The 57,671-nt window shown below is 61.0% G+C and carries 50 protein-coding genes (2 of these 50 cut by a window edge); 24 read left to right on the plus strand and 26 right to left on the minus strand.

The features are described from left to right. From HDE77_RS12435 to HDE77_RS12460, 6 genes are all read left to right on the plus strand, one after another. Positions 1–518, plus strand: partial view of a hypothetical protein gene (locus tag HDE77_RS12435; protein WP_184417656.1) — the final stretch only. 2,347 nt of this gene lie to the left of the window's left edge; 518 of the gene's 2,865 nt are visible here — the last part of the coding sequence; the start codon falls outside the window, past its left edge; it ends in the stop codon at positions 516–518. 44 nt (positions 519–562) lie between these two features. Continuing rightward, on the plus strand, positions 563–2,428 hold the full coding sequence (locus tag HDE77_RS12440) for a site-specific DNA-methyltransferase (protein ID WP_184417657.1): 1,866 nt from the start codon (positions 563–565) through the stop codon (positions 2,426–2,428). Between the two features lie 9 nt (positions 2,429–2,437). Beyond that, positions 2,438–4,096 carry an RNA-binding domain-containing protein gene (locus HDE77_RS12445; protein ID WP_184417658.1) on the plus strand — a complete coding sequence of 553 codons (1,659 nt, stop codon included), beginning with the start codon at positions 2,438–2,440 and terminating at the stop codon, positions 4,094–4,096. A gap of 105 nt (positions 4,097–4,201) precedes the next feature. Continuing rightward, positions 4,202–7,273 carry a DEAD/DEAH box helicase family protein gene (locus HDE77_RS12450; protein ID WP_184417659.1) on the plus strand — a complete coding sequence of 1,024 codons (3,072 nt, stop codon included), beginning with the start codon at positions 4,202–4,204 and terminating at the stop codon, positions 7,271–7,273. Positions 7,274–7,293: 20 nt separating this feature from the next. Then, positions 7,294–8,703, plus strand: coding sequence for a hypothetical protein (locus HDE77_RS12455; RefSeq protein WP_184417660.1), 1,410 nt, complete (start codon positions 7,294–7,296; stop codon positions 8,701–8,703). A 243-nt stretch (positions 8,704–8,946) separates the two neighbouring features. Beyond that, positions 8,947–9,663, plus strand: coding sequence for a MobA/MobL family protein (locus HDE77_RS12460; protein WP_072758756.1), 717 nt, complete (start codon positions 8,947–8,949; stop codon positions 9,661–9,663). Positions 9,664–9,812: 149 nt separating this feature from the next. On the opposite strand, the gene HDE77_RS12465 is transcribed toward HDE77_RS12460, so the two are convergent. From HDE77_RS12465 to HDE77_RS12495, 7 genes are all read right to left on the minus strand, one after another. Further along, positions 9,813–11,258 (minus strand): YfjI family protein, encoded by a 1,446-nt coding sequence (locus HDE77_RS12465; RefSeq protein WP_072758758.1) that lies wholly within the window; start codon positions 11,256–11,258, stop codon positions 9,813–9,815. Beyond that, on the minus strand, positions 11,255–11,596 hold the full coding sequence (locus tag HDE77_RS12470) for a hypothetical protein (protein ID WP_184417661.1): 342 nt from the start codon (positions 11,594–11,596) through the stop codon (positions 11,255–11,257). The genes HDE77_RS12465 and HDE77_RS12470 overlap by 4 nt, the downstream gene beginning before the upstream one ends. Continuing rightward, a complete protein-coding gene (locus HDE77_RS12475) occupies positions 11,589–12,041 on the minus strand; it encodes a hypothetical protein (protein WP_184417662.1) in 453 nt (150 codons plus the stop codon). Before HDE77_RS12475 ends, HDE77_RS12470 begins: the two co-directional genes overlap by 8 nt. A 229-nt stretch (positions 12,042–12,270) precedes the next feature. Then, on the minus strand, positions 12,271–13,170 hold the full coding sequence (locus tag HDE77_RS12480) for a hydrolase or metal-binding protein (protein WP_184417663.1): 900 nt from the start codon (positions 13,168–13,170) through the stop codon (positions 12,271–12,273). A 15-nt stretch (positions 13,171–13,185) separates the two neighbouring features. Then, positions 13,186–14,160 carry a lambda-exonuclease family protein gene (locus HDE77_RS12485; RefSeq protein ID WP_184417664.1) on the minus strand — a complete coding sequence of 325 codons (975 nt, stop codon included), beginning with the start codon at positions 14,158–14,160 and terminating at the stop codon, positions 13,186–13,188. A gap of 67 nt (positions 14,161–14,227) precedes the next feature. Further along, entirely contained in the window at positions 14,228–14,680 is a 453-nt protein-coding gene (locus HDE77_RS12490; RefSeq protein ID WP_255482696.1) for a hypothetical protein, read from the minus strand. Between the two features lie 12 nt (positions 14,681–14,692). Beyond that, positions 14,693–15,649 (minus strand): DUF932 domain-containing protein, encoded by a 957-nt coding sequence (locus HDE77_RS12495; RefSeq protein ID WP_184417665.1) that lies wholly within the window; start codon positions 15,647–15,649, stop codon positions 14,693–14,695. Positions 15,650–16,175: 526 nt separating this feature from the next. Here HDE77_RS12495 and HDE77_RS12500 point away from each other — a divergent pair. The 3 genes from HDE77_RS12500 to HDE77_RS12510 are packed head-to-tail and all read left to right on the plus strand — an operon-like array spanning position 16,176 to position 20,414. Then, positions 16,176–17,927 (plus strand): AAA family ATPase, encoded by a 1,752-nt coding sequence (locus tag HDE77_RS12500; RefSeq protein WP_184417666.1) that lies wholly within the window; start codon positions 16,176–16,178, stop codon positions 17,925–17,927. Further along, positions 17,924–19,672 (plus strand): ATP-dependent helicase, encoded by a 1,749-nt coding sequence (locus HDE77_RS12505; protein WP_184417667.1) that lies wholly within the window; start codon positions 17,924–17,926, stop codon positions 19,670–19,672. The genes HDE77_RS12500 and HDE77_RS12505 overlap by 4 nt, the downstream gene beginning before the upstream one ends. Positions 19,673–19,688: 16 nt before the next feature. Next, complete coding sequence (locus HDE77_RS12510) at positions 19,689–20,414, plus strand: hypothetical protein (RefSeq protein WP_184417668.1); 726 nt, start codon at positions 19,689–19,691, stop codon at positions 20,412–20,414. 184 nt (positions 20,415–20,598) lie between these two features. On the opposite strand, the gene radC is transcribed toward HDE77_RS12510, so the two are convergent. The 5 genes from radC to HDE77_RS12535 form a co-directional block, all read right to left on the minus strand. Then, entirely contained in the window at positions 20,599–21,084 is a 486-nt protein-coding gene (gene radC / locus HDE77_RS12515; protein WP_072758773.1) for a DNA repair protein RadC, read from the minus strand. Between the two features lie 80 nt (positions 21,085–21,164). Then, positions 21,165–21,476, minus strand: coding sequence for a hypothetical protein (locus HDE77_RS12520; protein ID WP_184417833.1), 312 nt, complete (start codon positions 21,474–21,476; stop codon positions 21,165–21,167). A 230-nt stretch (positions 21,477–21,706) separates the two neighbouring features. Next, positions 21,707–23,197 carry a hypothetical protein gene (locus HDE77_RS12525; RefSeq protein ID WP_184417669.1) on the minus strand — a complete coding sequence of 497 codons (1,491 nt, stop codon included), beginning with the start codon at positions 23,195–23,197 and terminating at the stop codon, positions 21,707–21,709. Further along, positions 23,175–24,224 (minus strand): nucleoid-associated protein, encoded by a 1,050-nt coding sequence (locus tag HDE77_RS12530; RefSeq protein WP_072758775.1) that lies wholly within the window; start codon positions 24,222–24,224, stop codon positions 23,175–23,177. The genes HDE77_RS12525 and HDE77_RS12530 overlap by 23 nt, the downstream gene beginning before the upstream one ends. Before the next feature lie 504 nt (positions 24,225–24,728). Further along, entirely contained in the window at positions 24,729–25,994 is a 1,266-nt protein-coding gene (locus HDE77_RS12535; RefSeq protein WP_184417670.1) for an integrase arm-type DNA-binding domain-containing protein, read from the minus strand. Between the two features lie 435 nt (positions 25,995–26,429). Between HDE77_RS12535 and HDE77_RS12540 the strand changes: the two genes are divergently transcribed. Further along, positions 26,430–27,860: a sulfotransferase gene (locus HDE77_RS12540; protein WP_184417671.1), complete on the plus strand. Its 1,431-nt coding sequence runs from the start codon at positions 26,430–26,432 to the stop codon at positions 27,858–27,860. 118 nt (positions 27,861–27,978) lie between these two features. On the opposite strand, the gene HDE77_RS12545 is transcribed toward HDE77_RS12540, so the two are convergent. The 10 genes from HDE77_RS12545 to HDE77_RS12590 all read right to left on the minus strand — a co-directional run bounded on the left by HDE77_RS12545 (position 27,979) and on the right by HDE77_RS12590 (position 41,708). Next, positions 27,979–31,053 (minus strand): CusA/CzcA family heavy metal efflux RND transporter, encoded by a 3,075-nt coding sequence (locus tag HDE77_RS12545; protein ID WP_184417672.1) that lies wholly within the window; start codon positions 31,051–31,053, stop codon positions 27,979–27,981. A gap of 59 nt (positions 31,054–31,112) precedes the next feature. Beyond that, entirely contained in the window at positions 31,113–32,306 is a 1,194-nt protein-coding gene (locus HDE77_RS12550; protein ID WP_343206107.1) for an efflux RND transporter periplasmic adaptor subunit, read from the minus strand. After that, the gene (locus HDE77_RS12555; protein WP_184417673.1) at positions 32,296–33,867 is read right to left on the minus strand and encodes an efflux transporter outer membrane subunit; all 1,572 of its coding nucleotides are present in this window, start codon (positions 33,865–33,867) and stop codon (positions 32,296–32,298) included. Before HDE77_RS12555 ends, HDE77_RS12550 begins: the two co-directional genes overlap by 11 nt. A 128-nt stretch (positions 33,868–33,995) precedes the next feature. Continuing rightward, the gene (gene trpE, locus HDE77_RS12560; RefSeq protein WP_184417674.1) at positions 33,996–35,471 is read right to left on the minus strand and encodes an anthranilate synthase component I; all 1,476 of its coding nucleotides are present in this window, start codon (positions 35,469–35,471) and stop codon (positions 33,996–33,998) included. A gap of 89 nt (positions 35,472–35,560) precedes the next feature. Further along, on the minus strand, positions 35,561–37,588 hold the full coding sequence (locus HDE77_RS12565) for an ATP-binding protein (RefSeq protein ID WP_184417675.1): 2,028 nt from the start codon (positions 37,586–37,588) through the stop codon (positions 35,561–35,563). Between the two features lie 36 nt (positions 37,589–37,624). Continuing rightward, positions 37,625–38,227, minus strand: coding sequence for a hypothetical protein (locus tag HDE77_RS12570; protein ID WP_184417676.1), 603 nt, complete (start codon positions 38,225–38,227; stop codon positions 37,625–37,627). Next, complete coding sequence (pdsR, locus tag HDE77_RS12575; protein ID WP_184417677.1) at positions 38,224–38,916, minus strand: proteobacterial dedicated sortase system response regulator; 693 nt, start codon at positions 38,914–38,916, stop codon at positions 38,224–38,226. Before pdsR ends, HDE77_RS12570 begins: the two co-directional genes overlap by 4 nt. Before the next feature lie 882 nt (positions 38,917–39,798). Further along, entirely contained in the window at positions 39,799–40,467 is a 669-nt protein-coding gene (rpe, locus tag HDE77_RS12580; RefSeq protein WP_184417678.1) for a ribulose-phosphate 3-epimerase, read from the minus strand. 114 nt (positions 40,468–40,581) lie between these two features. Next, on the minus strand, positions 40,582–41,385 hold the full coding sequence (djlA, locus tag HDE77_RS12585; protein WP_184417679.1) for a co-chaperone DjlA: 804 nt from the start codon (positions 41,383–41,385) through the stop codon (positions 40,582–40,584). Beyond that, a complete protein-coding gene (locus tag HDE77_RS12590) occupies positions 41,382–41,708 on the minus strand; it encodes a c-type cytochrome (protein WP_184417680.1) in 327 nt (108 codons plus the stop codon). The genes djlA and HDE77_RS12590 overlap by 4 nt, the downstream gene beginning before the upstream one ends. 106 nt (positions 41,709–41,814) lie before the next feature. On the opposite strand from HDE77_RS12590, the gene HDE77_RS12595 reads away from it, so the two are divergent. From HDE77_RS12595 to HDE77_RS12605, 3 genes are read left to right on the plus strand one after another with little or no spacing between them, the layout of a single operon-like run. Beyond that, positions 41,815–42,711 carry a phosphoribosylaminoimidazolesuccinocarboxamide synthase gene (locus tag HDE77_RS12595; RefSeq protein WP_184417681.1) on the plus strand — a complete coding sequence of 299 codons (897 nt, stop codon included), beginning with the start codon at positions 41,815–41,817 and terminating at the stop codon, positions 42,709–42,711. Between the two features lie 59 nt (positions 42,712–42,770). Beyond that, on the plus strand, positions 42,771–43,241 hold the full coding sequence (locus HDE77_RS12600; RefSeq protein WP_184417682.1) for an Mpo1-like protein: 471 nt from the start codon (positions 42,771–42,773) through the stop codon (positions 43,239–43,241). Then, the gene (locus HDE77_RS12605) at positions 43,238–43,645 is read left to right on the plus strand and encodes a hypothetical protein (protein ID WP_184417683.1); all 408 of its coding nucleotides are present in this window, start codon (positions 43,238–43,240) and stop codon (positions 43,643–43,645) included. The genes HDE77_RS12600 and HDE77_RS12605 overlap by 4 nt, the downstream gene beginning before the upstream one ends. Before the next feature lie 329 nt (positions 43,646–43,974). Here HDE77_RS12605 and HDE77_RS12610 read toward each other — a convergent pair whose 3' ends face one another. From HDE77_RS12610 to HDE77_RS12620, 3 genes are all read right to left on the minus strand, one after another. Further along, entirely contained in the window at positions 43,975–45,231 is a 1,257-nt protein-coding gene (locus HDE77_RS12610) for a heme biosynthesis HemY N-terminal domain-containing protein (protein ID WP_184417684.1), read from the minus strand. Next, complete coding sequence (locus HDE77_RS12615) at positions 45,228–46,370, minus strand: uroporphyrinogen-III C-methyltransferase (protein WP_184417685.1); 1,143 nt, start codon at positions 46,368–46,370, stop codon at positions 45,228–45,230. The genes HDE77_RS12610 and HDE77_RS12615 overlap by 4 nt, the downstream gene beginning before the upstream one ends. Positions 46,371–46,439: 69 nt before the next feature. Continuing rightward, positions 46,440–47,192: a uroporphyrinogen-III synthase gene (locus HDE77_RS12620; RefSeq protein ID WP_184417686.1), complete on the minus strand. Its 753-nt coding sequence runs from the start codon at positions 47,190–47,192 to the stop codon at positions 46,440–46,442. A gap of 110 nt (positions 47,193–47,302) precedes the next feature. Between HDE77_RS12620 and HDE77_RS12625 the strand changes: the two genes are divergently transcribed. From HDE77_RS12625 to HDE77_RS12635, 3 genes are all read left to right on the plus strand, one after another. Continuing rightward, on the plus strand, positions 47,303–47,803 hold the full coding sequence (locus tag HDE77_RS12625; RefSeq protein WP_184417687.1) for a YiiD C-terminal domain-containing protein: 501 nt from the start codon (positions 47,303–47,305) through the stop codon (positions 47,801–47,803). A 67-nt stretch (positions 47,804–47,870) separates the two neighbouring features. Next, positions 47,871–48,284, plus strand: a complete 414-nt coding sequence (locus HDE77_RS12630) for a hypothetical protein (RefSeq protein ID WP_184417688.1) — start codon at positions 47,871–47,873, stop codon at positions 48,282–48,284. A gap of 132 nt (positions 48,285–48,416) precedes the next feature. After that, the gene (locus HDE77_RS12635) at positions 48,417–48,860 is read left to right on the plus strand and encodes a rhodanese-like domain-containing protein (RefSeq protein WP_184417689.1); all 444 of its coding nucleotides are present in this window, start codon (positions 48,417–48,419) and stop codon (positions 48,858–48,860) included. Between the two features lie 174 nt (positions 48,861–49,034). Here the strand turns inward: HDE77_RS12635 and HDE77_RS12640 are convergent, their stop codons facing one another. Next, a complete protein-coding gene (locus tag HDE77_RS12640) occupies positions 49,035–50,099 on the minus strand; it encodes a 2Fe-2S iron-sulfur cluster-binding protein (RefSeq protein WP_184417824.1) in 1,065 nt (354 codons plus the stop codon). Between the two features lie 54 nt (positions 50,100–50,153). On the opposite strand from HDE77_RS12640, the gene HDE77_RS12645 reads away from it, so the two are divergent. From HDE77_RS12645 to HDE77_RS12680, 8 genes are all read left to right on the plus strand, one after another. Further along, on the plus strand, positions 50,154–50,594 hold the full coding sequence (locus HDE77_RS12645) for a hotdog fold thioesterase (RefSeq protein WP_184417690.1): 441 nt from the start codon (positions 50,154–50,156) through the stop codon (positions 50,592–50,594). Further along, positions 50,591–51,538, plus strand: a complete 948-nt coding sequence (locus HDE77_RS12650; RefSeq protein ID WP_184417691.1) for a serine/threonine protein kinase — start codon at positions 50,591–50,593, stop codon at positions 51,536–51,538. The genes HDE77_RS12645 and HDE77_RS12650 overlap by 4 nt, the downstream gene beginning before the upstream one ends. A 121-nt stretch (positions 51,539–51,659) precedes the next feature. Next, positions 51,660–52,097: a hypothetical protein gene (locus HDE77_RS12655; protein WP_184417692.1), complete on the plus strand. Its 438-nt coding sequence runs from the start codon at positions 51,660–51,662 to the stop codon at positions 52,095–52,097. A gap of 575 nt (positions 52,098–52,672) precedes the next feature. Continuing rightward, positions 52,673–53,086 (plus strand): hotdog domain-containing protein, encoded by a 414-nt coding sequence (locus HDE77_RS12660; protein WP_221444263.1) that lies wholly within the window; start codon positions 52,673–52,675, stop codon positions 53,084–53,086. Positions 53,087–53,134: 48 nt separating this feature from the next. After that, complete coding sequence (locus HDE77_RS12665; RefSeq protein WP_184417693.1) at positions 53,135–54,319, plus strand: class I SAM-dependent rRNA methyltransferase; 1,185 nt, start codon at positions 53,135–53,137, stop codon at positions 54,317–54,319. Between the two features lie 40 nt (positions 54,320–54,359). Beyond that, the gene (locus HDE77_RS12670) at positions 54,360–55,448 is read left to right on the plus strand and encodes a DNA topoisomerase IB (protein ID WP_184417694.1); all 1,089 of its coding nucleotides are present in this window, start codon (positions 54,360–54,362) and stop codon (positions 55,446–55,448) included. A 45-nt stretch (positions 55,449–55,493) separates the two neighbouring features. Beyond that, positions 55,494–57,065, plus strand: a complete 1,572-nt coding sequence (gene rmuC / locus HDE77_RS12675) for a DNA recombination protein RmuC (RefSeq protein WP_184417695.1) — start codon at positions 55,494–55,496, stop codon at positions 57,063–57,065. Next, positions 57,062–57,671, plus strand: the 5' portion of a protein-coding gene (locus tag HDE77_RS12680; protein ID WP_184417696.1) for an FUSC family protein. Its footprint extends 32 nt past the window's final position; 610 of the gene's 642 nt are visible here — the first part of the coding sequence; its start codon is at positions 57,062–57,064; its stop codon lies off the right edge, out of view. Before rmuC ends, HDE77_RS12680 begins: the two co-directional genes overlap by 4 nt.

Below are 57,671 nucleotides of genomic sequence, written 5' to 3' on the forward strand. Positions count from 1 at the left end.
ACGCCCAGTGGAGTGAAAACGAAGAGCTAGAAACGGGAGCGGCCGACGAGAGCTATTACCCCGATACCTGGGACGAGCTGGAGGAGTGGGTGGAGATCTACGGCGAGGGCAAGCTCGAATTGCACCCCAAGGCCGCCAAAGCCGCGCGCGAGTCGCCCTTCAAGGACATCCCCCTAGCCTACAAAGCGATGGAATACCTGGTGCGCCACTACGTCCCCATGCGTACCCGTAGTACGGACGACAACGAGGCCTACCAGCGTAGCAAGCAGGCGCTGGCCGAGCTGGGTCTGGAAGAGTCGGACGTGGGCACCGCAGACGAGATCAAGCGTTATAAGAAGGAATATCAACGGCAATATGGCGAAAAGATCGTCACATTGGACAGACACCTCAAGCGCGGCGTCGGCTTCGGTGGCGACTTCCAATTCAGGCTTTACTTCTACTACGACGACAAGTCAGCCAAGGTACTGGTTGGTCACATGCCTACGCACCTGACCAACCGCCTCACCCACAACGGCTGACGTTATTGACGGCGGCCAAAAGCAACAACGCAAATGGAACACACATGGACAAACTGAAGATGCACTCGCCCGACCTCAGCCAGGACAACATCGCGCGGATACGCGCGCTGTTCCCGGACTGCGTGACCGAGGCCAAGCGTGAGGACGGCGGCGTGCGGCTGGCGGTGGATTTCGACCAGCTCAGGCAGACCTTGTCCGAATCGCTGGTGGAAGGGCCGCAGGAGCGTTATCAGCTCAACTGGCCGGGCAAGCGCGAGGCGCTGCTGACGGCGAACGCACCGATTGCCAAGACCTTGCGGCCTTGCCGCGAGGAGAGCGTAGATTTCGACAGCACCAAGAACCTGTTCATCGAAGGCGATAACCTGGATGCGCTGAAGCTGCTGCAGGAGACGTATCTGGGCAAGGTCAAAATGATCTATATCGACCCGCCGTACAACACGGGAAATGATTTCATCTACGAGGACGATTTCGCCGAAGATACGGGTGAATACTTGCGCCGTTCCAATCAGGTCGATGAACAAGGTATTTCGCTGAATTGGAACACGGAAAGCAACGGAAGATTTCATTCCGACTGGCTTTCGATGATCTACTCCCGTCTTCGACTTGCCCGAAATTTACTAAAAGATGATGGCTCGATCTTCATCTCTATTGACGATAAAGAAGTCGCAAACCTTCGTAAGGTTTGCGACGAAGTGTTTGGCGCATCAAATTTTGTGGCCAACATTGTTTGGCAGTCTCGTACGTCAATTTCGGACGATCACGAAATATCGCTCAATCACAACCACACGCTAATTTTCGCCAAAGAGAAAGAGACTCTTCGCTTCTATGGAGAAGAGCTTGATGCATCTGAGTACCAGAACAGGGACAACGACAAACGTGGGCCATGGAAGTTGGTTCCGCTTGATGCAAACAAACCCGGCGGAAATACTAAGTACCCAATCTTGAATCCCTCAACCGGGCAAGAACATTGGCCGCCTGAGGGGCGAAGTTGGGCCATCAATCCGACGGAATACAAAAAACTGTTCGATGACGGGCGGATTGCTTTTGGTCTCGGCGGCGACTCCGCACCTAAAAAAAAGCTGTTCCTGGACGAGCGCATCGAACGCGGCGACACCAAGACTCCAAGTTCTGTTCTGCTTGATGCTGGAACTACAAAGGATGGCTCCGCAGAAGTTACCGAACTTTTGGGGAAGAAGAAAATCTTCAGCTATCCGAAGCCGACGAGCTTCCTAGAAAGGCTTGTCCAGTATGGTGTTTATCACGAGCGAGATCAGATTGTTCTTGATTTCTTTTCAGGATCATCGACGACAGCACATGCGGTCATGAAAAAGAACGCCGAAGACGACGGCAATCGTCGCTTCATCATGGTGCAGTTGCCCGAGCCTTGCGACGAAAAAGCTGAAGCTTTCAAAGCCGGCTACAAGACCATCGCCGAGATCAGCAGGGAACGGATCCGCCGCGCCGGCAAAAAAATCAGCGAGGGTAACTCGCAAGTCGATACCGGCTTCCGCGTCCTGAAGATCGACACCTCCAACATGGCCGACGTGCACTACACACCCGATGCCGTGACCCAGGAAGGCTTGTTCGCTTCCGTGGACAACATCAAGCCCGACCGCAGCGCCTTCGACCTGCTGTTCCAGGTGATGCTGGACTGGGGTGTGGACCTGGCCCTGCCTATCGAGAAGAAGGTTATTCAGGGCAAGGACGTGTACTTGGTAGACAGTAATGCACTGGCCGCTTGCTTTGATAACGCGGGCGGCATCGACGACGCCTTTGCCAAGGAGCTAGCCACACATCGGCCGATGCGTGCGGTGTTCCGCGACGCCGGCTTCAAGGACAGCACGGTGAAGATCAACATCGAACAGATCTTCAAGCTGCTCTCGCCCGCCACCGAAGTGAAGTGCCTGTGAGGTGGTGTCATGGAACATGTTGAACTGACGCTATTGCTGGACGGCCTGATCGCCACCTGGGAAAACGAGGTGGCGGAGTTCAAGCAGGCCAACGACAACTTCAGCACCGACGATATCGGCAAGTATTTCTCCGCATTGGCCAACGAGGCCAATTTGCGCGGAACCGACTTCGGCTGGCTGGTATTTGGCGTGAACAACCAAAGCCGCTCCGTCATCGGCACCACTTACCGGCAAGAGGCTGAGCGCCTGCACCAGTTGAAGATGCAGATCACCCAGAACACTGATCCGCGCCTTACCTTCCGCGACATCCACGAGCTCCAGCACACCGACGGTCGCGTCTTGTTGTTCCAGATCCCGGCCGCGCCGCGCGGCATCGCCATTTCGTGGAAGGGGCACTACTACGCTCGCGCCGGGGAAAGCCTGGTCTCCTTGGGCCTGGACAAGCTGGACGAAATCCGCAACCAGACCCTCACGTTGGACTGGACGGCTCAGTTCGTTACCACGGCAACGCTGGACGACCTGGACGAAGCTGCCGTGCGCAAGGCGCGCGAATCCTTCGCCCAGAAGCACGCCAACAGCTTCGCCCCGGAAGACGTTGCAAAGTGGCCGCTGGAAACTTTTCTCGACCGTGCGCGTGTCACCCGGGATGGCCAAATCACCCGCACCACGTTGCTCTTGCTGGGCAAGGCCGAATCGGCCCACCACCTCTCGCCTCATCCCGCGCAACTGACGTGGAACTTGGTCGGCCAGGAGCGCGCCTACGAGCACTTCGGCCCGCCCTTCCTGCTGAGCAGCACGCGCCTGTATCAGCGCATCCGCAATATTCAGCTGCGCATCCTGCCGCAAGACGAACTGGTGCCAGTGGAAGTGGCCAAGTACGACCAGAAGATCGTGCTGGAATCCCTGCACAACTGCATCGCGCATCAGGACTACGCCCGCAACGGGCGTGTAGTAGTCACGGAGCTGCCGGACCGGCTGGTGTTCGAGAACGAAGGCGCGTTCTTTGAAGGGCAACCAGGCGACTACATCGACGGCACCCGTACCCCCCGACGTTATCGCAACCCTTTTCTCGCCCAGGCGATGGCCGAGCTGAACATGATCGACACCATGGGCTACGGCATCCACGACATGTACGTACGCCAGGCAAAGCGCTATTTCCCGATGCCTGACTACGACCTTGGCGACACCGCGGCCGTGAAGATGACGATCTACGGTGGCGTGGTCGACCCGGCTTACAGCCGCCTGCTGATCCAGCGTACCGATCTGTCACTGGCCGACGTGCTGGCGCTGGATCGGGTGCAGAAGAAACTGCCGATCCCAGACGAGGCCGCTGCACGCCTGCGCAAGGGTGGGCTGATCGAGGGCCGCAAGCCGAAGTACTTCGTTTCAGCCGAGGTTGCCAAGGCAACCGCAAGCGTCGCCGATTACATCCGCACGCGCGCCCAGGACGACGACTATTACGCCAAGCTCATTACCGACTACCTGACGTTGAAGGGCTCAGCGAGCCGCGCCGAAATCAACAAGCTACTGATGGACAAGCTGAGCGACGCGTTGAACGACAAGCAGAAGGACAACAAGATCGCCAACCTACTGACCAACCTGCGACGCAAGGGGCGTATCCGCAACACCGGCAGCCGTGGGCACCCGGTATGGCTGCTTGCAGAATGATAGCGCGTGTCGCTCACACAGAACTGCTTATAGATCAATTACTTACTCCTTTCTGCAAGTAGAGCTTGCAGAAGCCTTGCAGAAAGGAACGCTCGCAGGAACACCATGAAGCTCAAGTTCAAAATCCAGCCCTATCAGACCGCCGCCGTGCAGGCGGTGGTGGACTGTTTTGCCGGCCAGCCACCTGCCAGCGCCCGCGCTGTGAGCTACCGCATCGACCCGGGCAAGCAGACCAAGGGCCAGACCATCGGCAGCACCGTGGGCGGCGGCGATGGCTTCAGGAATGCCGACTTGCTGCTGACCGATCAGGCCCTACTTGAGAACGTCCAGAAGGTGCAGCACAGCCAGAACCTCAGCGCATCCACGGCGCTCACCAAGACCAAGGTCTCAGCGGTGAATCTCGACATCGAGATGGAAACCGGCACCGGCAAGACCTACTGCTACATCAAGACCGTTTTCGAGCTGAACCGACAGTTCGGCTGGAGCAAGTTCGTCATCGTGGTGCCCTCCATCGCCATCCGCGAGGGCGTTGCCAAGTCACTGGCGATCACCGCCGACCACTTCCAGGAAACCTACAGCAAGAAGGTCCGGTTCTTCATCTACAACTCCAAGCAGCTGCACCAGTTGGAGAGCTTTTCGTCGGATGCCGGCATCAACGTGATGGTCATCAACGTGCAGGCCTTCAACGCCACCGGCAAGGACAACCGACGCATCTACGAGGAGCTGGACGATTTCCAGTCACGCAAGCCCATCGACGTCATCAGCGCCAACCGGCCCATTCTGATTCTGGACGAACCACAGAAGATGGAAGGTGCGGCGACGCTCAAGTCACTGGAGGCGTTCAAGGCCTTGATGGTGCTGCGCTACTCAGCCACCCACAAGACCCGCCATAACCAGGTGCATCGTCTCGACGCGCTGGATGCCTATAACCAGAAGCTGGTGAAGAAGATCGCGGTGCGCGGCATCACCATGAAAGGGCTGACCGGCACGAATGCCTATCTGTACCTGCAGTCCATCGAGGTTTCGAGCAAGAAGCCACCTGAAGCCCGCGTGGAGTTCGAGCAGAAGCTCGCCGGCGGCAAGATCAAGCGCACGATGCGCAAGCTGAAGAAGAGCGACAACCTGTTCACGCTCTCCGACGAGCTGGACCAATACCGCCAGGGCTTCGTCGTCTCCGACATCAACGCCAACACCGACACCCTTAGCTTCACCAACGGCGTGGAACTGACCGTGGGCGATGCGACGGGCGACGTGAACGAGGCCATGCTGCGCCGCATCCAGATCCGCGAGGCAATCAAGGCGCACTTCGACAAGGAACAGGCCTTGTTCTCGCAGGACGTAAAGGTGCTGAGCCTGTTCTTCATCGACGAGGTGGCGAAGTATCGCGACTACACCGTGGCCGACACCAAAGGCGAATACGCGCGCATCTTCGAAGAGGAATACCAGCTGTATTTGAACGAGGTACTCGGGCTGGAGGAAACGCCCTGGAGCAAGTACCTCAAGGGCATCGCAACGGAGAAGACCCACAGCGGCTACTTCTCCATCGACAAGAAGACCAAGCACCTCACCGACCCCACCGTGGCGAAGCGCGGCGAGAATGCGGGTCAGTCCGACGATGTAGACGCCTACGACCTGATCCTCAAGGACAAGGAGCGCCTGCTGTCGCTCACCGAGCCGGTACGCTTCATCTTCTCGCACTCCGCGCTGCGCGAAGGCTGGGACAACCCCAACGTATTCGTGATCTGCGCCCTCAAGCACAGCGACAACACCGTCTCGCGCCGCCAGGAAGTGGGTCGAGGACTGCGCCTCGCCGTGAACCAGCAAGGCTATCGCATGGACAACCCGGTCACCGTCCACGACATCAACCTGCTCACCGTAGTGGCCAGCGAGAGCTACAAGGATTTCGTAGCCGGTTTGCAGGAGGACATGACCAAGGCGCTGTCCGAGCGCCCGCGCAAGGCTGATGAGCGCTACTTCGCCGGCAAGGTGCTCAAGACCGAACAGGGCGAGGTATCCGTCACGCCGGCCATGGCGAAGCAGATCTACAAGTACCTGCTCAAGAACGATTACACCGACGACAACGACAGCATCACGAACGTATACCACCAGGCTAAAAAAGATGGTGCCTTGGCCGAACTGCCAGCAGAGCTGCGTCCGTACGAGGCACAGGTCGTCATGCTGATCGACAGTGTCTTCAGCGCAGCGCAACTGCCCGACATCGACGATGGCCGCAAGCCTAAGCGCAATCCGCTCAACGCAAACTTCGACAAGCAGGAGTTCAAGGCGCTATGGAACCGCATCAACCGCAAGGCGGCCTACAGCGTGCATTTCGACAGCGATGAGCTGGTGAAGAAGGCCGTGAGCACGATCAACGATCGGGCCGACAGTGTCGGCCTGCGGGTGACACCGCTGCAATACGTGATCGTCAGTGGTGAGCAGGAAGACGCGGTGGATCGTGACCAGCTCGAAAGCGGAAAGAGTTTCCGCGTCGGCGAGAGCGTGGTCGAGAATCATCGTGCCTCTGTCCATTCCGACGTGCGTTACGACCTGATCGGCAAGCTCGCCGAAGGAACCAAGCTCACCCGGCGCACGGTGGCCGATATCCTCAAGGGAATGAACACCGCGGTCTTCGCGCAGTACAGGCTCAACCCTGAGAGTTTCATCGCCGAGGCCATCCGGCTCATCAACGAGCAGAAGGCCACCATGATCGTTGAGCACCTGGCTTACGACCCGGTGGAGGAACGCTACGACACGGACATCTTCACGGCCGGGATGACCAAGCAGGACTTCACCCACGCTGGTGACAAGCTCAAGCACCACATCTACGACTACGTGCTGACCGACTCGAAGGTCGAACGTGACTTCGTCACCGAGCTGGACACCAGCAGCGACGTGGTCGTCTACGCCAAGCTGCCGCGTGGCTTCCTGATCTCCACCCCGGTAGGCGACTACAACCCCGACTGGGCCATCAGCTTCAAGGAAGGCCAAGTCAAGCATGTCTACTTCGTGGCGGAAACCAAGGGTTCCATGTCCAAGATGGAATTGCGCCAGATCGAGGAGACCAAGATCGAGTGCGCCAGCAAGTTCTTCGACGAAATGAACCGGCGATACGCACCCCAGAACGTCAAGTACGAGGTGGTGGACAGCTTCAGCAAACTGATGGAGATGGTGAAGTGACAACGAACAAGGAATGCACCATGTACAAGCCCCGCTTCGACTTCGGCAAAGAGTTCGATCCCAGCGGAGAACAAACGGGAACCGTCAAAGACCTGCTCGAAGAGCTCAACTACGAGAAATTCAAGACAGCTGCAGGCACCCACGCAGAGCGAGGTGACTCGAATGGGACATCAGTTACTTTCGATTCGCTAAGCGGCGTGTTCGAATTCCTGAACGATGTCACCGGCATGAGCCAGCCCAAACTCGCCCAAGACATCCCTCTATCGACGCTGAAGACCGTCAAGCTTCTTTACGTCACAAACGACACCAACGACACACAGCTGTTCAGACTACTCAAGTCACCGCTTCGTGGGGGCAAGCCATCGCTGGAGTTCTATACCACCGAAACACCTTCGAGAAATCAGAAGGGCATCGCCATCGTCGATCACCTGCTATCGACCTTGAGCATAGAGGTTGATCCAGCCGTACTGCGCAGGATAAATATTTCGTTCCTGACCTATCCAAAGCTGCTCGAATGCATAGCACAGGAGAATCTCGAAATTCTCGAACCTATCTACGAAAGGCATCACGGACAGTCAGCGTCGATAGCTAAAGCCATCGCCCATCTCGCTGAGGCAGTCAAGCATTACAAGCCGATGCCCCATCGGTCAGACCGTCCGCTGCCTGAAGCCTTATACACGTATCTGCGCATCCTCCCATTTCTAAATTTCGTTGGTGAGTATCAAGAAGTCATCGAACTATCACGCGTCGGGAATCAGGTCGATCCGATTTTGGACAAGATCGATAATTTCTGCAGCGAACTTTCTATTGCCATGCAGTCGGAAGTTCATCACAACACACCGATAACTTCCGTGGAAGGATTCCCTGCCTTTGTCGATAGCAACTCTCTGGCATTAGCCAAACTGGTGCAACATGCAACCGGCATCGCCAGTGAAAGAAGAGACATTCTGAAAATCGTCAATGCATCCAGCAAGGTTCTCTGCTCATACGTCCATCATGAGTGGGGCATCATTTCACTGGATACGAAGAACATCACAGTGGTCGACTGTATCGCCACCCTTTGCACCATTCGGCACCAGCAGAAGGTGAAGACAAACTATTCCGCCTACTGGCTGGGCCAAGAACAGTCCGACAAGGGTACCAGCGTGCTACGTCAGATGGATGATGCCAGGAGTTCCGAGGAACTTTTCGAGCACGACTACATACCACATGGCATCAACCAGCTGTTGTTCAGTCGCTTCAATCAATTCCACATGGCAATCACCGGGAAAACCGGGCGCTACTCGGCGTGGATGGAATTACAGCTGGCTCGATTGACAAAATATGCTGAGTGCTATCAATCCAATGACGTTTCCATTTGCGACGATGCTGTTCAGCGCTTCTACGAATATTGCACGCGAGAAGCAATCAAAGCAGCAGACATCGCGTGATCTGAGTAAATCTTTACACCATCCCATCTATGTATATGAAGATGGAGTCGGTGTCTTGATGATAGTCAGGTAGCAGAGGAGTGCTCAGCAAAGAACTACTGCTATAGAGGGGGGGATTGCGGTAGCGCACATACCCTTTCTCTCTACTCATCGTCAAAACAACCGAAAACTCATCTCCAAGGCAGCCGGCGAGGATTATCCCCGCCGGTTTTTTATTGACCAACGAGAAAGGGTAGTACACACATGGCCAGCTTTCATCATCGAATCAAGAGCGGCAAGAAGGGCGCCGCCAAAGAACACGCTGCTTACATCGAGCGACTGGGAAGGTACGAGGGTCGCGAGGATTTGATCCATGCCGAAAATGGAAACCTGCCCGATTGGGCAGAAGGCAATCCTGCCACGTTCTGGAAGGCCGCAGACGCCTATGAGCGCGCCAACGGTGCGGCGTACCGTGAGCACGTGGTCGCCTTGCCGAACGAGCTCAGTTTGGAGCAGAACCGCGCGCTTGCGATACGACTCGCCCGTGAACTGGTGGGAAGCAAACCTTTCCAGCTCGCCATCCATGCGCCCGAGGGCACGCTTGGTGGCATAACGAATTCGCACATGCACTTGATGTACTCGGACAGGGTACAGGACGGGATCAGTCGATCACCAGAACGGATGTTCTCCAGGTACAACCGGGAGCGACCCGAAGCCGGCGGTTGCCGCAAGGATAGCGGCGGCAAGAGTCCGATGGTGCTTCGCGACGAAGTCATCGCAACACGGAAGAAGATCGCCGACATCCAGAACCAGGCGCTCGCCGAGCATGGCCACGCTGCGCGAGTAGATCACCGCAGCTTACGCGAGCAAGGGCTGCAACGTCGCCCAGAGCGCCACCTGGGGCCAACACGCATCAAGAACATGTCCGACGACGAGAAGGCCCAATTCGCCACGCTGCGTGCCGGTGGCACCGCGAACTGACTCCCGGAGGCCCTCGACCCTCTGCCGTCCGCGCGATTCTGCGACAAAATCGCGAGAGTCGCATGGTTTTTGCCGATCCACCTGCAGGCAGGCTCTCAAGCAAAAAGCCCCGGCCATAGCTGGCAGGGGCTTCAGGTTCACAACAGCGGCTACAGACCGCCGAAATACCAGTCACTGAGTCGAACGAAACGCTGCTTGCCTTTGGTGGCGACCACGATCCAGACGGCCTGTTGGCCTTCAAGGAGGCGAAGGGCAGCGTTGAGCCGATCACGATTGCGTACGGGCCCGTACCGCAGCACATGGTTCTTCGGGATGTATGTATCGGAGTTGGGCCCCCGCCAGACACACTCGCGAAGGTACTTCACCACTGCTTGTGCATCGACCTGCTCTTGCGAGAGTGTGAACTGCGGCGAGAACAATCGCTTGTATTCGTCCAGGTGCCACTGCACCACCGTGAATGCGCGCTCCAGCGTGTCCAACGTGATCTTGCCTTCCTCGCCACTAAAGCAGTGGAACACGGCGGCCAGGCGGCCAAGCAACTCCATGATCTTCGACGCGAAGTCGTTGATGTCGTGCAGGTAGTCGCCAGGCCGAAGCATCCACTCCGTCTGCCTCGCCAGATCAAACCAACGCGCCCTTGCGTCGTCCGAGAACTCAACCAGTTGACGCTCGATTTCACCCGATCCAGCGATTGCATCGAACTGCTCCAGCAACTCCCGCATCCGTGCATGAAAAGTCGGAAGGCACTCCCAAACCAGTTCTTCCGTGTTGACCTGCCGGAACCCCTGCGTCGATTCAGGCCAGCCCACGAGGTACCGCGCCCAGTGACCCGACCCCTTCGCGATCTCGCCATGCTTGGCCAAATAGGCCTGAAGCACCGACCTCTGGGTCATGATGCTGATCGTCACGCGGGGATTCATGACCAAGACGTTGTCGAAGTCAGCTCGATCCAGCGTCAACATCGGCGCACCGTCCCATGCCTTGTTCAACAGACCAAGCTGCGCCATCGTCTCGCTCTTGAACATCACTTGACCTTCGTCAGTCGTGATCGCAATGGACTCACCATCGCCATGGAGTGCATCCATCATGGCCCGCGCTGTGATGTTCTGGCGCATGAAGCGCCGCAGGCGAGGCTTTTTCGGCTTCAGCTTGGCGTGCTCCGCCATTTCTGCCTGGATCACTTCGATCGACTCACACTTGCTGACCGCCTTGGTGAGTCGATTGCGAAGACCTTGGCTTTTCGCCTCCCAAAGCTCGCGCTCGGCCTGATAGCTATCCAGCACGGCCTGGAATGCCATGGCTTTGCCGCGGTCATGCTCATACAGCGGCGCGAAGACCAATGCATCCACGGTGCTCTTGCGCTCACCGGACTCGGCAATCCCAATCAGGTTCAGAGACGTCGGTCGGCACTGCCCAGTCGGAAGCTTCACATCGAACAGGCCTTGGCACGCCGTCGACATCCCGGCGATCAGCCCCATCCCGATCAGCGCGTCAGGTGCCTGAATGTTCCGCCGCAGCTCCCACGCCGTGAGTCGCACCAACATCAGGAAGGCCTCCAACGGATAGGGCGGCGGTACAAAGTTGCTGTCGTTCATGCTTCGTCTCCTTCCGCGTAAACCTCGTCAGCCATGAGCGCCTGATGGCCGTCCATGCCAAGCGGATGGCCACAGGAGCGGCACAACGGCATCTCTCCACTCAACTGCCGACGCTCCCGTTCGGCCTCAAGGAACTGCCGAAACCCAGCAGGACTGACCTTCAGGCCATAGGCGTTGTTGAAGGCCGTCAGAATCCCCTTCTGGGGCACCTTCGCAGCCAACCGCTGCTCGATCTCGTCGTAGGCCTCATCGAAGGCTTCGTTATTCCGGCGCCGACTGCTGGGCTGGATTGCCTGCAGCTCGTTCTTGAAGCGCTCGAATTCCTCGTTCTCACTCATGCGTGTATTCCTCGATGTTGTTGGTGTTGGTTTCGGTCTTCAGCTCGCGATCACGCAGCCAGGCGATCAGTTGGTCGTACCACCAGAAGCGGGGCGAGCGAGGCGTATCGAACAGCGGCGTGCCTTTCGGGAAGGTCGGGTCCTTCTTCAAAATCTTGTAGGCACTGCTGCGGCCAACGCGGACCACTTTGAGCAGCTCGCAAAACCGAACAGTGGGTCCGTCGGGTTGCCACGCCGTAACCAAGCAAGGCGGTGGGTAGCTGTGTTGTGCCCGATCAATCGGCTTCTTCCGCCGTGAGCGGACATTGGGGTTGCGGTGCATTGCTTTATTCATGTAACTTTCCTTTCCTGTCGAAGTACGGCCAGTTCGTTCCAACCGTGCGTGCATTTTTTCCATTTCGCCGACATCGTTCGACGGAAAAAAAATCAAAGTTTTTGCAGTCACGCCCCGTCTCACGCCAACGGCCGCTGCAACCACTCAAAAAAAGAAGCACTTGAGAAAGAGAAGGGGCGCCTAAGCGCCCCTTCTCTTTCTCACGCTATTGCCGACGATTCGCTTACTCATCAAACCGGTCGTTCCCTTTCTGTAGAAACCTCACCAGTCCGTACAAGGCGAAGCCGTAAACCACCGTGCCACCGATGATCTTGAACATCGTCATCTCCTCATTTCTGTCTCAACCGACGCCTGCGGACGCCACGCGCGCCTCCAGCCTCCCACGCAAGCTGGATGCCCCTTCTTTGACACCATCAGCACGCAACGCCGGTTCCGCGTCGGGGTAGAACTCCTCGACCACGGCCTGCACGTCCTCGGCCAAGTCCTCGAACGCACCATTGGCGAAACCTTTCCTCGCCGCCTCGTCCAAAGCCGCCTGATCGAATCCGCTGGCTTGCCGCTGCTCGTCCAGTTCTCGCGCCTGCGTAATGGCCTGTTCCAGCGTGATGCCAGTTCGCACCACGAGGTCCACGTAATAGATCGGCGTGCCATAGCTCATCGTGGTGGACTTGCCACGCAGCTTGAGTTCCAGTGGCATGCACGCCAGCCGACCACCCGATACGGCGTGGAAATACTCCAACCGAGCCGTCAGCGTGCGGATGGTGTTGTACGACGTGGTGCGAAGCACGAAGCTGCCCAAGGCATCGCCCTCACCTTCACCGATCACCACGTTGAGGCGCGCGTACGCTTTGCAGGCTTCCTTGGCGAATGCACAGGCACCCGGCCCCGGACACGGCAGGCTGGCCATGCCATCCTTGCCTGTACGCCGACAGGTCTCGCCATTGCCAACACATACCGGTCTGCCGGTGGTGCGGTCGAACAGCGAGTAGTCCGCGCGCAGGTTGAGCGCCGGGTCGTTGAACAGCAGCCGCACCGGTATCGCGCGCAGCTTGTGGCCCTCCGCTTCCTTGCGCAGCTTCTCGTCCAGCGGGTGCAATACCCATCCGTCCCGGCCTTGTATCTGGCTGGTGAGGGTGAACTGGTCGTCCTTCTCCGGCAACCGCTTGCCGTTGCGCTCGACCACGCGCCCGATGGAAATCCGCCCGATCACGGGCGGGGTGATAGCCAAACCTTTCAACATGGTGAACTCCAAGGGTTATGAATCGGTGGCAAGAGACAGCACGAACCGGCGCGAGCCGGGACGGATAACGGCGTAGTTCGCAGCAAGATCGGGGTGGTCGGTGACGAGCTGCTTAGTGTCGAGGCTGATACTGTCTTTCGAGCGCCGGAACGTGACTTCGCCACCTTGGAACCTGGCGCGAGAGGCGTCGCCCATCGCTTGCTGGATGGTTTGCTTGCACTGTTCGGCCAGTCGCGCCTTTTCTTCCATCTCGGCCTTGAGCGCGGACAGTGTTTTGAACGTCTCGCACAGCGATTCGTCCTGGCCGAAGTCCAGCGTCGTGTCGTTGCCGGGGTAGAGCTGACGCAAGGCGCGTGCGGCTGACTCACTGCCATCAGCAGACGGTTGAAGGTCCTGCTCCACGCACTGCCAGAAGTTCGCTTCCAACACGACCAGGCGAGCAATCACTTCGTCGTCGCGCTCGATGCGATGGATTTCCAGCTTTTGCCCACACAGCAGGACAGCCACATCCGCCGCGGCATAGCCCGTCACGGCAAGCTGGTGTTGCACCTGGAGTTGCACGTACTCCGGTACGCCGTCCTTCCACAGCCGCGAACCGAACTCGCCCGCCGTCTTGCACTCTAGAATCTGGACATCCGAATTCCCAACAACCTCTCGGTCGAGGTTCGCCAACATGAAGTTGAAGGTCGGGTGCTGGAGCACGGCGTTGACGCGCCGTACCTTGCGCCCGGTCTTCTGCTGGTAAGCCGTTGCGACGTAGGGTTCGAGCAGCGTGCCCCAGTAGCACGGATCATCCATGCCGGTGGTTTCCTCCTTCGCCGTCGCCCGTCCGGTTTTTTCCAGCCAAAGTTCCAGTGGGCTCTTGTACGGATTGAGGCCCACCGCCGTGGCGGCATCGGAACTGCCGATGCCACCTTGGCGTACGGCCAGCCATTGCCCACGGTCGAGCGTGCGTGTATCGACCAGCCTCAAGGCAGATCGCTTCTTCATCGGTGTTCTCCCAAAGAAAAAGCCCGGCCTGAAGGCCGGGCGTTATGACGTTTGCATCAGATTGACCTCACCAACTGGCGCGGTAGTAGATGTCCCAGCCTTGCTCCTGCAATCGCTTGGCGTGATGAAGGACTTTCAACGTGTAATCGACATCGTCTTCGTCCAGCGTTTCATCTTCGTCGGTGGTGAAATGCTCGCTGGCACTCGCCGGGTCATCGCTGACCTGTTCGAGCTGATCCTCCAGCTCCATCAAGGTATCTACCGAAACAAAGGCTGCTCGGCAGTCGTCGTGGCCTTCTTGAGTGTTGTTCACAAACCAGTGATGCAAGGCATCGAACTTGCGCCAGTAGCCCACCCGCACCGTGACGCCACTGACTTCCAGCAGGGACGCATCCTCGCCCGGCTTTTCTTTCGGCGGCACATAGCCGATGGCCGCGCCAATGGCACGGCGCATCGGTTCCGTTTGCGCGTCGCAGGGGGCAACGTACCGCTTGGCCTCCAGGTACATATCGAGTCCCATCGCAGGTCTCCGTCAGACCACCAGCTTCATCGCTTCGTCCCAGGCACGCTGCTTGATCTGCGCCCCTTGGCCGAACCACGCCGCATCACGGCGGTGGTCGTCGCTACGCGCCCGACGGTGGTGGTCGACGAACTCGGTCACGCTGTTGAGCACACCCCATGCCGTGCCCCGGCTGGACGTCATCAACGCACCGCGGCCACCGCCTTCGTACAGTGAGCGGACGGTGGCAAGCGCCTGTTCGTTGACCACCACGGCCTTACCGTCCGGCGCGGCATAGGTGAGCACCCGGCGCAACAAGCCTTCGACCGTATCGGGGTCGACGGGCCGTTCCACCAACGCCTTCATGCGGGCGACGAAGCCATCCCACGACGAAACGGTGATGCCTAACTGACGCTTGACCGCGTCGGGATCGAACTGGCTGCGATGCGGAACCTTGATAGCACCGTTGGCGTTCCCCAGCGCAATGGACAAGGTGTTGTTGCAGACCACACGCACCGACGTGAACTGTGCCGTGGTCGCCAGCGTGCCGTCGCAGGCCGTGGCCAGCAGCAAGTAGCCGTCCACCTTGTCTCGACCCTTCAGCGTGACGCTCTGCCCGGTACGAGCCAGTGCCCAGAACTTGCGGCCCTCACGCAGCACGCCTGCCGTTTCCAGCTCGAAGCCGTTGCAGGCGGTCAGGTCGCGATAGAACTCCAGGATCTCGCCCGGCTGCACCACATGAAAACGCTTGGACACAACCGCCAACGGAGCCTTGGTATCGGAGCGGTAGAGCACCTTCTGTTCCGGGAAGGCGTTGATGACCCCGACATTGTTGCTGCCAGAGATGTAACGGACTTCGGACTGCTCGATCTGCCAGTCCATCCCCGCGTTCTTCTTCCAGACCTCGATGGGCTGTTGCAGGCCCAGCTTGTTACCCAAGCCATGCCACGGCTTCTCACCGGCGTAAGCCATTGTTTCAACCAAATGCATTGTCGTTTCCTCGTAGGTGGGGGCATAAACGCACAAGGCCCGGACATGCCGGGCCTTGTGCGCTGTGCTTGTGACGCCGTGAATCAGGGTGCTTTAAGGCTGCTGCAGCTGGTGCATCGGACGATGCCGACCAGAACCGCAGTAGCAACTACCAGGACGCAGTAGATCGTGTCGAGTTTGCCTGTCATGAGTCAGGGTTCCCTTGCGAACGCTGCGACGCGGAGCGTCCAAACGCAAAGCCGATGGTTATCGACTTCACATGGGTAATATAGATCTGAGATTTTTTTGATCGACGTGCTTCGGGCGAGCCACGGATGCGCTGTCGAAGAAATTCTCCGCTCAGGAAACGGGATAGCTCACCGGACCCTTCCATCGGGGATGGCGAGGAAGCGGCTTCTCGGTTTCAAGGGCTTACGGCCCGATGAAATGACCGCTCAGAACCGAAAACCCTTCGATAAACTATTCGGAATTCCGGCGCTACGCTTTAGTCTAGGGTCTAGGTGGCTTAGCGCAGGAGTATCACCCGGTGTATCTGGCCCAGTTGAGCATCACCAACTTTCGCAAGTTGAGCAAAGCCACGCTGACGTTTCAGCCGGGATTGAATGTCTTGGTGGGCGCCAACAATGTCGGCAAGACAGCGGTGGTCGATGCCCTTCGCGCGTTGCTTGCCAATCACGATGAACCGTATCCACGCTTGAGCAAGGAAGACGTGCATCATCCCAAGGGCGGCGCCGCGACCGGAGATATCACCTTTGAATACATCTTCCGGGATCTGGATGTCGACGACGAAGCCGACTTCCTCGCGGCTCTCAAGCCCGGGACCGATGGCAAGCTGCAGGCCCAGATCACCGTCCGCTACGCCGAACCGGACAAAGTCGGACGACTGCGGGTCAAGCGCTGGTGCGGCGACAATGAGGACGTGGGCCTGACCTCAGACATCATGGAAAACCTTCGGGGGGTCTACCTGCCGCCGCTGCGGGACGCCTCGCAAGGCCTCAAGCCTGGCCGCACCAGTCAACTTTCTCGGCTGCTGCGATTGCTGTCGGACACGGCAGGCGAGGACAAGATCAACGAGGCGCTCAAAGCGCTCGACGTTGAGCTACGCAAGCACGATCCCATCCTCAAGACTCATGAGGCGATCGCGATGCGCCATACCGAGATGCTGGGAGCGCAGCTGGCCCAGGGGCTCGACATCGGACTGAGCGCGAGCGACTTTCAGCGGTTGGCAGCTCGGCTGTCCTTGCTGGTAGATACCTTTGAGATCGAGCAGAACGGACTGGGATTCAACAACCTAATCTTCATGGCCGTCGTGCTCAGTGAGTTGGCCAAGAATCCCGACGCGAGTTACCGAAGCCTGATCGTCGAAGAGCCCGAGGCACACCTGCACCCGCAACTCCAGACCGTACTGCTTCGCTACCTAGAAACCGTTCATGCGGTCAAGGGCGAGAAGCCGGTCCAGCTATTCGTAACTAGCCATTCCCCGAATTTCGCAAGCATTGCCGACCTTGACAGCCTCGCCTGCCTAGTGGAAACCGAGGGTACAGTCGAGTCATTTTTTCCGCGAACCATTGCGTTCGGGAAGGGTAAACGCGAAAAGCTCGAGCGCTACCTTGATGTGACCCGCGCCGAGCTGTTTTTCGCTCGGCGAGTGATCTTTGTCGAGGGAGCCGCGGAGCTGATGATGGTCAACGTGCTCGCCGAGCGAGCGGGCTTCAAGCTGCGCGAGCACGCCGTCAGCCTGATCAGCGTCGAAGGCCTGAATTTCGATTCCTTCCTGCCGCTGTTCGGTGAACAGGCACTGAAAATTCCCGTCGCCCTCATCACGGACGCAGACCCGATGGAAATTCCCGCCGGAGGCGGCAAAGCCCAGCCGGTCTATCCGGCTCTCGGTGACGCGATCACGCTGTCTGACAACGCGAACAAGATGAAGAAAAGCGAGGACACGCACGTCAAGGTGTTCCATGGCATCAAGACCTTTGAGTACGACATGGCACTGCACGCGGACAATCGAACCGCCATGTTGTTGACTCTCAAGGAGCTCCATCCGATCATTGGCGCCAGCGTGGAGGCCGAGGTTGATGCGGCGGCAGGCGATGCAGCCAAGGCGAAAGCACTCTTCCGCGGCATGTTCGAGCGCGAGCATGGCAACGTGCAGAAGGGGCGATTCGGCCAGGCCCTTGCCCAGGCGTTATCGGACCCCGCGACGGCTTGCGTGGTGCCGGAATACATCAAGAGGGCCATCGCCCACGCCTGCCAGATCGCGCCTGTAGCAATATGATCGCCCTATCCGACGAACAGCAGGCCATCGTTGACGCGCCCCTAGCGCCGCTGGCGGTAGTCGCGTGCGCAGGCAGCGGCAAGACCCACACGGCCGTGCACCGCCTGCTGGAGATTCGCCGGCGACTGGGCGATGGCCGTGGTCGCGTTGCCCTCCTCTCGTTCTCCAACGTGGCCGTCAAGACCTTTCGGGACACCTACCATCCGCTGGCACAGACCCTGCCACAGGGCGCTGCGCGCCATCGGGTGGAGATCGATACGCTCGACGGGTTCATCACGACCAACCTCCTGCGCCCACACGCCCCACGCACCATGGGTTGCAATCGGACGCCCTTCCTGATCTTGGGAACCGAGCCTTTCCTTCAGAACAAGGATTTTCAGTTCTGGGCGCAGCCGGCAACGGGCGCGGCATTTCCGGTTCCACGCTCAGACATTGGGGACGTAATAGCGAACTTTCGGGCCGGCGCAGCACAGTTTGAGTATCGAAAACACAAAGCGCTCGTTCCGATCAACAACGGTCCAACGGTGGTGGCGCGGCTCGGCAAGATCGGCGGCTACACTCACAGTTTGGGGCAGTACTGGGCCCTTCGCACATTGCAGTGCCAGCCGCTCATTCTGGCCGCGCTCGCCAGGCGCTACCCACACATCTTGATCGACGAATCGCAAGACATTGGCACCTTGCACCAGGCCATCCTGACGCAACTCGCCGCGGCCGGTTCGCAAATCTCCCTAATTGGCGACCCACATCAGGGCATCTACGATTTTGCTGGTGCCGATGGTGACTATCTCGCCAGGTATCACCACCAGGCAGGCGTCCTCGCTTACCCGTTGACGCGCAATTTTCGCTCTGTTCCATCCATTGTGACGCTGGCCAATGCATTGTCGGAGCGCAATGACACGGCGGACAGAGCGGCTCCCGGGCTGCCGAATGGCGGTTATTTCATCGGCTACAAGAAAACGGAGCGAGACAAGGTCATCGTGGCGTTTCAGGCTGCAGTGATATCCGCCGGATTGAGTCTGGCGAGATCCGCAATTCTGTGCCGCGGCCGAGCTATGGCCGACAGCGTTGCCGGCACCGATGCTCCGATGGGGCAAGGCTTGGTGAAGCTGTTTGCTCTAGCGGCGGTGCTGCGAGACCGGCGACAGGACTACTTGGCTGCATTCAAAGCGGTCGCTGGCTGCGTAGTCGGTCTGCTCAAGAATCCGCCCGACGGTTTGCTTGCCTCGATTTCGCAGCCGGCGCGATTCCCGGAGGCCCGACCCCTTCGCCGCGAAATTTGGAAGTTCGCTCGGGACCCAGACGCCGGTCTGCCCGGTACGTCCCTGCTAGCGGACACCCAGTGGCACCCGCTGCTGACGACACGGGTCAAGGCACTGCTCCAGCGCCTTCAGAAGGAGTTCGGTCTGGTGCCGGCGGACCACCTAGGCAACAAGTTGGCGAAAACCGAACTGCCGCATGCCCCACTGATGTCTGTCCCAGACCTAGCCACAGAGCCACAGGAAGTTCTGCGCGTGGACACAGTGCACAAGGTCAAAGGCGAAGGCTTGGATGCCCTGCTGTACTTAGTGGAGAAGGGGCATGCTGAGGCGTTGCTGTCCGGCGTGGACACTGAACTGGGGCGCATTGGCTATGTCGCCATGACGCGTGCACGAAATCTGGCATGGGTCGGTGTCCCGGCAAACGCGCTATCGGTATTGCGCCCTGTCTTGATAGTGCGTGGTTTCGTGGAAGTGGGTGCAACCTAAGCGAGGAAGCAACACGGTGTCCCAGGTAGATCAGTTGGAGTTGTACCTATCGAGTGTGCCGCTCGTCCGAATCGGCGCTAACTCCCTCCCTAGCGGCCATGCGTCGGGTTGCTTGGTCGACTATGGTGGAAAGCGCTTACTTCTCACCGTGGCTCACGCAACCGGGGACAATCAGCGCTGGGCGCTGCAGGTCCGATTCGATCAAACGCTTAAGCGGACTCAGTTGGTTGGCCTGGGCATCATGAATTTCCTTGCCAGCGGCACGCTAGATGCCTCCCATCTCAAACGCATAGATTTTTCCTATGTCCAAGTGCCTTCGAGCACAGTGGCATTCAGGCAAGAGATTGAAATTCCGTCCAACGTGATTAAGACCGAGCGTACGATCAAGGTCCATACGCCGACCTTCGAGGAATCACCGGATTCCGCGGATCTTTATGGTTTTTGTGGCATGGTGCTTCCGGCGCAGGAAGAGCATTTCGGAGCGAGCTACGTATCCGGTGAGTTTCGGATCTACGAGAACTTGACCTTTCTTCATCGCATAGATGACAAGCTCGTTTTCAAGTTGCCCTCCGATCATCCTGGTCACGACCAGTTTGAAGGGTGTAGCGGTGCTCCTATTCTCAATGGTGCCGGAATTCCCATCGCGCTTGTCGTTGGTGGATGCCAAGAGACTGATGAAATCTACGGGCTGTCTCTCGCAACGTACAAGGTTGCGATAGATATCGATGTTGGGCTCGTATAGGCAACGATCTGGCGCTCACCAACTTCCATTTCTGGCAGGTGCCCGAAAATACAAGTTCGCAGCGGGCTCAGATTGCCAGCCTGCTGAGCAAGCACCGTCAACTGTGTTGCCCATAATTGGTCAACAGGCTGGCAATCTGTCCAGAGGGGGTTCGTGGTGATGAGCCTTCAAACGTTGCGAGTATTCAAAGAAGACCACGCTCCGCCATGCTGACGCACTCACTTCCCACCACGATGTGGTCCAGAACACGTATACCGATGAGCCTCAGCGCCTCACAAAGCTCGTTAGTGAGCGCTCGATCCGCTGCGCTGGGCTCCGCCAAACCGCTTGGATGGTTATGCGCAAGGATCGCCGCGCAGGCGTTGATAGCCAAGGCTGCGCGTACCACCTCCCTGGGATGGACGCTCGCACCATCGACGGTGCCGGCGAAAAGTTTTTGGCAGTCGAGGATGCGGTGCCGGTTGTCCAGCCAAAGGACGTGGAACTCTTCGTGCATAAGCGCACCCAAGCGCATACGAAGGAAGTCGCTGGCATCGGTCGGGGTAGCGATGCTGCCTTGACGTTCAAGCTTGTTTCTCAGGATGCCCTCGGCCGCGGCGAGCACGTCTCGCTCCGTCGTTTCGCCGGTGAGTTTGTAGCGGGTGTAGGTCAAAGATTGCGCGATATGCATGACGAACTCCTAGTGATGGCATAAACGCACAAGGCCCGGACATGTCCGGGCCTTGTGCGCTCTGCTTGTGGCGGAATGGATCAGGGGGCTTTGAAGCTGTCGCAGTTGGTGCATTTGACGATGCCAACCAGAACTGCTGCAGCAACAACCAGGACGCAGTAGACCGTATCGAGTTTGCCGCTCATGTCGTCGAGTACCCATAGCGAACGCTGCCATGCGAAGCGTCCAAACGCGAAGCCGATGACCACCGACTTCACATGGGTAATATGGATCTGAGATTTCGTTGAATCGAAGCTGTTACGCATTCCAACCGCAGAACGCCAGCCACCTGCCCGCCGTCGCCACAGCGACTGACCAGCATCGACAGCGAAACTGACCACGGCCGGCGGCAACGCTGTCCATCGTCACCAATGCATTGCCTATTCCCGGCATTGAGCACGACCACCACGCCAGCGGAACTAGCCAGGCTTACCAAGAGCGCTTACTAGCGGAGTCGACCGGCCGACTTTGGCCAGAAGCGAACGTTCGGGAAGAGGCAGTCTTTTGTGGCGCAGTGCAAGTAACGGCTATATGGGTCCAGCCGAAAATACGAGTAAAACTTGCGCGAAACTGCCCAACACACTTACTTGCGTGGCGGTGACGTGGGGGATGCCTTGGAGCTGTCCTTAGTTGGTGCTGGCACGACCGTTGCGGTGGTGGGCTTGGCCGGCGTGGCGGAAACCGTGTCAGTTGCAGGACTGGGTGGCGGCACGAACGGAATAACGGGCTGAGCCGGGACATCCGTCGACGTGGGCGTGGCGGACGTGGGCGCTAACACCGCCCAACCACAGGCTAGAGTGAGCACAGCGACAGCCACTCCGCCCAGCCACGCGGTCCAGACGAAGGAACGCTCGGCCTTACCCGTGGGCTTCACCACCATGCGCGTGTATTCGGCTTCGGGTAGGAAACGGTACAACCGGTGCTGCCAGTCCGTGCGCAACTGCCTCTGCAGGCGCATGAACTGCACGCCGGAGGAAATCACCATAGTGATGTACAGAGCGACCACCAGCATGACAATGGCGATAAGCTCCGCCGGCGCATTGGCTGCAACGCGGGCAGCGATCAATCCAATACCTGTGGCCAAAGCCGCGGCCACCGAACCAGTCAACTGGCGACTGATGTCCGAGAGCTTGGCTGTTTCCTCAGTAACAGCCTTGCGCAGATCGCTGAGTACTTTCAGCGTGTCAAGGCCTGTTTCGGACAAGGCCATCTGGTAAGCGATCTGAGCGCTTTCCCAAGCGTGAGCCAAATGCTGGCGTAGAAACGTTGGAGTGCTTTCCGCAGTCGCACCTGAGCGGGCCAATTCGGCGGCCAGCAGGATGTGTCGCATCTCGGCTTCGCGCTCATGCTCAAACAACCAGTAGGAGACTTCCATCAGGGTGTTGAAGCTCGCGTGATCCAGCACATCGGAAACCACGTCAAATCTTGGTAACGTCAAGCGCGGAGGACCGCGAAACTTCAACGCCCCATTGTCCGCGTCAATCTCATCGGGTAGACAGCTGATCAAAGCGGCCGAGGCAGCCCGTATCCATACTTGAGCCGCCGGCTCAATAAAGAGTTCGCTCTCTAATGCCGGCGCCAGCCAGTAGCGCACGTCCTCCGGCACACGGCGGACATTACCGAACTCCTTGACCAAGGCCCGGGGTGACTTGGTGGAAGGCAACACGGCGGGCTCCTGCGCGCCCTCCCAAGACTGGATTACCCGCACGCCGGTAACCAACGAACCTGTGAAGCGAGCTATATGCCAACGCGGCGCTACATGGCCGATCTCTAGCCACTCTGCAAAGGCGTGGTTGCTCAGCAATCGCAGCGTGTTGGCTGGTGAGGCTGGCTTTTGAATGACTAGGCGGTAAGGAGCGAAGCCGGGATCGGGGGCTTCCGCACTGACCCAAGGCTCACCCACGCGATCAAACAGTTCCACTGGCCAACCCAGAGGCTCGCACAACGCCTTCAATTCGGAGGCGTGCGCTGCCGAAAGCGCCGACACGGTGACGGCGTTTTCGGATTCAGCGACGAAGGCTTGCTTGGTCTCAACCAAGCCATCAATCGCTTCAGCGAGCGCGATCAGGGACAACGGTGTCCTCCACAATGCGGTCAGTGGTGATCGTGATGACCTCACCCTCTCCCGCCGGATTGGGCATGCGCTGCACCCTCACTGCATTGATTTCATCCGGGTACGTCACGGTAACGCCTTCGGTCGTACGAAGCTTGCGCAAGGGGGGCTTACGGAGGACCTGCCGATCGGGTGGGAACGCCAGTCCCGTTAGCCGTTGCGTCCTCAGCTTCTGGGTGGTTCGGCGTCGCAGCAATGTCTTCGTTTCCTCGTCGGCCGGGTGCCCAGCTGCGGCGATCACAGCATCGACGATAGCTTCCTCGTCGATTTGCTGGCGATCGCGCAGCATACCCTTGGCCTGTTGCAAGGCACTCGCTACGTCATTATTGGGAAGCAGATCCTTGCATTCCAAAAAAGTCTTACGCAGCGCTTCGACCAGCTCGCGATTGAGTTCATCGTCGCTTCGCGTCCGTTCAACATCCAGAAACGTCGCGAAGTAGTCGGCAATCTCCGGTGCCGACTTGGTGCGATCACGTGCGGCCACCATCGCTTCGGCCCGGCCATTTACGACACGAATCAGGGCAGCTTTCTGAATCGCCTTCTTGTCGTCAATGAATGCATGAATGATCCGACGCAGCCGCTGCTGACCGTCTTCGCCTTCGGATTGCTCGATGGCTTCGCGATAATCGTATTTGATCAAGCTGTAGATACGAACATTGGCTTCATCGGCCCGCAGATCAAAGATAAAGAAGGCGCCATCGCGTGTAGTAGTTCCGTGTTGACGTGAGAACTCCCGTGATAAGTCCTGAGCGCCGGCCTCGAAGGTAATCGCTCCGATGGCCATGTTTTGGAGTCGATCCCTTGAGCCGGATACTTCTTTGAACTGATAAACAGCCGCTGTATCAGTGTCCAGGATGCGGCCAATAAAGAAGTTGGCATGCTCGACCACACGGGCCGGTTGTGGGTCAAACTCCTCCTCGCCCACCACGTGCAGGATCATCGACTCAATGCGCAGCTGCCCGCGCTCGTCCTCGGTCAGAAAACCCATCGCTACCTTGCTCCCCAAATCCTTGTATGCATGCTCCACCCATTGTGGCTACGAGCACGATAGAACTGCGGTGTCTCAAAATCTGCGAACACTGGCCCTTGCCTCCCCCTGAAGCTCGCGCTGGTGCAGCGCTTGCCCAGTTCCGATGAGACTGCTGCGTTTGTAGCCCGTCGCTGCGGAAAGGACAAGCGTAAATGTGGAACGCCAAGGAACCGTCCTCCCCACTCCGATCGCCATGACCGAGCATCGTTCGGTGAGCAGTGCGATTGGGTACCTCAGAAAAAATTGGCTGCGCCCGCCTAAATTAGCGATTCCGCCAAACTTGCTTGAACTGGAATAGCGTGGCCATTCGTCACAATGCTGCTGCCTTCAAAAATCCGCTTGGGGGCGATAAGCGACCTTGATTCGGACGGTCATTTAGCCGCGCCGGTCAAGTTACGCTGGGACCCTAGATGCCAACTGTGCTGGCAACGTTTGGCCAACAAACCGGCAACCCGCGCCTCGTCAGGAGCGCCCGATTCCTCTGGCATGTGCTTGTCGAATCGAGTCTTTGACCTTGCGAGAAGCAGCGCCTTTCCTCGTGCTGCGCACCGGGTCATTCAAGAGATCCGCCCACTCCTGCATCATCGCCTTGCGCTCATCCATGTACTCAGCGTGGTTGTAGCTCGCACGCACCTTGTCGCGTTCGGCGTGCGCCAACTGACGCTCGATCACGTCTGAGCGATAGCCCATCTCATTGAGGATGGTCGACGCCGTGGCGCGGAAGCCGTGAGCCGAGAAACCGATGCTGTCCTTGCCATTGAATCCCATGCGTTCCAGTGCGCGATTCAAGGTAGTGGCAGTCATGCACTCTTTTGGCCTGCGGTAGTTCGGGAACAACGCATCACGCCCTCCCGTATAGGTCTTCAACTCACGCAACAGACTGGCCGCCTGCTTCGACAATGGAACGATGTGCGGTTCCCGCATCTTCATGCGCTCTGCGGGAATCCGCCACTCGGCGTTGTCCAAGTTGAACTCCGACCACTCTGCCTTGCGAAGTTCGACAGTTCGAACAAAGGTAAGCAGCATCAGTCGTAGTGCGATTACGGTTGTGCGATACCCGCCGTACTTTCCCAACGCTTTGGTGAAGTCGACGATCTGACTGCGTGAAAGCGGCTTGTGATGTTCGACCTTCGGGCGATGAATGGCCCCTTTCAATGCGGCGGCGGGATCGCCATCGGCGCGCAACGTAGCAACGGCGTACCTGAAGATGGCCGAAGACCACTGGCGAACCAGCAAGGCAACCGTTTCGGCTCCCCGCCCTTCGATGCGACGGATGATTTCAAGCAGATGCGCCGCAGTCACGCTGCGAATCGGCAACCTGCCCACATGGGGAAATACATCTGACTCCAGGAACCGCTCCACCTGACGCAGATAGTAGGGCGTCCACCCGGGAGACTTCTTGGAAATCCACTCCTTCGCAACGCCTTCGAACGTATTCGCGTTCGCCGCATGGTTCGATAGCCGTTCGGCCTGCCGGTTGTGTGAAGGATGAATACCTTGCTTGACGAGTGCGCGCGCCTTGCCGTGCTCGGTTCGTGCCTCGGCAAGTCCGATGCTCGGATACTCACCAATAGCAAAGACGTTCTCCTTGCCAGCGATGCGGTAGCGGAAACGCCAGAGCTTCACCCCCGTCGGACGCACTTCGAGATGGAGGCCGCCGCCATCCGCTAGCTTGATGGGTTTGGGACCAGGTTTGGTGTTGCGGATCTTGGCGTCAGTCAGCGACATGGTGCGGGTATCGGGCTTCGATACCCGCAACGGTACCCGCAATTTCTCTGACTTACAACGGATGCTCGCGGACATCTATGGCATAGAAACCCTTGTTTTTAAGGCGTTCTATGCGAATACGTGGACTGCCGTGGATATGTATGGATGCCGATGCTAGTTGTCGATCATCAAGAGCATTGCGTTTGCAACCAGGAGGGCAACAAGGCTTTCAAGACGCTCACGGCTGCATGCCGTTGACTGGGCGCCGGTGTAAATCAAAGGTGCATTGGCCACGAATCGTGTCTGGACCTTGCAGGCCCGAAGCATAACCCACAGAGGCCCAAGCGTAGCGCCCGAGGCAAAAATCGCCACTCGGCGTTCGCGTGGTCACTCGCACCTGTTGTTATATGCTGCGGCAGCAAAAAAATCCCTCGGAAACTGCCAGATCCCACTGAGATGACGACTACTCTCCGCCATGACGAAACAGAGCGCTTGCGCGCGGCACAGGCGCTCTGGCAGCAGGGGCAGGTGGAGCCCGCACGGGCCGTGCTGAATGACATCCTTGCCCGTCAGCCCGGACACGCCGAGGCCGCGACCTTGCTCGCCGAGTTGTTGCAAGGTCAAGGCCAGTTCGATGCTGCGAGCAACGTCATGGCAAGTCTGTGTCGCCATTCGGACAGGGATGCCGCCACCACGTTCCGGTGTGCTCAATTCGTCCAGCAATGTCAGCGCCAGCGATTGGCTGCCGCCTTGTGCGAGGAGGCGTTCGCACGTGGCAACAAAAGCGCTGAATTGCATGTCCTTGCGGGCAATATCGCCAAAGAGCTGGGTGAATTCGACTCGGCGCGCAACCATTTTCTCGCTGCACTGGAAGCCGGCGTCGACCTCAATGCCTGGTTCGTGCTTGGCGCACTCGCCACAACCCAGCGTTACGACACCAGCGCTCATCCGGATTTAGGCCGTTTCATCGCCCATTTCCATGACACCACCTATTCCCTGCACTCGCGGGCAACGACAGGTTTCGGCCTGGCCAAGGCCTATGACGACCTTGGCGACTACGCCAACGCTGCGCAGACGTTGCGCGAGGCGAATCGGTTGTCACAACAGGCGCAACCCTGGTCGCGTGCCTCGTGGGCGCAATGGCTGGGTACCCGAATGCAATCGCGCTTGTTCGACCAGCCATTGCAGCCAGCGCCTGATTTCGTTCCGATCTTCATCGTCGGCTTGCCTCGCAGCGGCACGACACTGGCGGCGACCCAACTGGCCAGGCACCCGGATGTCTGCGATCGGGGCGAAATGCCGATGCTCAATTACATCGCCAACAGCCTGCAGATGGGAAATCACCATCACGATGCGGGAGTCTTGCGCGAAGCGGCCGAGCTGTATCGGAAGCTCGCCGTTCAGGACGACCCTCGCGTACGCTGGTACATCGACCAGGACCCGAACAATTTTCGTTACCTCGATCTGATTGCGGCGTTGTTCCCGCAGGCGCGCATCATCCATTGCCAGCGCGGTCGTCGCGATACGGCGCTATCCATCTGGTCGCAGAGCTTCGCCCAGGCGCACTACGGATTTGCCAACGACTTCGACGACATCGCTGACTTCTTCAGCGGTCATGACCAGTTGATGCAACATTGGCAACAACGTATCCGGCTGCCGATACATCGTCTTGACTATGAAGACATGGTCTCGGATCAGCAGTCGACGCTGGAAAAACTGAGGCTATTCGTCGGCCTTCCTGCGGCTGCGGCGAGTGATGAAACGACATCTTCGCCAGCGGCAATTACTTCGGCCAGCATGTGGCAGGCGCGTCAGCCGATCTATCAGTCATCGGTCGGACGGTGGGAGCACTATCTTCCCTATGTTCCCGAACTACGGCGATTTTGAGGCCACCTGCCATGGTGGGGTTCGCTGTGCTCACCCCAACCTACGAGGCTTTCCCCGAATCGTGTCTCGCCTTCAAGGCGAGACACTGCCGGCTGGCCTGCATCGAATGATCGCGGCGCTATACCTCTAGTCGATCGTCCGGACGCGCCACCAGTGCATACAGTGCCGGCATGAGAAACACGCTGATCAGAAGCCGCGTGAACAGTCCGCTGACGATGACCAGCGCGAACGGTCGTTGAGTGTCCGTACCAACACCGGTAGCCAGCGCCGCCGGTAACAAGCCCAACGCCGCCACCAGCGCAGTCATCATGATCGGACGCAGTCGCAGGATAGCGCCTTGACGAATCGCCTCGTTGAGGACGACGCCGCCGCGGCGTAGCTCGTTGACATAGGAGATATAGACGACAGCCGTCTGTACCGAAACACCGAACAAGGCGAGGAAGCCGATGCCGGAAGACACTGAAAACGGCGTATTGGTAAGCCACAGGGCCACGATGCCACCCACCGGCGCCGACAGCAGCACACCGAGCACGGTGATGAACGGGAATTTGAAATTGCTGTAAAGGGTGAATAGCAGCAGGAAAATCAGCGCCAGAGTCAGCGGAAGAATCACATTCAGCTGCGCCCGCGAAGCCGTGTATTCGGTGTACTCGCCGCCCCAATCCAGACGGTAGCCCTGCGGCAGCTTGATCTTGTCATTGACCCGCTGGATGGCATCGCCAACTGCACCGGCAAGGTCGCGGCCTTCCACCGAAAACTGCACGCCGATGTAGCGTGAATTGTCCTGGCGGTAAATGAACGAGGCTCCGTTCGTCACCTGGATATCCGCGAATTGCTTGAGCGGAATCTGCTGTCCGGCCGGCGTGGTCACCAGGATGTTGCCGATTTCCTCGGGGTTGTCCCGGTATTGACGTTCGAGCCGAACGACGAGATCGAACTGCTTTTCCTGCTGCACCACCTGGGTGGCCACATCGCCACCAATCGCGGTCTGGATCAGGCCATTGATGTCGGCGACGTTCAAGCCATAGCGGGCAATCTGGGCGCGGTTGATCTTGATGGTGAGGCTCGGCTGCCCAAGCTCCTGCACCAGGGTCACGTCGCGGATGCCACGCACCTTCTCCAGCAGCTGCTTGATCGCCTTGCCCTTTTGCTCAAGCATGTTCAGATCCGAACCGAAGACCTTGACCGCCAAGGCACTCTTCAAGCCGGTTTCGGCCTCGTCCACCGCATCCTCCGCCGGCTGGGTGTAGTTGAACATGATCCCGGGAAAAGCCTGCAGCTTCTGGTTGATGGCCTCGGTGAGTGCAGCCTTGGTGCGATAAGTACCCGTCCATTGCGAGTAAGGCTTTAGACCGACGTAAAACTCGACGTTGAAAAAGCCGGTCGAATCCGTGCCGTCATCCGGTCGCCCCAGCTCCGAGGCGACCGTGGTGACTTCGGGGAAGGAGCGCAAGATGTCGCGCACCTTGGGTGTGATCTTTGCCGATTCGTCGAACGAAATCGTGTACGGCATCGTTGCGCGCACCCACAGTGCACCCTCATCCAGTTGCGGCATGAACTCAGCGCCGATGCGCGGGATGAGCAGCAGCGAACCGACCAACAAAATGGTCGAGGCGAGCGTCGTCCCCCAGGGATGGGCGAGGCAGAAATCCAGACCTTTGATGTAGACCGATTTGATCGCTTCAAAGATGACATTGCGACGCTCGTTTACACCCTTGCGCATGAACCATGCGCACAGCACCGGCAGCAGCGTCACCGTCACGATCAACGAGCCGACCAGGGCGAAAATCATGGTGTCGGCCATCGGTTTGAACAACGTCCCGGACGGCCCCGACAACACATAGATCGGCAGGAAGCTCACCACGATGACCGCTACGGCGTAGAACAGCGGACGATCGACCTCCGCCGCTGCTTCCCGAATGATTTCCTTGATGTTGAGTGTGGTTCCCCTGCGTTCTGATATCTGCCGGTAAATGTTTTCCACCATCACCACCGCGGCATCCACCAGGATGCCGAAATCCACGGCACCGATGGAAAGCAGGTTGGCCGAGGCGTTCTGCACATCGAGACAGATGAAGGCAAAAAGCAAGGCCAGCGGAATGGTGGTGGCGACAATCAGGCCCGCGCGGAAATCGTAGAGAAAGAAAATCAGGATCACGACGACCAGCAACATGCCGCGCAGCAGGTTGTCCTCGACGATCTTCGTGGTCAGCGCAATCAGATCGCTGCGGTCGTAGAACGGAACGACTTTGACGTCCTTGGGCAGGATTTCATCGTTGAGTTGTTTGGTCTTCTGCTCGACCCGCTTGAGTACGTCCTGGGTCTTTTCGCCGGTGCGCAACAGGATGACGCCTTCCACCGCGTCGTCTTTTTTCTCGTAGCCGAATTCACCCAGGCGCGGCGCGATGCCGATGACGACGCGGCCGACATCCTTCAGCAAGATCGGCGTGCCGTCATGTACCGCCAGCACCACGTTGCTGATGTCCTCCAGCGTTTCCATGCGCCCCAGGCCGCGTACGTAGTAGAACTGGCCGCCCTGCGAATAGAACCCGCCGCCGGCGTTGCCGTTGTTGGCTGCCAGGGAAGCCTCTACCTGCACTGCCGACAAGCCGACCGCAGCGATCTTGGCCTGATCCAGCAGCACCTGGTATTGCATCGTTCCGCCGCCGAAGCCGGAATCATCCGCCACACCTGGAACGGATCGATATTGCGGTTCGATGGTCCAGGCCTCGAGGGTCTTCAGATCCATCGCCGACCGATCAGGGCTTTGCAGTACGTAGCGATAGATCAGACCCGAGGGCGCCGACAGCGGCGACACCGAAGGCGTCACGCCGCTGGGCAGACTCGCATCCCCCAGCCGGTTGAAAACTTCCTGGCGGGCGAAATTATTGTCCGTGCCATCCTGGAAAGTGATGATGACGTCGGACAGCCCATACAGCGAAATGGATCGCGTGTTGGCCGTCTTCGGAATGCCGTTCATCGCCAGCTCGACGGGAACCGTCACCAGCCGTTCCACTTCTTCGGCGGCGTGCCCGGGCCATTGCGTAATGATCTCGACAATCGGCGGCGACAGATCGGGATACGCATCGACCGGCAGGCGATCAAGCGAACGCGCTCCCGCACCCGTCAGCAACAGCGTCATCAGGATGATGAGAAAGGGCTGACCCAACGAAGCGGCCACAATCCGATTCATGATCGAAGCCGTACGCGACGGCGATCCATTGGAAGGCCCATTGGAAGGTAATTGGTCGCTCATTGGTTTTGCATGAACTGAACGAAGATGGCGCCATCAACCACGATCTGATCGCCAGAGTTAAGGCCAGAGGGAATGTCGTATTGATCGCCGGTGCGATAACCCAGGGTCACCGAACGCCGCGCGAAACTGCCATCGCCCTGGACGACGTAGACAAACGGCAGGTTCTCATCGTCGCGCAGGATCGCCGAAACCGGGGCCAGCAGGCCGTTGCTTTCCTGGCGTGAATGAATCCGCACGCTGACGTACATCTGCTTTTTCAGGAAGCCGCCCGGATTGTCGACAACGACGCGCGCCGGCACCAAGCGGGTATCGGGACTCACCAGGGACGCAATGTTGTCCACGGTTCCGGCAAAGTTTTTCCCAGCGATGCCGGTCACCACTTCGGCAGGGTCGCCAACGCTCACCGAAGAAATATCTGAATCCGAAATCTGCGCCATGACCCAGACGCGCGAAAGATTGGCGATGGTGAAACACGGCGTGGTGCCGGCCTGCAGAAGCAGCCCGGGCGTGATCAGTTTCTCCACCACAGTTCCGCTGATCGGTGAGCGGATCACGCCTTCGATGCGGGTCACCTGCCGACCCTGCTGAATATCCTTGATCGCCTGGGGATCGACGCTCAGCGAGACGAGTCCCTGCAGGGCGGCCTCTAGATCAGCGTCGGCATTGGCTGCGTCGGTTTCTGCCTGGTCCTCTTCGCGCTTGGCAACGCCCTGGTGCTGGACCAGATCCTTTTCCAGGTCGGCCAGACGGCGCGCGGTATGGGCGGTGGTGAGGGCCTTGCGATAGGTGCTGACGGCAGCGGCAAAATCGGGGGAATCGACGTAGGCCAATGCATCCCCTTTCTTTACCTTGTCGCCGGGGGATACCAGCAGTCGCGACACTGGGCCAGAGATCGGTGCCAGCACGCTGGTGGCTTGATCGTTGTCGAAGTCGACCGCGCCGGTGGCTTCGACGGTCTTGTGAAACCGGGACGACGCGACGGTGTACAGATGGACGTTCGGTCGCTGGGCAGCAGTCAACGTTACGTTGCTGGCCGTCACGGACGCGGCCTGCGAGCTGTCGTCGGTTTTGGATGAGCAGCCAGAAAGCAACACGATCCCCGCCGCTACCATGAGCGCCACAGCGCGAGAGCGCATGAACGTGCCCCGACCTTTCGCCGCCGTCATCCCGTTGAACAATTTATTTTCCATCTTTGTCCTGGACTAGTTCCGCGCGATTCCACCAGCCACCGCCGAGCGCCTGGAACAGCGCTGCGGTGTCCGCATAACGATTGGCCTGGGCCTGGATCAGACTGATCAGGGCCTGCTGATACGACTGTTCAGCGCTGAGCAGCGAAAGCTCGTTCGCATAACCGGCCTGTAGTTGTCGCTGAGACAAATCCAGGGTGCGCTTGGCGGCATCGGCGGCGGCGCCGGCTGCCTTCAAACCCTCGGCATCCTGATCAAGCGCGGTCAAGGTGTCGGCGACACTTTGAAAAGCGCTCAGCACCGTGCTGCGGTATTGTTGCGCCGCTTGCACGTAGGCAGCCTTTGCCGCGCGCTCCTGATGCAGCAGTGCACCACCCTGGAAGATGGGCGCGGTCAGATCCGCACCCAAACCCCAGAACCCGGTGCCGGATTTGAACACCTGCCCAATCGCCAGCGCCGAGCTGCCGGCATTCGCGGTCAACGCGATGTTCGGCAGTCGATTCGCCGTGGCGATGCCAATCTGGGCGCTGGCGGCATGCATGTTGGCTTCTGCCTGCAGCACATCGGGACGCTGGGCCACGAGTACCGAAGGCAGGCTGACTGGCAATTCCTGCGGTAGCTGCAGATTCGAAAGATCGAATTTTTCAGCCGGGGCCTCGCTCGGAAATTTCCCCACCAGAACCGCCAGAAGATCGCGTTCCTGGACCAGTTGCTTGATCAACGGCGGCAACGTGGCGGTGACTTGGGCGAGCTGCGATTCCTGCGCGGCGAGATCAAGCCCACTGGCGTAACCCTTGGCGAGTTGTCGCTGCAGGATTTGCACCATGTTCGTGTTGATGTCGATCAGCTGGTGCGTCGCATCGATCTGCGCCTGCAGCGAGGCCTCCTGCACGGCGGCGGCCACTACATTAGTGCTCAACGTGATCTGCGCCGCGATCATCTGGAAGCGAACTGATTGTTCCTGCGCCTTGATCGACTCCGTCGTGCGACGGTTCAGGCCAAACAAGTCAGGCGCATACGAAACGCTGACCTGCGGAGTGAACAGGTTGTACAGAAACTCGCCGTTGTTGGGCGTCGCCGAGATAGTCCCTGCGGTCTTCTGGCGGGTGGCCGAAAAATCCGCGGAGACACTTGGAAAGTAGACACCGCGCTGCCCCAACACATTCTCATGAGCTACGGTCAGCGCTGCCTGCGCTGCCTTGAGATCAGGATTGTTGGCGAGCGAATGCTCGATCAGATCGTTGAGTGGCCTGGAATGAAACAAGGTCCACCAGTCACCGGGAATGTCGCTGCCCTTGCTAAAGCGCTGCGCTTCGCCGCCGGCAACGTTCGCGCTTGCAACGGTCGACGAAAGCGGCTTGGCGGTGTAATCGGCGACATCGGGAGCGGCAGGTTTCTTGAAGTCGGGACCGACTGCGCAACCGGCCATCAGCAACGAGGCCAGCGCCGCGCCGAAAAAAAGCTGATTGCGCCGTAGGGAGTTGGCAAGGGACGAGACCTTCTTTGTTTCCCCATCTCTCGTTTCTTCGATTTTGGCGAGCACTTCGGCCCACGTCTTTTTCATGCGAGCGCGTCTTCGAGAGAGATTGATCCGGATGTAACGATATATCGTATCAAATACGAGCGAAAGCCGTGCCGAAAGTCACGACGTCAGGCGAGTCGCGAATCCCCAGCAATGGCTCCGCACAGGCGTTACAGCCCCTTCGCGGCCTGCGCCACTGCCCGGAACAAGGCACGTCCCTTGTTCATCGTCTCCTCCCACTCGGCGGCAGGATCGGAGTCGTAAACGATGCCGGCGCCAGCCTGAACGTGCAGGCGCCCGTTCTGGATCACCGCCGTGCGGATCGCGATAGCGGTGTCGGCATCGCCCCACCAGCCGATCCAGCCGATTGCGCCGGCGTAGATGTTGCGCTTGTACGGCTCCAGCTCCTGGATGATCTCCAGTGCGCGGATCTTCGGCGCGCCGCTCAGCGTGCCGGCGGGGAACGTGGCCTTGAGCACGTCCATGTAGCTGAGGTTCGGCAGCGCCGTGCCTTGCACTTGCGAGACGATGTGCATCACGTGCGAGTAGCGTTCAATCGCAAAGGACTCGCTCACCTCGACGCTGCCGGTCACGCTGACCCGGCCGATATCGTTGCGGCCGAGATCGATCAGCATCACGTGTTCGGCGCGCTCCTTCGGATCGGCCAGCAGCTCCGCTTCCAGCGCCCTGTCCTCTTCCTCCGTCGCGCCACGCTTGCGCGTGCCGGCGAGCGGGCGCACCACCACCTTGCCGTCCCTGAGGCGCACCAGGGTCTCCGGCGAGGAGCCGACGATCTGCGTATCGCCGAGGTCGACGAAATACATGTACGGCGAGGGATTCATGGCCCGCAACGCGCGATACACATCGACCGGCCGTGCGTTGAAGCCGACGCTGAGCCGCTGCGACGGCACCACCTGGAAGATATCGCCAGCGCGGATGTATTCCTTCGCGCGCTCGACCATCGCCTCGAACTCCTCGCGGGTGAAGGAGGACTTGAAATCGCCTTCATCCAGCGCCGTGGACTGCGTGAGCTGCGGGTAAGAGGCGCCGCCCTGGCGCAAGCGGTAGACCAGCGCATCGAGCCGGCGCTGCGCGGCGGCATAAGCCTGCGGCTGCGACGGGTCGGCGTGCACGATCAGATACAGGCGGCCCTTGAGGTTGTCGAATACCGCCACTTCCTCGGCCAGCATCAGCAGCACGTCGGGTGTGCCCAGCTCGTCAGCACGATCCCACTGCGCCAGGCGCGGCTCGATATAGCCGATCGTCTCGAAGCCGAAGTAGCCCACCAGGCCGCCGCTGAACGCAGGCAGTTGCGGCAATTGCGGCACATCGTATTGCTGACGCAGCCGCTCGATCTCGCCGAGTGGATCGTCGAGATGGCGGCGCTCGATGACCTCGCCGGCGTCCTCCACCTCCAGCTCATGCCCGCGCAGTCGGTACACCCGTTTCGCCGGCAGGCCGATGATCGAATAGCGGCCCCACGTAGCCCCGCCCGCGACTGATTCGAACAGGAAGGTGTACGGGCCGTCGGCCAGTTTCAGATACACCGACAGCGGCGTGTCGAGGTCGGAGAACACCTCCCGCACCAACGGTATGCGCGTATGCCCCTGGGCAACCAGCGCGTCGAATTCGTCTCGGGAGATCACGTGTCAGATCCGGATGGCCAGGCGGGGAAGCGGCCATTGTAGGCGAAGCTCGGACTCAGGCATCTATCGAACTCAACCGCCAGCCGGCCTCAACCGCCCAGCCGCTGCCGCGGCATGCCATGCAGCTGCAGGCAGAACGCCACGCCGCTGCCGTCGTCGAGATTGCGCGCCAGCGCCACGCCGCCGTGCCGTTCTGCGACCAGCCGCACCACGTACAGACCCAGGCCCAGATGAGGTGCGTCGCCCGGCGTGGCCTTGTCGCGCAGGCTGACCAGGGAGTCGAACAAACGACCCTGCATTGCTTCAGGCAGCGGCGGCCCCTGATTGGCCAACTCGATCTCGGCACCGTCATCGCACGCATGCAGACTCAGGCGCAGCCAACCATGCTCCGGAGTGAACGAAAGTGCGTTGTCGAACAGCTTGTCCAGCGCCTGCGCGATCAGCTCGGGAGCGCAGTGCATGTGCAACGGCGCATCGGGCAGCACGCAGTCGAGTCGACGTGTGCCGATCAGCAAACGATACGCGTCGGCGCAGCCACGCACCACGTCACGCAAATCGACATCCTCGGGTTCGGCCGCGGCGATCGAACGCTCCATCCGGCTCGCCTCGCTCATCGCCCGCACCAGCGCACTGAGCCGCGCCACGCCGTCGCGGGCACGTGCCAGATAGGGCTTTGCCTCGGCAGGGAGCGCCGCATGCTCGAGGTTGTCGAGCGAGGACTGCACGATCGCCAGCGGCGTATTGAGTTCGTGCGAAAGTTTGGAGGCCAGCGTGCGCAGATAGTCGGTATAGCCACCGACCACTTCGAACAGACGCTCGAAGCTGCGCGCGAGGTCGCCGATCTCGTCCGGTGCGTCAGTCATCGGGAAACGACCTTTTTCAAACAAGCCGTCCAGACGTCCATCATTGAGTTGCGCGCGCTCGGCTGCATTGCGCAAACGCCCCAGCCGCAAGCTGAGCCGGGTCGCAAACGCCAGCAGGATGCCGCCAGCCACCAGCAGCACACCAAAACTCGTGAGCAGCAGGCCGAGCAAGGCGCGATTTGCAAGCAGCGGAACGATGCGACTGGATTGCTCCAGCAACAGCACACCATCGATCTTGCCCGCACTCTCGATCGGCACCGCGGCAGCCAGCACCACGCTGCCGCGCTCCTCGCCGCTACGCCAGACGCTTGCGGACTTGCCCGCGCTGGCCTGGCTGACTTCACGGGTATCCAGCCGAGGCACATCCTGTGCCCAGGGGTTCGCTTCTTCCATCCGGGTGGCCAGCAGCGAACGATAGATCAGCGAGGCGAACCAACCCGGCTGGCCATCGGCACCCGGTGTGGTGATCAGCCGCCCACTGCGTGCCAGCAGCCAACCCTGCGGCGCCAGCACCCGTGCCTGTACTTGATCGGGTGCGAGCTTCGCCAGTTCACTGGAAAGTGCCGCTGAAAAGTCCAGCAACGGGCGCGTGTCGGCGGCCATCGGATCACCGCCTGCTGCCGCGTCGTACACACCCACGCCAAGAGTGCGCAGTTGCAGACGACGCGACAGTTGCAACTCGACCCGGTAGCCGCTGCCGTCTTCCTGCCACTGCGCGGTGAGTAGATCGGGCAAGCCGGCGACGGCAGGATCAAGCGGCCGCGCCGTGAGCGAACCAGGCGCGGCGCTGGCCAGCAGGTAACGCCGCTGGCCGGCGGCGTTACCCAGCGTCAGGATCAGGTGATCCGCCGCCAGCGCGTTCGCGTCGTTCGCATCGGCCCGGGCGCGCTGGGTGTCGGGCACCTCGGCATACAGATACAGCCAGTCACTGTCTTCGGCGAGCAACAGCTTGCCGCGCTGCTTCTGCGCCGGATCCAGTGGCTGACTCCATGGGGTCAATGGCGCCCAATCGTCGCCGTAACCATCGACGGTGATCGGGCTCGGCGTCTGCTGCACGTACCAGCCCTGCGCATCTGCCGGCAGCACGGCGCCGGTCACCACCAGGCTGCGTGCCACCGCTCGCGCCGATGCCAGCAACGCCTGCGCCTGCCCTTCGCGCAGCAACGTCTCCATCTGCCGCACGTACAGCCAGCCGGCTATCGGCAACGCCAGCGTGCACAGGGCGACCAGCAGGAGTTTCCGGCGCAGGGTCATGCTGTAGCAATCCAGCAGGCGGGCAGCGACACGAGCTTAATGCTGTCCCACCTTGTCCGTTGGTTTGGAAGATGACTGATTTTTCATGTATGCCGAGTTCTCGATCACCCGCTGGAAAAGTTCGGTGACTTGTTGCCGCTGCGCATCGCCGTCGGCCACGGTCATCGACCAGCTGAAACGGATGCCGGCGGCCTTGCCCGGATCGCAGAACACTACCGCATCGTCGATATGATCTGTGCCCTGATAGAGCAGCCCGTGGCAGTCCATGGCGCGATTGCTCACCGGAAACACGGCAACTTTGGCCAGTGGATCATGCTGAAGGTAGTGCTTCTGGTCGGCCTGCCATTCGGCAGCCAGCGTTGGCAGCTTGCGCGGCCAGACGTTGAGCACCATCACGCGGTCGGGTTCGCCGGTCCAGTCGCCCTGGTAGATCACGAAGTCGACGCCGATGGCCTTGGCGTAAGTGCAGCAATCGGCCGTCCAGCCGGCCGGTGCGCTGGTGGAAATGGTCCAGCCAGGAATCGAGCCGTCGGGTTTGCCGGATGCCTCGACGTGCGCGAGCCCGGGCGGCGACGGCGCGGCTGCCTGCGAGATCGCGGTGACGGAGAGCAGGATCAAACCCAGCAACACACGCTTCATACGGGCTTCCAGCGATAACCGACACCGTGCACCGTTTCGATCGCATCGAACTCCGACGCCACCGCGATGAATTTCTTGCGGATGCGCTTGATGTGCGAAGTGATCGTGGCGTCATCCACGACGAGCTCGGCCTCACGCATCAGCTGGTCGCGATTTTTCACATGTCCGGGAAAGCGGATCAGCGTGTGCACCATCCAGAACTCGGTGACGGTGAGCGGGACCTCAGCGCCGTTCCAGGTAATCCGCATGCGCTCGGATTCCATTTTCAGCGGGCCGTGCTCGATGACTGTCTCGCTCGATGCCGGCGCCTTCAGCGATTCGATGCGGCGAAACAGTGCCGCAATGCGCGCGGCCAGCTGATGCAGGCTGGTGTCCTTGCTGAGGTAATCATCGGCGCCGAGCCGCAGTCCGGAAATCACGTCGAAATCCGAATCGCGCGCTGTAAGGAAAATCAGCGGAAGCGTGGACGATTTCGCGCGCAATTCGCGGCACAGATCGAAGCCGCCTTCAGGCTCGTCACCGAGGCCGATGTCGATGATCACCAGCTCCGGCAACCGCATCGCGAACGCAGTCGATGCCTCCCGTCGCGAGCCGTAGCCACGGGCGTCGTAGCCGAAGCGGTTCAATGCCTCGACGTAGTTGGCGCGGATCAGCGGTTCGTCTTCAACGATGGCAATGCTGCGGCCCATGGCTCGCTCCGGGTTGTAGTGCCCGCAGCGTGCTATGCGAACTGCCGCCGCGCAAGCCGTGCAGGGCGACTGCCCGCGTTTCGCCACAAGCCAGCGGCAAGCGGGCCCGATTGTGCCGGCATCCGCGCCGCGGCGGGGTGTGCAATGCAGTCCAAGCACAACGCAAGGAATCCAGCCGATGCCGAAAGTTGAATCCCCCGAGCGCGACCCGAACGCGGAGCTGCGCGGCTTCGAACCATTGCGGGTGACGCTGGCGCTGGGCGCCTTGCTACTGGGTCTGATCCTGGGCATGCATTGAGGCGCGCTCAGCCCCCGAATCGCCTGTCACTGCCGTGGAAGGCTTGGATGCGCCCGGTGCGAACGGAATCGCGCCGGGCGCGGGGCACGAGCCTGATTCCTGGACCCAAGCCTGATCCCGACTAAAACCTTGCAGCGCCTGCCTCGCGCTGGTACATGCATCCCGTCATGGTGGTTCCTTTCCCCTCCCTCCGAGGGGATTTTTTTAGCAATGAAGGCTACGCTGAACTGATATTCAGACGGATTCCGGTGCAGCCGGGAACCAAATCGGCCCGGCCCGGTCAGAAGTAGTGATTGGCGGGTTCCATAGCCGTGGAATGTACCGATGCGGCCGTTGACCCCTCTCCGATGCGGTCGTGGCGGTATACGCCAATCGATGGTGTTTCCTCTCACGTCATTCCGACGACGTTTATCCCGGCACAGCCTTACCACTGCGCCGGGATTTTTCTTTTTGGGCCCGGGATACTACGTAGGAGCGCACCCTGTGCGCAATTCGCCTGCGGCGATTAACCCGCCAACCCGATCGCGCACAGGGTGCGCTCCTACACGATCGCCTCTGGCCGCGAGGGAATCAGAGGGTGAAGCTTAGCCGATGGCCTGGCGCATCGCCGCGATCTCAGCGCGGTAATCCTTCGCATGGAAGATGGCCGAACCGGCGACGAAGGTGTCGGCACCGGCCGCGGCAATCGCGCCGATATTGTCCGCCGTGACACCACCGTCGACTTCCAGCCGGATCGCGCGACCGCTGTCGTCGATCAGTCGGCGCACCTGACGCAATTTTTCCAGCGTGCCCGGGATGAACTTCTGCCCCCCGAAACCGGGATTGACCGACATGATCAGGATCAGGTCCAGCTTGTCCATCACGTAATCGAGGTAATCCAGCGGGGTGGCGGGGTTGAACACCAGCCCGGCGTGGCAGCCCGACTCCTTGATCAGGCCGAGCGTGCGGTCGATATGCTCGCTGGCTTCCGGATGAAAGCTGATCAGGCTGGCGCCCGCCTTGGCGAAATCGGGCACGATGCGATCGACCGGCTTGACCATCAAATGCACATCGATCGGTGCCGTGATGCCGTAACCGCGCAGCGACTGCAGCACCATCGGACCGATCGTGAGATTGGGCACGTAATGGTTGTCCATCACGTCGAAATGCACCCAGTCAGCACCGGCGGCCAGCGCCGCGGCGGTATCTTCGCCCAGCCGCGCAAAATCGGCGGCGAGGATGGACGGGGCGATCATCGGGGCTTGCTTGCTCATGTCTTTCGACTCTTGGTAGGAGCGCACCCTGTGCGCGATTCAGTTTACGGCGTCACCGCTTCGTTGGCTTCTCGCGCATGGAGCCTGCCCCGGACTTGATCCGGGGATGCGCTCCTACTTGAAGCCCCGCTGTTCCTTGATGCGGTCGTAGGCGGCATTGATCTCGCTGGCGCGCGATTCGGCGCGTTTGCGCATATCTTCGGGCAAATCCCCCAGGCGATCGGGGTGATGTTCCGAAATCAGTTTGCGATAGGCGCGCTTCACCGCGCGATCGTCGACGCTGCGGTCAATCCCGAGGACCGCATAGGGGTCCGGCCCCTGCGCGGAACGCTGCGGCGGCACATACCCACCACCATTCGAACCCCGACTGTAACCGCGTTGGCTGCCGGCGTTCCACGCATAGCCCTTCATCGCCATCAAAGCCATCAGCTCCATGTCGCTGATGCGCAGCGCAAACGCGAGCTGCCGCAGTATCGCCATCTTTTCCGGCGGCGGGTTGCCCTCCGAAAGTACGGTTTCAATCACCACGTCCAGCACCGGAAACGCATGGTCGCGGCGCAAGCCGACCCAGTTGCGCAGCGCGGTGATCGTGCTGGTGACATCGAACTCCGGTTGCTTGCCTGCATTGAAGCTGGCGGCAGCCTGCTTGCGCAGCTCGGCGTCCAGGTTCATGCGCGACATCAAGCGCTCGGCCACCGCGATTTCCGCCTCCGACACGCGGCCATCGGATTTCGCCACCGCACCGAGCAGGGTGAATAGCGGCCCGACAAAACCGCCCGCCTCGGGTATGGCGTGCTTGCGCTGGGTATGCCGCAGGTTGTCAAAGATGAAGCCGATGATGCCGCCGGTGATGGCTCCGGGCAGATGACCGATGATCAAGCCAAAGAACGCAAACCACAGCGTGTAGGAAAAACTCATGGATGAACCTGCGGCTGTGGCGATTGCGCGCTGTACCAGCGCGCCAGGACGTCGAGCTCGGCATCACTGACCGGGCCGATCGCGGCGCGCATCAACGGCACGTCGCGGCGACCATCGCGGTACTGTTTGAGCGCGTCGCGCAAATAATCCAGCTGCTGCCCGGCCAGATTCGGCGCGCCGGGCATGCTGGCGTGACCGGTCACCCCATGACAGGCCGCGCACAAACCCAGACGACTGGGCTGCGCTGGCACCACGGACGGGCTCTGGGCATGGGCAGATAGGGCGGCGACCAGGATAAGCGCCGCGATCGGTAGGGTACGCATCGGCAACACATGGGGTTGAAGGCGGCCAATTCTAGCAGTGCGCCGTGATGCGTCTGGGCGGCAGCGGCTAGAATAGGCAGCTCCCTCAACCTGCGGAACCGACGCCGTGCCCACCAGCTTGCTGCAATCGAACCTGCCCGGCCTGGAACTGATCCATCGCGGCAAAGTGCGCGATGTCTATGCGTTGTCCAACGATCGGCTGTTGATTGTCGCGACGGATCGGCTGTCGGCGTTCGATGTCGTGCTGCCCAATCCGATCCCGGGCAAGGGCGAGATGCTCACGCAGATCTCCAACTTCTGGTTTGCGCAAACGGCCCATCTGGTACCGAACCATCTGCTCGACGTGCCACTGGCCGAGGTTCTTCCCGCCGGCACCGATCTGGCGCTCTACGAAAAGCGCGCGGTCGTGGCGCGACGGCTGAAGCCGGTACCAGTGGAGGCGATTGCCCGCGGTTACCTGATTGGTTCGGGCTGGAAGGATTATCAGGCGACCGGGTCGCTGTGCGGAATCACGTTGCCCGCTGGCCTGCAGCAGGCGCAGCAGTTGCCCGCACCGATCTTCACCCCGTCGACCAAGGCCGCCGTCGGCGACCACGACGAGAACGTCAGCTATGACGCCGTGGTCGCCGTGGTGGGCAGCGAGCTGGCCGGCAAGGTGCGCGACGCCACCCTTGAGATCTACCGGTGGGCAGCCGCCTATGCGGCCGAACGCGGCATCATCATTGCCGATACCAAGTTCGAGTTCGGCACCGATGCCGACGGCAAACTGTATGTCATGGATGAGATGCTTACGCCGGATTCCTCACGCTTCTGGCCGGCCGACCAATACCGCGTCGGCATCAGCCCGCCCAGCTACGACAAGCAGTTTGTGCGCGATTACCTGGAGACGCAGGACTGGAACAAGCAGGCGCCGGGCCCGGTCATTCCTGATAACGTCATTGCCGCGACGGCCGCGAAATATGCCGAGGCATTGCAGCGACTGGCAGGGATCAAACTCGACTAGACCCGACTCGAACAGCCGTCCAGACTCGAAACCCAGACCCGAACCGGAGTTGTCATCACATGCGCGATATGCAGAGCTGGCTCGACAGCTACAGCGGTGATCACCAGAACCCGACCAACCAGCGGTTGCACTGGCTCTGCGTGCCACCGATCGTGTGGAGCGTGATCGCGCTGCTGTGGACGATCCCCGTGCCGGTATCGTTTGCCCGCCCAGGCGCGTGGGCCGTGCTGGCGATGGTGCTGGCGTTCTACTGGTACTGGAAACATTCGCGTCGGCTGGCTGCTGCGCTACTGATCACGTTCGCGCTGCTGGGGCTGCTCACGAACTTGCTGTTCGTTGTACTCGGCGCAGCCTCGCTCCGCTGGCTGGCCGTTGGCGTGTTCGTGGTCGCCTGGATCGGCCAGTTCATCGGGCACAAGTTCGAGGGGCGCCGGCCAAGCTTCCTCACCGACCTGTCTTATCTGCTGATCGGCCCGGCCTGGTTGATGGCCAAACTGCTGCGCAAGCTGGGGTTCAAGCAGACCGTATGACGACCTTGCTTACCGTGGTCAGCACCCTGCTCTGGTGGGTGCTTTACAGCAGTATCGGCGCACTGTTTTTTGCCCTGATCGGCTGGTCCGTGCTGCGCTGGACCGAACGCTGCGCGGTGGTGTTCAACCGAATCTATCTCGCCTGCCTGCTGTGGAACATGATCGGCATGCTGCTGATCGTGGGCGTGGCTGCCTATGAAGGCCATCTACATCCTCCGTACGCAGCGTTGCTCAATTCCGGCCTGCTGCGTTGCACGCTGGTGCTGGACATGCTGATCGGCACGGTGCTGCTGTGGCGACTGACCCCGCGCATCGACGCGCGTCGCATCCGCCCCGGCAGCGCCTGCATGGCGGTGGCTGCGATCATGGCGATCAGCTTCGGGATTGCTACCAGTCTGGCGTGACCGCACGCCGCATGAGCACCGCTGCGCCCGGGCTCGGGGCAAAGCGTTCCTTTAGGCTCTCGTGTGCTGCCAGTGGGCGTGGGCATCTCAGCCCATTTGTCATTCCTGCGAAAGCACGAACACGGCAGCTCAGGCTCTTGAAGTGCAAGGGCACTGGGTTACTCGCTTCGCTCGCCCCTCCGGGGCCGCTCTTCGAGCGTTCTGCGCGCTTTGCGCTTGTCCTGGCTTCGCAGGAATGACGAGCCACGAGTAGTTTGACTGGGCGTTTCCATCCGCAACATTTCCCATTAGCGGCTCAAAGCTGGGTCGTTGCCGTGGTTGCCGCGTATCTACTCCCGCAACCGCGGCACACCATGTTCGCTGCGTTCTTCGATCGCGACCGGGCGGGTGTCGAGGCGCTCGGTTCGATAGTCCTGGGGCAGCGGTTCGGTTGCCTCGTTGCGCGCGAACGCTAACGCGTTGCGGTAGCAGCGCTGGGCAAGCGTGGCGTCCCCCTGGCCCGCATGAAGATCGCCCAACGCTTCCCACGCATCTGCGCTGGGCGCAAGCGCCAGCGAACGTTGCAGGTATTGATTCGCCTTGCCCCAAAGCTTGAGTCGCACGCACATGCGGCCGAGTGTAAGTAGCAGAGCGGCGTCGTTGGGATGCGCGTCGAGCCAGCTCTCGGCGCGGCGCAGGCGCGCTTCAATATCCTCGCTGCCGAGCGTGCCGTAGGTTTCGATCAACAGGGGCGACCATTCGCGGCGCAGCGCGGACTCCAGCTCGTCCATCGCCGGCAGGATCAGGCCGAAAGCCGCCGCGCGTCGGGCATAGGCGTCGATCACCGCTGGCACCCGCCGCTGCGCTTTCGGCAATTGCGACCACAGCGTGTTCAGCGCGGCGCCATTCGTGCTGGCTTGCAGCGTGGCGACCAGCACGCGGGTCTCCAATGCGGCGTAAGCGCGGGTGCCGAGGGCACCGCTCTTTTGTAGCGGATCGAGTGCAGCGCGGGCGCGCAGAGTATCGCCGCTGGCCAGTGCCGCCAGCGCCAGCTCGCGCCAGCCCGCAGGCGTCAAACTGCCTTTGTCCGATTCCGGTGCCAGCAGCGCCAGCGCCTCGGCCGACTTGCCATCGCGACGCAGCATGCGCGCGCGCATCACGCGTGCCGCTTGAGGTGCGGATTGCGATGCCTGATTCAGTGCTTCCAGAGCACGGGCATGTTCGCCCCGGCGCGCCGCGGCTTCAGCAGCGGCCAGCAAGGCCGGCCCACGCAGACTGTCCAGCCGTGCGGCACGATTGAGGTCACGCTCAGCGTCACCGTTGCGTCCTTCGATCAAGGCGACCAAACCCTCGCCCATGCGTTGCTGGCTGAGCCGCCGATGACGCCGCGAGAACGCGCCGAACGGCCAGCGCAGCAAGCGCCATAGCACGACGATCAAGGCCCAGATCAACAACAGGGTGAATACCGCTCCGACGACCGTGCGCTCGGCATACCAACCACGCATGTGCACATAGACGTAGCCGGGATCTTCGGCCACCCAATGCCAGCCGAACGCAGCCAGCGCGGCGACGATCACCAGCAGCAGGATCCAGCGCCATAGCTTCATGGCTTCGCTCCGCCTGCCGGCGCTGCCGTGCCGCTCGCTACGGGTGCGGCAGCGTCCGGCGTCGGTGTCAGTGCATGCACGGCGCGCAGATTGCGCAGCTCGGTCAGTGCGCCGCCGAGCTGTACCGGCGCGCCGGTGGGCAACGCGGCGGCGAGTTGCTTGAGCGTGATCCGAGCCTGCTGTACGGCGGGCACGCTACCGTCAAACTGGGTCGACAAGCTGGCATCCACCCGCTGCAGCGCGGCCGCATAAGCCGTGCTGTCGCTGGCCAGCAGCGCAGCCTGCGCCTGCGCCAGATCCAGCGCGGCCAACTCGCGTGCAAATCGCGCATCGGCGACGGCCAGCGGTGCGCCGTTGTCACGCTGCACACTGAATACGCCAAGCACCGCCCGGCGAATGCGCGTCCACAGATCCGGCGCCTGCGTCGCGTTCGGGCTATCCAGCGACTTCAATGGCAGCGCGGGAAGCGTGCCGCGCAATTCGGTCAGTTGTTGTAACGCGCCAGCCTGATTGGCCGGCTGACTCTTCTCCAGCGCGGCACGCTCGGCATCGATGTCCTGGCGCACCGTGGAGAACGCGCCGTCATTGACCGCGGCCAGGGTCTGGTCGGCCAGCGCATAGGCCGTGGCCGCGCCCTGTGCATCATGGAACAAGGTGTAGCGTTCGCTGGCCATGCGCAGCAGCGAATCGGTTTCATCCAGCAGCAGCGCATCGTGCCCGGACAGGCTTTTCTCGGCGAGCTTCGCCACTGCATCCTCGAGATTGCGCGTGCGACCGGCCTGACCGAGCAGTTCCTCACGCAGCGAACGGTTGACCGCGGCCGCATCGTTCAAGCGTTGATTGAGGCTGGTGCGCTCACCGCTGACACCGATCAGTGTCGTCTCAAGCGCGCTCACGCGCGTCTGCAAATCCATCGTGGTAAGCACGGCCGCGTGCGCACCCTGGGTCTGGACCCATTGCTGCCAGCCAATGTAACCGGCGGCCCCCACAGCAATCAGCGACAACACCACCGCCAGCGCCAGACTGCCGCCGCCTCGCGGACGTGATTCACGCAGCACGGGCGCAGGCCGTACTGGCACGGGATCGGGACGGGCGCCCTCGGGCGCGGTGTACTCGCTCGGCTGGTCTGGATTGCTCATGCGCGCATGCTAGCAGCCCATCCGCACGCGGTCGTAGCTAGCCGGCGTGAAGAAGATCGATGAAGAGGATCAGTTCGGGCGCATCGCCGCGCTGAGCAGGTCGGCCGAGAGTGCGGAAGCCGCCAGCGCGATGCGGGCAAAACCGGCAGCACGGGCGGCCGAGGCGAGTCGCTCACTGCTCACTACCGCAGTGGCCGCGAACAGCCGGGCCAGCGCTGCGGGCGGCAAGATCCGGCATAGGTTCTGCACCGCCTCTGCGCTGGATAGCAGCACCAGCGCCGAGGGCAGCAACTGCAGCAGCGGCTCGACATGTCGGCGATCGAGCCGCGGCGCCACCCGCCGATAGACATGCAACTCACTCAACTCCGCGCCACGCGCGAGAAGTTGTGCGCGCAACAGGCCGCGACCGCCAGCTGCACCGATGAGCGCGATGCGGCGACCCCGCAATTCTTGCAATGCCGGATGGTCGAGCAGCCCTTCACTGTCCTGTCGCGCCGGAGCCAGTGGTGCTTGGATGCCATGCCGGCGCAGCGCCCACGCCGTACCCTGGCCAACCGCCAGTACCGTGGCTGGCGTGCGCAGCGGCGCCAGCGCAGCGGCAAAGCGCACCGCGGCGGGGCTGCTGAAGATCAGCACATCATCCGCCAGTGCGGCCTGCAGCCCATCGCGCGCTTCGACTTCGTCATCCACGTTGCGTAAAGCCAGGCCGGGCAGCAACAGCGGTACGCCACCCGCGGCACGCACCCGCCGCGACAGCGCCGAGGCGGTGCCGGCAGGACGTGTGATCACCACGATCCGGCCGCGCAATTCATCTCCGCTCATTGGGGTTTGCCGTTGCACCTACGCATCGCCTCCGCTCACTGCCATGGCAACCAGTGTAGCGGCGGCCCTACACTGGGGAGTCCTCCCCTCCCCATGGACCTTCAATCAACGTGACTACCACCGACACACAGACACCGGCTCAGCAGCTGGTCCAGTTCCTCCGCGACGAGATTCCACTGGCTCACGCCATGGATCTGCAGCTCGGCACTGTCGACAATGACATGCTCAGCCTGCTGGCGCCGCTGCCACCGAACATCAACGACAAGGGCTGTGCCTTCGGCGGCAGCCTGGTCAGCCTGATGACGCTGTGTGGATGGGGGCTGGTGGAACTGGCGTTGCGCCGCCGTGGTGAGGATTGCGATGTGTTTGTGGCCGAGTCCACCGTGCGCTATCTGGCGCCGCTGTGGCAGGACTTCCGCAGTGAGGCTCGCCTTGCCGCGGATGCCGACTGGAACCTGTTCTTCCACACCTTGAACGCCCGCGGCAGGGCGCGCATCGAAGTTGCCTGCGTGGTGCCCGGCGAAGACGGCCAGCCGGCAGCCACGCTGAGTGCGCGCTTCGTCGCCAAGCGGCGCGTCCCGGAACCCGTCCAAGTCGAGCAACCCGTCTAGTCAGTCGCAGACGCCGGCCGCTGCTTGCGGCAGAATGGCCAAGTCATTCATCGGGGGGAGACTACCCATGCGGCGCATCCTGTGCATTCCAGTCCTGTTGTCCGTGCTGTTGCTGGCCGGCTGTGCCACCCAGAAGCGCAGCGATACGCTGACCGACACGTTGCAGGCCTACAGCAGCACGCTGCGCTGGGGTGATTTCCAGAGTGCGGAGATGTTCCTCGAACCGAAGTACCGCGCTGCCCATCCGCTGAGCAAGCTGGACCTCGAGCGCTACAAGCAGGTGCGGGTGAGCGAATACGATGACGGCTCGGGTCCGATTCCCGCCGGTAAGGACGACATGCAGCAGACGGTCCACATCAGTCTGATCAACAACAATACCCAGTTCGAGCGCAGCATCGTCGACCACCAGAACTGGCACTACGATGCCACCGGCCAACACTGGTGGTTGACCAGCGGGCTGCCGGACATCACCCAGCAGTGACACGCGGGAATGAGCGCTGCCCGATAACGCAATGAGCGGCGAATCGGAACGGGGGCGGGCTGTCTGTCGCGCCTACCCGTATAATCATCGGTTTACCCGAATCGGCGTGATCACCGCGCCTGTGGAATGACGATGAACGATTTCCTGCAAAAGCTGCCCCAGTTTCTCGGCAACCATGCGGCCCTGGCGGCCCTGTTCGTGATCCTGCTGGTGGCGTTGATCGTCATGCAGGTCATCGACCTGTTCAGCAAGACCCGCGAGTTGACTCCGGCCGGCCTGACCCTGCTGATCAACCGGGAAAGCCCCCTGCTGATCGATCTGTCCGCCTTTGCCGACTTTGAAAAGATGCACGTTCCCGGTGCCAAGCACGTGGCGATGAGCCAGTTCGACCCCGAACAGAAAGACCTGGCCAAGGCGCGCGAATTGCCCGTGGTGGTGATGGACAAGGATGGTCGCGGCAACTCGATCAGGGCCGCGCAGCGCCTGGTCAAGGCCGGCTTCGGCAAGGTCTATACGCTCGGCGGCGGCGTGCTGGCCTGGCAGCAGGCGCAGTATCCCGTGGCCAAAGGCAGGTAGGACCACACCATCGGGGAGCACGTAGGTTGGGGTAAGCGAAGCGAACCCAACAAGCGCCTCAAGCGCATCGCCAAGACCGGTACATCGCGGAGACGCTGGGGTTCGCTGCGCTCACCCCAACCTACGCGGTGGCGTCAAACTAACCCGCGACCCGATCGCCCACAGGGTGGGCTCCTACAACAGGTCGTGGATGCCGGCGCGCGAACCGAGGATTTGCGCCAGTACGTCGGGGGCGTATTCGAACGAGTCGTAATAAAGGCGTGACTCCGGCAAGCCGGCATCGAGAAACAGGTGATTCCCGGCATCGATCATCGCCGGGGGCCCGCTCATGTAGAGATCGTGGCCGGAAAGATCGGGCTGATCCTCCAGCACCGCTTCGTGCACCAGCCCGCAACGCAGTCCGCCGGCTTGTTCCGGATCGGAAACCACGGCGTGGAATTGCAAGTTCGGTACTTCGCGCGCCCAGCCTTCGGCCAGCGGGCGCAGATAGATTTCCGAGGCACTGCGCGCACCCCAGTAGACCTGCATCGGCCGTTGCGTACCCAGCGCGATGAAATGTTCGACGATCGCCTTCACCGGCGCAAAGCCGGTACCGCCCGCCATGAACAGCATCGGTCGCTCGGAGTCCTCACGCGGCACGAACGTGCCCAGCGGCCCCTCGATGCGCAGGCGATCGCCGATCTGCAGCGTGTCATTCACCCATGAGGTAAAGCCGCCACCGGCGACGTGCCGCACGTGCAGTTCGATGATGCCGTCGGCCTGCGGCCCATTGGCGATCGAGAACGGTCGCCGTTTGCCGTCCTCCAGCAACACATCCAGATACTGACCCGGCAACCAGTTGAGCCTGGACTCGCCGTCGACCGGCAGCAGCCGCAGGCCGATCACGTCCGGCGCCAGTCGCCACCGATCGGTAACGACAACACTCAGCTGACGCCGCGCGAAATCTGCCACCGAGGTCACTTCGCGCGCCTCCAGCAGCAGATCGCTTACCGGTACCGCCTGACATAGCAGCACCGCATGCTGCGCCCGTGCACTGGCGCTCAACGCGGTCGGTGGATTGCGTGGATACTCGCAGCGCCCTTCAAGCAAGGTCGCCTTGCAGCTACCGCAGACACCGGCACGACAGGAATACGGCAATGCAACGCCCGCGCGCTGCGCCGCTTCCAGCACGGTTTCCCCGGCGGCCACTGGAAACTGACGGCCGGACATTTTGAGAGTGACAGTAGGCACCAGACACATTGTCGCGGTGATGAGAGCGGACAACAATGCGGGCTCGACACGCAGGAATCAACGATGAGCCTCTGGAAACAGCCTACCGACCTGGCGCGGATCAACGCCTGGAGCGCCAATACCATGATGCAGACGCTGGATATCCGCATCAGCGCGATCGGCGACGACTGGCTGCAGGGCACCATGCCGGTGGATCACCGCACCCATCAGCCCTATGGCCTGCTGCATGGGGGCGCCTCGGTCGTATTGGCCGAGACGCTGGGCAGCACCGCCGCCATGCTCACGCTCGATCCGGAGAAGGAGCTCGCGGTCGGCCTCGATATCAACGCCAATCATGTGCGCGGTGTGCGCAGCGGCAGGGTGACGGGCACCGCCCGCATGCTGCATCTGGGGCGCACGACGCAGGTGTGGGAAATCCGCATCGAAAACGAGGAGGGTGCACTGGTCTGCATCTCGCGCATCACGATGGCAGTGGTGCCTGCGCGCGTGGCGGGACCGCGTTGAGCAACGACACCCCTTACGCGAAACTGAGCCCTGATCTTGTACTGGACGCCGTGGGCGCCTGCGGGCTATGGCCGGACGGCCGGTTGCTGGCACTCAACAGTTACGAGAACCGCGTGTGGCAGGTCGGGCTGGAAGACATGCCGTCGGTGATCGCGAAGTTCTATCGGCCCGGTCGATGGAGTGACGCGGCGATTGTGGAGGAACACACCTTTGCGCAGGAACTGGCCGCCGCGGAACTGCCGGTGGTCGCGCCACTCGCGTTCGATGGCCACACGTTGCTGTGGCGCGATGGTTTCCGCTATGCACTGACACCGCGTCGCGGCGGCCGCGCGCCATCGCTGGAGTCGGTCGAACAACTGCAATGGCTGGGTCGACTGATCGCCCGCATGCACGTCGTCGGCGCGCGCCAGCCGTTTGCCCATCGCGAACGGCTCGATCGCGACACGATGGTGCAGCGGCCGATGCGCGCCGTGCTCGATTCGTCCTTGCTGCCGGTTTCACTGCAGGCAAAGTACCGTGCCGCCGCCGAACGGCTGGATGCCGCCATCGCGTCACGCCTCGCCGCGATTGGCCCGGCGCGACAGCTGCGGCTGCATGGTGACTGCCACCCGGGCAATGTGCTGTGGACCGACGAAGGCCCGCACTTCGTCGATCTCGATGACGCACGCACCGGGCCGGCAGTGCAGGATCTGTGGATGCTCGCCAACGACACTGCGGCCATGGAAGCGATGCTCGAGGGCTATCAGCAGTTTCGCGATTTCGATCATGCCGAGCTGGCGCTGATCCCCGCATTGCGCGGCATGCGCCAACTGCACTACGCGGGCTGGATCGCGGAGCGCTGGCATGATCCAGCGTTCCCTGCGGCGTTTCCGTTCGCTGCCGAATCGCGCTGGTGGGAACAGCACATCGCCGACCTGCACGAGCTCGCCGACGAACTTGAATAATCCCCCAGCCAATGTGGGAGCGACTTCAGTCGCGATGGGGAACCGGTAAAGCATCGCGACTGAAGTCGCTCCCACAAGACGCCACCCCTACAATTCTCGCCTTTCGCCATCGGAGTCCTGCATGCGCATCACCCTCTTCCGCCTGATCGGCATCCTCGAAATCGCCGGCGGCCTTTACGGCGTGGCAGCGATGCTGCGCCGATTGCTGCCGTTGGGTTCGACCCACGAAAGCGTGATCACGCTGATCGGCCTGGCGCTGTTCGGGTTTGTGCTTGCCGCGGGCGTGCAGCTGATCGACGGCAGCGAGCGCGGCGTGTGGATGTCCAGCTGGGCGCAGCTGTTGCAGCTACCTCTGATCGCCACGCCGATATTCAGCTACGCCCTGCATTGCGGCGCGTTCATCAATGTATTCGCCACGGTGCACCTGCCGTCGCAGCTGGCACTGGACTACCATTTCGGCAGCCAGGGCTTCGTGCTGGCGGTGGCTGGCCCGAGTGTTTCGCGGTTGGGGATCAATCTGCTGGCGCTGCTGTCATGGCTGGTGCTGCGGCTGCGCTGAACGGCGAAGCGGACGGTCGCGTTCAGAGGGGCTTCAAAACTCGATTTCCCAGCCCTCCGGGGTGGACTTCATTCGCTGAGGAGGGCTGGGCTGCGTCGGGTCATGAGAGTGCCGCGGCGCCTCATAGGACAGACGGTAAGGCGCGTGGTGCAGGCAAATAACGGCAGGCGGTTCGGCTGGCTTGGCCGTGCTGGCGGTCGAAGCGATCTGGCAAGTTTCCTGGATCTTCAGGCTTATCTGCATTGACGCCGACGCGACAGGCCAGGCAGCGCAATCTACGGCAACCAAAAAGGACGCCGTAACGATCCCGACAAACCAGATTCGTGTGGCCATAGAAGCGAGCTTGCGTCAAGGTGGATGCCAGGCGCGTGAATGTGCTGGCTACACATGCATATCGGCAGCTCGGCAGAATAATTAAGTCGGTAACCCAATGGCCGTGCGAATGGCTGTGCCACAGGCTTTCCGCGGCCTTTAGCAAAGCGGAACAAGTCGCAGGGAACCCTCTGCTGCTTTGCAGCAATTTTCTACCCGAAGGAATAAGGTGTAACCCGTTTGATTGCCATGGCGGACCCGCCATGAGCCAGCCGGTGATGCATTTCCGCACACGTAAATGGGTGAAGCCGCAAGACCTCAACCCCAACGGCGCCCTGTTCGGCGGCAGTCTGCTGCGCTGGATCGACGAGGAAGCGGCCGTCTACGTGATCAACCAGCTGGGCAACGGCAACGTCGTTACCAAGTACATGTCGGAGATCAACTTCGTCAGCTCGGCGCGCGAGGGCGACATCATTGAGATGGGCATCAGTGCCACTCATTTCGGACGCACCTCGATCAAATTGCGCTGCGAAGTGCGCGACGTGATTACCCACAAGAGCATCCTGACCATCGACAAAATCGTGTTCGTCAACATGGGCGCCAGTGACATGCCGCAACCGCATGGACGCACGGAACCGATCAACGACGAGACCTCGTCACTGACACATTGGGCGTAACGCGTATGCAGGCAAGTGTGCTGCGCAAGCTATCATTCACCGATGAACATGCCTTTGCCCCCCGCAGTCGACGCCACCCTTCCCGTCATCCGTCTGAAATCCGACCGCGCCCCGGGGCATCCGTGGGTCTGGTCGGCGCAGCTGCATAAACCCGAGACGAAATTGCCGCCCGGCAGTGTGGTCGAGATCCACGATGCCAAGGGGCGTTTCGTCGGCCGCGGCTTCTGGAACGGACACGCGCGCATTGCGCTGCGCGTGTTGAGCACCGATGAGGCCGAGGCCATCGATGCCGAGTGGATTTTCGCACGCATCGCGCAAGCCGTGCAGCTCCGCCGTGATTGGCTACAGCTTGACCAGACCAGCGATGCCTGGCGCGTCATCCATAGCGAGGGCGATGGGCTGTCCGGCCTGATCGTCGATCGCTACGCCGACATCCTGGTGATCGAATACTTCGCCGCCGGCATGTGGCGTTTTCGCGAAGCGATCCACGCTGCGCTGCTCACGCACTTTCCCGGTGCGCGGCTGTACTGGTTTGCCGAATCGCATGTGCAGCGGCAGGAGTCATTCGATTGCCGTACCGGCGACGTGCCCGAAGCGGTCGAGGTGCACGAGCACGGACTGCGCTTCCACGCCGCTCCCGGCTCCGGCCACAAGACCGGCTTCTTCGCTGACCAGCGCGACAACCGCCGCCGCTTTGCCGAACTGGCGAAGGGTCGGCGCGTGCTCGACCTGTGCTGCAACGCAGGTGGCTTCGCGGTGCATGCGATGGCGGCGGGCGCGCGCGAAGCCGTCGGCGTGGATCTGGATGCCGGCATCCTGGAAGTGGCCCGCGCCAATGCCGCTGCCAACCATGTCGCAGTGACATTCGAGCAGTCCGACATCTTCGACTGGGTGCGTGCCGCCGTGGCGCACGGCGAGCAGTACGACGCGGTGATCCTGGATCCGGCCAAGCTCACCCGCGATCGCAGCAAGGTGATGGATGCGCTGAAGAAATACTTCGCGATGAACCGCATGGCACTGGACATCATCCCGCCCGGCGGCCTGCTGCTGACCTGTTCGTGCACGGGGCTGGTCGGCGAGGCGGACTTCCTGGAAATGCTGCGGCGCGTGGCGCTCAATGCGGGCCGCGAGATCCAGGTGCTGCAAGTCAGCGGCGCGGGCGCCGACCACCCGTTCCGCACCGACGTGCTGGAAGGGCGTTATCTGAAGGCGGTGTTCTGCCGCGTGGATTAATCTGCACGCCGATTTGACCTGCGCTGCGCAAACTCTGCGCATGGCCATCGCTTCCAACGATCCCGATCCCGATCGCGTGCTGCGCAGCGAAGTGCGCGCGGTCGGGTTGATCTACGTCAGTGATACGCAACCCGGCATCCGTCGGCTGCGACACGGCGGTGGCTTTGGCTATCGCGACGCCGATGGCCATCACATAAAGGATCGCGAGGAGCTGCAGCGCATTCGCACCCTGGCGATTCCCCCGGCCTATGTCGACGTGTGGATCTGCGCCAATCCACGTGGACACCTGCAGGCTACCGGCCGCGATGCACGGCAACGCAAGCAGTACCGCTATCACCCACGCTGGCGCGAGTTGCGCGATCACGGCAAGTTCGATCGCGTGCTGGCCTTTGGTGACGCATTGCCGAACCTGCGCCGCCATGTGCACCGCGATCTCGGGCTACCCGGGCTGCCACGCGAGAAGGTGCTGGCGTTGCTGGTGCGGCTGCTCGACGAAACATTGATCCGCATCGGCAACGAGAGCTACACGCGCGACAACAAGAGTTACGGCCTTACCACCCTGCGTTCGCGCCACGTACGCACGGAGCGTGGCCGGCTGCGCTTCTCATTCCGCGGCAAGAGCGGCCAGCAACGCGAGGTCGAGCTGAGCGACAAGCGGCTCGCACGCACCGTGCACCGGATTCAGCAGCTGCCCGGCCAGCGGCTGTTCCAGTATGTGGACGACGCCGGCCAGCATCAGCCCATCGACTCCGGCGAAGTCAACGACTACCTGCGCGAAGCCTGCGGGCATGACATCGACACCTTCAGTGCCAAGGATTTCCGCACTTGGGGTGGCACCGTGCAGGCCGCCGGCGTGCTCGCCCGCACTCCGTTGCCCGACAAAGGCGGTGAACGCGCGCATCGCGCTGCCCTCGCTGGTGCGGTGAAGGAAGTCGCGGCAATTCTCGGCAATACGCCAGCGGTGTGCCGCGCCTCCTATATCCATCCGATGATCCTTGACGGCTGGGTGGACGGCAGCCTGCAGCGCGCCATTCCCGCCGGCGCCGCGGCGCATCCGCGCCAGCTCGAACAACTCACCTTGCGCTACTTGCGTCGGCGCCTGCGTATGGCGGCCCGTCGCAGCGATTGATACGCCAGCGCGTAAACTGGCGGCCAGTCTCCTGCGGAACGTCCCATGCCTGCCACCGAACTGCTCTTGATCGTTCTTCTCCTCGTCGTGCTGGCGGTCATCGTGCTGCAGGTCGCCTCGTTCCGGCGCACACGGGCTTCAGACTCATCATCCGATGCCGACAAGCTGCGCACGGAGGCCGAAGCCCGCATTCGCGAGATTTCGTCCCGGCTTGCATACGCACAGGCCCAGGCCGATCGTGCCCTGTCGCTCGAACAGGACCTGAAAATCGCCGTGGAGGACGTTGCCGCAAAACGCGCCGATCTCGCCAGCACCTCCAGCCAGCGCGATGCGGCCGAGAAAAATCTGGCGACGCTGAACGAGCAACTCGTCGCGCTGACAGCAGCCAACAGAAAGCTCACCGACGAAAAAGGGATGCTGCTTGAGTCCCAGGCGCGCCTCGAGCAGGAAGTGAAATCCGCCAGACAGCGAGAAATCGACACCAGCAAGCTACTTGCCGATGCCAAGGAGGAGATGGCCAAGGAGTTCAAGCTGATGGCCGGCACGCTGCTCGAGGAAAAAGGCGCCAAGCTTAACGAACAGCAGAAAGATGCTCTCTCAAATCTGCTTCAGCCATTCAGCAAGACGCTCGATGATTTTAAAGGCAAGGTAGAGGCCACACGCGAAGCGGACCTTACGGCACGCGAAGGGCTGATCGCACAGATTCGTCACCTCACCGAGCTCAATCAAGACATCGGAGCCAAGGCACAGTCACTGACTAACGCGCTGCGAGGAGAGAGCAAGACGCGCGGCATCTGGGGCGAAGCGATCCTGCAACGCGTACTGGAATTGGCCGGACTGCGTGAGGGCGAGAACTTCCAAACCCAGGTAAACCACCACGCCGAAGATACCGAAGGCCGACTTATTCCCGACGTTGTGCTGAAGCTTCCACAGGATCGCTCGATCGTGATCGACGCGAAAGTGTCGCTGGTTGCCTACGAGCGTTACGTCTCAGCAGTCGAGGATGAGCCCGCGCGCGCGGCGGCGCTGAGTGATCACTCGGCCTCCATCAAGCGGCACATCAATGATCTCTCGAAAAAGAACTATCCGTCGCTCTACAAACTCAAGAGCGTCGATTTCACGCTGCTTTTTGTACCTATCGAAAGTGCTTTGATGGCTGCAAGCGAAGCCGATCCCGCGCTTGCCCAATACGCGCTGGAAAGACATGTCGCGCTGGTTTCGCCCAACACGCTGTTTACTGTTTTGCGTACCATCGAGTACATATGGCGCGTAGAGAAAACGACGCGCAACATGGAGAATATTGTCGATCGCGGCAAGTTGATGTACGACGCCGCCGTTATTTTCGCGGAGCATATCGTCTCTATCAGTGACGCGCTGGGCAAGGCAACCAGCGCCGTGCAGTCCGCCGAAAAGGCGCTGATTGATCCGAGCCGTGGCCTGGTGCGTCAAGCAGAGAAGCTACGCGCGTTCGGCATCAAGCCAAAGCGGTCCATGCCGAAGAGGATGGCCTCCCATGGCGATGACGCAAAGCCGGCTGACCATTCCCTGCTGAGTCAACTCGACGACGACGATGGCGGCAATGGAGACACCCCCCTAGGAGCAGACGAGGAAGCGTGAACAAGACAACCGAACCACTTGTCGAGCACCATCGCCGACTTAGCCTGCTGAACGACGAAGTGATGAGGCTGCGGCAGGCGCTGCCGGCGCGCGACCGACTGTACGTCGGCCTGGCGCACGCGCTGCGTGCCGTGCTGGCCGCGAGCATGGGTTACTTCGCCGCCCTTGAGTTGGGCCTGGGACAGGGATTCTGGGCCGCCATCACCGCAATCTCGGTAAGCCAGACCAACTACGTGGAAGTACGCAATTCCTCACGCGACCAATTTATCGGCGCGATTATCGGCGGCCTGATCGGTGGCCTGGCGGGTGGCCTGGCCGGTATGGATGCCGCGACGTTCGGACACTATCACTACCTGACCTATGTGCTGGCGGTGATTGTCGGCATGATGCTCTGCTCGGTTTTCGATCTGGGCGCAGCCGGCCGCATCAGCGGCACCACCACCACGATCATCATGCTGGTGCCGCACAGCGGCGCGTTCTGGCAGATCGCCCTGTTCCGGTTAGGCGAAGTCACTCTGGGCGCAACCGCCGCGCTACTGGTGAGCTTCGCGTTTGACGCGTTGGAGCGACGCTTCTTCACCAGCCGTTCGTCGACCGCCCGGTCGT

Origin of the sequence: Rhodanobacter sp. MP7CTX1 (assembly GCF_014205795.1) — a bacterium.
Taxonomy (GTDB): domain Bacteria; phylum Pseudomonadota; class Gammaproteobacteria; order Xanthomonadales; family Rhodanobacteraceae; genus Rhodanobacter.

What these genes read in the sequence shown, in the direction of transcription:
- HDE77_RS12440 (WP_184417657.1), top strand. Translation starts at nt 563, where the DNA reads ATGGACAAACTGAAGATGCACTCGCCCGACCTCAGCCAGGACAACATC.
- HDE77_RS12445 (WP_184417658.1), top strand. Translation starts at nt 2,438, where the DNA reads ATGGAACATGTTGAACTGACGCTATTGCTGGACGGCCTGATCGCCACC.
- HDE77_RS12450 (WP_184417659.1), top strand. Translation starts at nt 4,202, where the DNA reads ATGAAGCTCAAGTTCAAAATCCAGCCCTATCAGACCGCCGCCGTGCAG.
- HDE77_RS12455 (WP_184417660.1), top strand. Translation starts at nt 7,294, where the DNA reads ATGTACAAGCCCCGCTTCGACTTCGGCAAAGAGTTCGATCCCAGCGGA.
- HDE77_RS12460 (WP_072758756.1), top strand. Translation starts at nt 8,947, where the DNA reads ATGGCCAGCTTTCATCATCGAATCAAGAGCGGCAAGAAGGGCGCCGCC.
- HDE77_RS12465 (WP_072758758.1), bottom strand. Translation starts at nt 11,258, where the DNA reads ATGAACGACAGCAACTTTGTACCGCCGCCCTATCCGTTGGAGGCCTTC.
- HDE77_RS12470 (WP_184417661.1), bottom strand. Translation starts at nt 11,596, where the DNA reads ATGAGTGAGAACGAGGAATTCGAGCGCTTCAAGAACGAGCTGCAGGCA.
- HDE77_RS12480 (WP_184417663.1), bottom strand. Translation starts at nt 13,170, where the DNA reads ATGTTGAAAGGTTTGGCTATCACCCCGCCCGTGATCGGGCGGATTTCC.
- HDE77_RS12485 (WP_184417664.1), bottom strand. Translation starts at nt 14,160, where the DNA reads ATGAAGAAGCGATCTGCCTTGAGGCTGGTCGATACACGCACGCTCGAC.
- HDE77_RS12490 (WP_255482696.1), bottom strand. Translation starts at nt 14,680, where the DNA reads ATGGGACTCGATATGTACCTGGAGGCCAAGCGGTACGTTGCCCCCTGC.
- HDE77_RS12495 (WP_184417665.1), bottom strand. Translation starts at nt 15,649, where the DNA reads ATGCATTTGGTTGAAACAATGGCTTACGCCGGTGAGAAGCCGTGGCAT.
- HDE77_RS12505 (WP_184417667.1), top strand. Translation starts at nt 17,924, where the DNA reads ATGATCGCCCTATCCGACGAACAGCAGGCCATCGTTGACGCGCCCCTA.
- radC (WP_072758773.1), bottom strand. Translation starts at nt 21,084, where the DNA reads ATGCATATCGCGCAATCTTTGACCTACACCCGCTACAAACTCACCGGC.
- HDE77_RS12530 (WP_072758775.1), bottom strand. Translation starts at nt 24,224, where the DNA reads ATGGGTTTTCTGACCGAGGACGAGCGCGGGCAGCTGCGCATTGAGTCG.
- HDE77_RS12535 (WP_184417670.1), bottom strand. Translation starts at nt 25,994, where the DNA reads ATGTCGCTGACTGACGCCAAGATCCGCAACACCAAACCTGGTCCCAAA.
- HDE77_RS12540 (WP_184417671.1), top strand. Translation starts at nt 26,430, where the DNA reads ATGACGACTACTCTCCGCCATGACGAAACAGAGCGCTTGCGCGCGGCA.
- HDE77_RS12545 (WP_184417672.1), bottom strand. Translation starts at nt 31,053, where the DNA reads ATGAATCGGATTGTGGCCGCTTCGTTGGGTCAGCCCTTTCTCATCATC.
- HDE77_RS12550 (WP_343206107.1), bottom strand. Translation starts at nt 32,306, where the DNA reads ATGGAAAATAAATTGTTCAACGGGATGACGGCGGCGAAAGGTCGGGGC.
- HDE77_RS12555 (WP_184417673.1), bottom strand. Translation starts at nt 33,867, where the DNA reads ATGAAAAAGACGTGGGCCGAAGTGCTCGCCAAAATCGAAGAAACGAGA.
- HDE77_RS12565 (WP_184417675.1), bottom strand. Translation starts at nt 37,588, where the DNA reads ATGACCCTGCGCCGGAAACTCCTGCTGGTCGCCCTGTGCACGCTGGCG.
- HDE77_RS12570 (WP_184417676.1), bottom strand. Translation starts at nt 38,227, where the DNA reads ATGAAGCGTGTGTTGCTGGGTTTGATCCTGCTCTCCGTCACCGCGATC.
- pdsR (WP_184417677.1), bottom strand. Translation starts at nt 38,916, where the DNA reads ATGGGCCGCAGCATTGCCATCGTTGAAGACGAACCGCTGATCCGCGCC.
- rpe (WP_184417678.1), bottom strand. Translation starts at nt 40,467, where the DNA reads ATGAGCAAGCAAGCCCCGATGATCGCCCCGTCCATCCTCGCCGCCGAT.
- djlA (WP_184417679.1), bottom strand. Translation starts at nt 41,385, where the DNA reads ATGAGTTTTTCCTACACGCTGTGGTTTGCGTTCTTTGGCTTGATCATC.
- HDE77_RS12590 (WP_184417680.1), bottom strand. Translation starts at nt 41,708, where the DNA reads ATGCGTACCCTACCGATCGCGGCGCTTATCCTGGTCGCCGCCCTATCT.
- HDE77_RS12600 (WP_184417682.1), top strand. Translation starts at nt 42,771, where the DNA reads ATGCGCGATATGCAGAGCTGGCTCGACAGCTACAGCGGTGATCACCAG.
- HDE77_RS12605 (WP_184417683.1), top strand. Translation starts at nt 43,238, where the DNA reads ATGACGACCTTGCTTACCGTGGTCAGCACCCTGCTCTGGTGGGTGCTT.
- HDE77_RS12610 (WP_184417684.1), bottom strand. Translation starts at nt 45,231, where the DNA reads ATGAAGCTATGGCGCTGGATCCTGCTGCTGGTGATCGTCGCCGCGCTG.
- HDE77_RS12615 (WP_184417685.1), bottom strand. Translation starts at nt 46,370, where the DNA reads ATGAGCAATCCAGACCAGCCGAGCGAGTACACCGCGCCCGAGGGCGCC.
- HDE77_RS12620 (WP_184417686.1), bottom strand. Translation starts at nt 47,192, where the DNA reads ATGAGCGGAGATGAATTGCGCGGCCGGATCGTGGTGATCACACGTCCT.
- HDE77_RS12630 (WP_184417688.1), top strand. Translation starts at nt 47,871, where the DNA reads ATGCGGCGCATCCTGTGCATTCCAGTCCTGTTGTCCGTGCTGTTGCTG.
- HDE77_RS12635 (WP_184417689.1), top strand. Translation starts at nt 48,417, where the DNA reads ATGAACGATTTCCTGCAAAAGCTGCCCCAGTTTCTCGGCAACCATGCG.
- HDE77_RS12640 (WP_184417824.1), bottom strand. Translation starts at nt 50,099, where the DNA reads ATGTGTCTGGTGCCTACTGTCACTCTCAAAATGTCCGGCCGTCAGTTT.
- HDE77_RS12645 (WP_184417690.1), top strand. Translation starts at nt 50,154, where the DNA reads ATGAGCCTCTGGAAACAGCCTACCGACCTGGCGCGGATCAACGCCTGG.
- HDE77_RS12655 (WP_184417692.1), top strand. Translation starts at nt 51,660, where the DNA reads ATGCGCATCACCCTCTTCCGCCTGATCGGCATCCTCGAAATCGCCGGC.
- HDE77_RS12660 (WP_221444263.1), top strand. Translation starts at nt 52,673, where the DNA reads ATGAGCCAGCCGGTGATGCATTTCCGCACACGTAAATGGGTGAAGCCG.
- HDE77_RS12665 (WP_184417693.1), top strand. Translation starts at nt 53,135, where the DNA reads ATGCCTTTGCCCCCCGCAGTCGACGCCACCCTTCCCGTCATCCGTCTG.
- HDE77_RS12670 (WP_184417694.1), top strand. Translation starts at nt 54,360, where the DNA reads ATGGCCATCGCTTCCAACGATCCCGATCCCGATCGCGTGCTGCGCAGC.
- rmuC (WP_184417695.1), top strand. Translation starts at nt 55,494, where the DNA reads ATGCCTGCCACCGAACTGCTCTTGATCGTTCTTCTCCTCGTCGTGCTG.